We start from the raw sequence: 42,382 nt of genomic DNA on the forward strand, positions 1-42,382 counted from the left end.
CCAGATTGCTTGCTAACTGGTTGATGTTGACTCCAAGGAATGGTTTCATAATAGACATTAAATTTATCAGTGAAATAGAGGGCTTTTTTTTTAATGATTCGGGTAGTTTTGCAAAAAGAAGCTCAGCGGTTTTTTTATCTCGAGGACCCACTTGCATAGCAAGCACTTGACGACTTTTTTTATGCAAGATGAGCCATAACCACTGATCATTTTTCTTATTTCCTACAAAACTCCATCGCTCATCTACTTCAAGTTTAGCCACTTCCAATTCATCTTTCTCACAACATGTGACTTGTGCATTTAAATCCTCAGGCAAATCATTGATAATGAAATTAATAAAATCTAGCAGCCATGGCATGCTTACATCAAAAATTCTACAAATTCCATTAAGAGATACCCTTTCTAAAAGAGCTTTTCTGACAAGTTCCTTTGTTTGTTCGTTAATGATTTTAGCTTCATTGTTTTCGCTCCACTGTTTGCCACACTCTAAACAGCGAAAATTTTGCTTTTCATGTCTTGTATAACCATTCTTCTTTATCAAATCTGAGCCGCAGTGCGTACATTTCATTGCTCTTCTCCGCTTGAATTAGAATAATTAATCTATCAAATTATCAAATTAGATCAGTTTATTGAAATAGCCTTACCTATTTAGCACTACCAAAAAGTTTTTACTAAAGATTTATTAAATATAATTGCAAAAAGTTTGAATTACAAAATTGGCTTTAAATTTCTTACTAGTGCTTGTTTGCAAAGAAAATTAAATTAATAATGCTTTGAGAGGTATGTAATTAACTTGTGGATGAATTTCTAAAAACAATTTAATACGATTTTTTGCTCTATTCAAGGAACGTTTTGCACGTTCTTTATCCACGTGATTATCAGCCCTTTCCAAACGCATTTTAGCACGTTCATAAGACTGCTTCGCCCTTTCGACATCAATTTCTTGAACGGATTCAATTGCATCAGCAATGATTGTTGCACTGTTATGAGAAACCTCAATAAATCCAGTTGTTATGCCGAAATAAAGCTTTTGATGATCTTTATTGATAATTGTCAATTTCCCTGGCTGCAACAAGGCGATTACAGTAGCATGATGTGCCAGCACTTCGAAGTATCCAACAGCACCTGGTACATTCACAGAATAAACGTCTTCATTAAAGACATTTTTTTCAGAAGTTAAAATGGATAATGGATAAAGCATCTGTAATCACCCTAACCTTATTTCATTTGCTCAGCTTTTTCGAAAACTTCTTCAATTGTTCCCACCATATAAAAAGCTTGCTCAGGAATATTATCCATTTCTCCTTCTACAATCATTTTGAATCCTTTGATAGTATCGGGTAATTTAACAAAACGTCCTTTTTTTCCTGTAAACGTTTCGGCAACAAAAAATGGTTGCGATAAAAATTTTTGAATGCGACGAGCCCGAGAAACTGTTAACTGATCTTCTTCAGATAATTCATCAATTCCCAAAATTGCAATGATGTCTTGCAAATCTTTATAACGCTGCAAAACTTTTTGCACCTGTCTAGCGACCTGATAATGCTCTTCACCTAAAACGTGAGGGTCTAAAATCCGCGAACTTGAATTTAAAGGGTCTACAGCTGGATAAATGCCCAGTTCCGCAATTTGACGCGAGAGAGTTGTTGCAGCATCTAAATGGGGAAAAATACTAGCTGGTGCTGGATCTGTATAATCATCTGCTGGAACATAAATCGCTTGGACTGAGGTAATAGAACCGTGCTTTGTCGAAGTGATTCTTTCTTGTAAACTTCCAATTTCACTTGCTAAAGTTGGTTGATAACCGACAGCGGACGGCATTCTACCCAGCAACGCAGAAACTTCTGATCCTGCTTGAACAAAACGGAAAATATTATCAATGAATAAAAGGACATTTTGATGCTCTTGGTCTCTAAAATGCTCTGCCATCGTTAATCCTGTTAAACCTACTCGCATTCTCGCCCCAGGAGGTTCGTTCATCTGGCCAAATACGAGACTAGTCTTAGAAAGAATACCGGACTCTTTCATTTCTAACCATAAATCATTTCCTTCTCTTGTTCTTTCCCCGATTCCGCAAAAAACAGAATAGCCTCCATGATGGGTGGCAATGTTGTGAATTAATTCCATTACAATGACTGATTTACCAACTCCTGCCCCTCCAAACAACCCAACTTTCCCTCCTTTTGTATAGGGACAAAGAAGGTCAATAACCTTAATTCCTGTTTCAAAAATGACTCCCTGTGTATCTTGCTCTTCGAAAGTGGGGGAAACTTTGTGAATAGGAGAAATTTCAGCGTTTTCGATAGCTCCCATTTCGTCGATCGGTTGACCTAGGACATTAAGGAGTCGACCAAGTGTTGGACTTCCCACAGGAATAGAAATAGGAGCTTCAGTATCAACGGCTTGGGCTTCTCTTACCAAACCATCTGTAGATGACAGGGCAATACAACGAACTTGGTTATCTCCTAAGTGCATTGCAACTTCCGCAATCAGTTCTCGTTGATCTTTGGGATCAATGATTTTAATCGCATTTAAAATGTTTGGAAGCTGCCCAGGAGGAAACTCGATATCTAATGTGGGACCTACAATCTGTTTGACTTTTCCTACCGCCATCATTTGCCTTTTATTTTTATTTGAGCCTTTTCTATTGAGTTTCTTCAATGATTCGAAAAATTCACAAAGGAAATCGCTATATTGTCTCGTTTACTATTCTTTTACTATTCTTTACTTTAATCCTTCTGCTCCAGAAGTGATTTCTAACATCTCTTTAGTGATACCTGCTTGTCTTACTTTATTACGAACCAAAGTTAATTTTTCAATCATATCATCCGCATTTGATGTGGCTGCCTTCATCGCAAAGATGCGTGCAGCTAATTCTGAAGCATAAGATTCATTTAAAATTGACTGGAATTTAGTCATACAATAATTAAATAAGATTGCTCCATAAATCTGCTTAGGATTTGGCTCAAAAATATAATCTACGGGGGATTTTTCAGATTTGGGAGAGATTTGCTGAATATTTAAAAATTTCTCAACCATGACTTTACGAGTCATCATTGTCACATAATGCGTATAAACAAGCCAAATTTCATCCAATTCTCCAATTAAAAACCAGCTCATCAATTGATTTGCAAAAGTTTTTATTTGATGTGACGTTAGTTTTTCTCCCCATTCACCAAATTCAAATCGAATGTTCCAAGGTCGTTTTTTATAATAGTCTGTTGCTTTTTTGCCGACTAAAATTAGCTCAACTTGCTCTTGAGTATATGTTTTCAGAAATTTATTAGCGGCTGAGAAAATATCTTTATTATAAGGTCCCGATAATCCCATATCAGCTGCTACAATTACAACACCAACTTTCTTAACTTCACGCTGCTCTAACAGAGGGTGTTTAATATCTTGTGTTATTTGACTCAAACGATCTAAAATTTCAGAAAGTTTAACGACGTACGGCTTAGCTTGTTTAACTTTTATTTGAACTTGGTGCAAACGAGAAGCAGCCACCATTTCCATTGCTTTGGTCAACTGCTGAATGTTCTGAATGGACTGTAAACGCTTACGAATTTCTCTTAAACTAGCCATCTTTGATTATTCCCCATCTATATTTGATAGCGTAACTTAAAATCAGATTTAAATTTCGTCACAGCTTCGTTTAATTGCTCCATCGTTTTCTGATCTAAGTCAAGGCTTTGTTCAATCGAATTAGAAATATGAGGATGATTTTCATCCATGAATAGATAAAATTCATTTTCAAAATTTTTGATAAAAGGGAGAGGAACATCATCCAAAAATCCCTTCGTTCCTATAAAAATAATCATCACTTGTTTGGATAATGAAATAGGTTTGAATTTGTCTTGCTTTAAAACTTCTATCATTCTTTCACCACGGACAAGCTGAGCTTGCGTTGTTTTGTCCATTTCAGAACCAAATTGAGCAAACGCAGCTAACTCACGATATTGAGCTAAATCTAAACGTAGACTTGCTGCAACTTTTTTCATGGCTTTCGATTGAGCCTTTCCACCAACTCTAGAAGCTGAAATTCCCACATTAATAGCTGGACGCACACCTGCGTAAAAAAGATCAGACTCTAAATAAATTTGGCCATCTGTAATAGAAATAACGTTTGTAGGGATATAGGTCGTCACGTCATTCGCTTGAGTTTCAATGACAGGTACCGCTGTCAAAGATCCCCCACCTAATTCAGTGCTTAATTTAGCGGATCTTTCAAGTAAACGAGAATGTAAATAAAAAATATCTCCCGGATAGGCTTCACGGCCAGGAGGTCTTCTTAAAAGAAGAGCTATTTCTCGATAAGCTTGTGCATGTTTAGAAAGGTCATCATAAAAGCAGATCACATGCTTACCATTGTACATGAAATGCTCACCTAATGCCGTTGCTGAATAGGGAGCGACGTACTGTAACGCTGCGGGATCAGAAGCTGTGGCAGCTACAATTATCGTATATTTCATTGCATCATGTTCTTCTAGGATTTTGACAACTTGAGCAATTGTAGAAGATTTTTGCCCAATCGCTACATAAATACAATAAACTCCCGTATTTTTTTGATTAATGATCGTATCAAGAATAACAGTCGTTTTTCCTGTTTGTCTATCTCCAATGATTAATTCTCTTTGGCCGCGTCCAATAGGGATCATAGAATCAATGGCCTTAATTTCTGTTTGAACGGGTTCATTCACAGGTTTTCTTTGCACAACTCCTGGTGCTGAACTTTCGATTGCTCTAAATTCTTTTGTCTCAATTGCTCCTTTCCCGTCAATTGGTTGTCCCAAAGCATTAATGACACGCCCTAGCATTCCCTCACCGACAGGAACTGAAGCTATTTTTCCTGTTCTTTTGACGATGTCTTGTTCACGAATATTTCGATCGGAACCTAAAATGATGACTCCCACATTATCGATTTCAAGATTCAAAACAATTCCTAATGTTCCATCAGGAAATTCAACAAGTTCTGACATCATCACATCGTCAAGACCCCAGACGCGCGCAATTCCATCTCCTACATACAAAACACGCCCAGCAGATTCAAATTTTAAGGAGAGATCTTCATGATATTTTTCAATTTCTTGTTGAATGACCCAAGATACTTCTTCAGGATTTAAACGCATTCTCTCTCCTAGACCTTAGCCGTTAATAAGCTAACTTTTAGTTTTGCAAGTCTTTTCTTCACACTGTTATCAAAAATTTGATGATCCATGATCAGAATCATTCCTCCAACTATATCTGGATTGACAACATTTTGAATTTCAACTTCTTTCTGATAAGTTTTTTGTAGTTTTATTCGAACTTTTTCTTGAAGCGTGTCACTCACGGAAACAGCAGTTAACAAGCAAACTTCTAAAATTCCCAACCGTTTTTTAGCTAAGCGATGATATTCTTTTCTGATATCCACAATGTATTTAAAACGATTTTTTTCAATTAACACGAACAGAAAATTTAAAATAATTTCATCTAAACGATCTTTAAACAATCGTTGAAGGATACTTTTTTTTGTTAAAGTACTGAGGTGAGGATCAAATAATAATTCTTTTAGCTTAGGAATGGTTTCCAATATCCCCACAAATTCTTCTAAAGCCATCAAATGGCTTTTGATTTGTTCTGGATTTGTTGCAATATCTACTAAAGCTTTTGAATATCTTAAAGAAACACCTTTAGCTATCATCGGATTTCAACTTGCTCTACAGCTTCTTCAACTAATTTTTGATGTTTACTTATATCCACTTTTTCATGAATAAGCTTTTCTGTAATAGCGAAGGAGATATTAAGGACATCTTTTTTCAATTGCTCTTTAGCTTGAGCTAACTCTAGCTTCATTTCCTCCTGAGCATTATTCAAAAGAGAAGTTACTTTTTGGCGAGTTTCTTGCTCAATATCATGAGCAATATCTCTCCCTTTAACAACGGCTTCTTGAATTCTCCGACGAGCTTCAGCATCAATATCATGTAACTTAGCTTTATACTCTTCAGAAAGCTTTGTCACTTCTTCTTTTTGATTTTCGATTTTATCAAATTCTGATTGAATCAGTTGCTTTCGCTCTTCTATTAAATTAAGAAGGCGTTTCCAAACGAACTTTTTTAAAACCCCTAGCATAATTAAAAAAGCGATGATTTGAGTTAAGATTTGCTCAATTTCAAAATTCATAATTAAATTATGCCATTTTTTCTAAAACAACGAAGAACACAATTAAAGCATAAATTGTTAGGGCTTCAATCAAAGCAGCGCCAATAATCATTGTCGTCAAAATTTTACCAGATGCTTCAGGTTGACGACCTATAGCTTCCATTGCACTACTCACAGCACGACCAAGACCAAGACCTGATCCTAATGCTGCAAGGCCGACTGCAAATGGAGCAGAGAGAGCTAATGCTGTTCCAATACTCATTGTTTTCCTCTTTCTTATTTTAATGTAAATGCTTTTCAGAGCTGGATTTCGTGCTAAATGCATGAGTTTAGCAACGATTAAATATATGCATAAAAAGAAGGTATTTACTTTTTTGCTATCACGAACTTTAACTATCCAATTAATAGCAAAAAAATCAGTTTTTTTCACCTTCTTTGTGCATAGATAATAAAATATAGACCGTACTTAATAAAGTAAAGACTAAAGCTTGCATAAAGCTTGTAAGTAAGCCCAGAAACATAAAAGGAAGTTGCAAAGGAATGCCTACAAATGTCTCAACAGAAGAAATCATGACAACTCCCATTAAAGCAAATGTTCCTATTAAGATATCTTCTCCAAGCACGTTTCCAAATAAACGTAGAGCAAGAGTAAGGGGGCGAGAAATCTGTGAAATGATTTCCAAAGAAAACATCAAAGGAGCAAGAAGCCACTCTAGCATACTTTTGGGCGAGCCAGCCAAATGATATAAAAAACCAAAAATTCCCATATTTCGTATATTCAAAAATTGAACTAAACAGAATACACAAATCGCCAAAGCTGCGGTAATATTCAAACTAGACGAAGGTGCTTTCATTAAAGGAACCATTCCAAATATATTCATAGTAAAAATGTAGATAAATAGCGTTCCTAAAAACGGAATGTAAGCTTTTCCTTCAGGACCTAATACTTCTAATATTAAATAACTAAATTTCTCCACTGCGATTTCTAATAGATTCTGAAATTTTGATGGGATAATTTCTTTTTTTCGTGCACCTAAATAGGCCACTAAAGAAATGAGACTGGCAACGAGAATGGCAAAAATGATATTTTCCCAACGATGTAAACATTGTGCCCAAGTTGTATGTTGAAAACGGTGATAGAGCACGGAAATAAAATTAGGTAATTCTGGTATTCGATTTTCAATCGGTTCGTGAGCATTAGCAAGCCAGAATAAATATTGCCCCATAATCATGCTGACGATCCTACTTTTTCTTTTACTTTTTCAAAAATTATTTTAGCAATTCCCAATATAAAAATTGCAATAAAGAGAAGCGAAAACCCACTCATCAAACTAATGACAGAAAAAAATTGAGTTTTTATTAACCAATACCCTGTTAAATAAATTAATGGAAATTTAATTCCTATCCAAGTGTAAAATTTTAATACATTTAGTGAGGTTAATTTTAAATATTCTTCTAATAACATTTTAAGAAAGTAGATATTCAGACAAGCCCAACATGCTCCGCTTAAAATACCGAGACTAGTGCTTAAATCTATGTAACAGTAAACAAAAAGACTAGCTAAAATCGCTAAAAATAACGTCATCTTAATGAGTCGAAAAATAAAATTAATCTCCATCACCAAACCGCTTAATCATTCGATATAATTCTCTGAAACCAGCTACAAAACCTAAGCATAGTCCGATATAGGTTAAATAAGGAGTTGTTTCCAATTTTTGATCCAACCACCCCCCAATTAACCACCCAATAATAGGAGAAATAGCCAAAACGAAAGGGATTGTCATATAGACTCCGATTTGTGTCCACTTTGGCTTAATTTCATTCGAATCATTTTCTGAAATTTTTTTGTCTATCAGAAACACACTCCTCAGAAAGTTTTTTAGGTGAATTATATAATCAAAAGTGCAAAGACAAATGCAAATAATGCAAATGATTCAATAATTCCAATTGCAGCAAAACATTTACCATACACGGAGGGTTGTTTAAGAGAGGCTTGAATCCCTGTCGCGCAAACCTTGCCTTGATAAATAGAGGAAAGCCCAATTGCTAAACCAGAAAAAATCCCAATTGCAATAGCAGAAAAAGGAGATAGCGTTCCTGCTTGAATTGCACGGCTCATTTGCAACATAAGCAAAAATCCATAAATAACTTGAGAAGAAGGGGCTGCAGCCATTCCAATAAACTTACCATGCCCTTCTTCAGTCCGACTCATAGCTGCATGAGAAGCTGATCCTGCAATCCAACATCCAATACTGCATCCCATACTACTCAATCCTAGTGCCATTGCAGGGCCAACCATATTAATATCCATTGAAAACTCCTATTGATTTACTCGATTTTTAATAATTTAAGTGGTTGAAATTTTTTTCCTCCCCCCTCAAAAGAGTAGTGATACCACTCTAAAAAGTTAAGTCGCAATCCATGAATTACTCCTCCCATTGTTCCCAAAATCAAATTCACAAAATGGGCAATCATAACCAAAAAGAAAGAAGCTAATAAGGGTAATCCACTGGCAATTTCATTGACTGTCGCACCCACAACAGCTCCGGCCAGAGCTAAAGCATAAAGACGTAAATAAGATAAGACATCGGCAAAAACTTGAATTAAAACTGTGATTTCAAAAATTCCCGTCCACCCATTTTTCCAAATAGAGGTTATCCATGCAAAAGCAATACCCCCTATCATAAATTGTAAACCTATTTTTCCCCCTTCATTCAAATCCACATTTCCAATAAAATTAAGAAAACTTGGAGCTTGAAGGTGAGAAGGGAAATAAAGGTAAGCTCCAATCAGAAATGCGGCCCATCCTAAATTTGGAATGTTGCGCAATCCATAGCGCAACAACGATAGCAAAAGATGAACGACACCAATAAATAAAGCCAATTCAAACATAATTGTATCACTGATCATACTTAAAATAACTGGGCCTTTGCTTGGCTCCCAATCTGGAATAAACGAAACAAACTCATGAGCATCAGCATGATTTGCTAATGTAGGATATGCTTGAAGCCATTTTTGGTAAGTACTATCCTGATGAGCAATGTGATAAGCAATTTTTTCCTTTGATAACCATTGTACGAGAGAAATTTTACGTATGGGATTATTGATATCGATTTGCATCCCAAAAAACGAGGTCATCAAAGTCCCCCACACAATACATCCTACACATAAAATAGTAAAAAGATTCAGTAAACGTTTACTTAAACCTTTCAAATCAGGATATTTGTAACGAAGAAAAAGTGCTAAAGCTAAATAAATAAATCCGTAACCTGCATCACCGATAATAAAAGCAAAAAAGAGCGTAAAACACCAAAGAACCCAATTTGAAGGATCATGATCTGAAGGTGACGGTGTATCATAAATATTAACTAAATCTTCTCCCAATCTACTAAAACCACTATTTTCTAAATAAGTAGGAATAACATCTGAGGCTTCAATTGCCACTTCATCAATATAGACATTTAAAGCTTTCGTGACTTTTTCTATTTGATCAACTTTGTTCGCCGGCACCCATCCCTCAACAGCGAATAGTAAACCATCCATCGTTTGTTGAACATAGGTCTGTGCGTGATTAAGATGATGACTATTGAGTTTATCTACTAGGGCATGATGCAAAAATTCATTGTATTTTGCTAACTCTTTAAGCTGATGATCAATTCGTCTTCTTTCTGAATTTGCTTCAATTAATTGTTGATTTAAATTTTGCAAAGATCGATCGATCTTAATTTCAATGAGTTTGTCATAAGAAACTGACTGTTCGTTAATAGCAAAGTAATAATCCAAACCTTGGTTTGAAGAGATATAAATCAATTCATCAGGCGGATCTTGTTCTTTAAACGCACTAGAGCGTGCAACAAAAAATTGAATTTTTCGTTTACCTTCATTTTCAATGAAATAAATATCTTCTAAAGAAAAATTCCCAAAAATTTCAATCCGTGACATTTCTAATCTTAATACACGTATTTCTTCTTGTTTTTTCTCACTTTTTTTACATAGCGAAAGAATATTTTCTACTATCGCGTTTGAGTTTAAGGGTTGATAATTTTCCTCTTGTTCAACGAAAGGTAAGCCACGCAAAATTTTTATTGCAGTAGTCAATTTTTCTACAGCTTCAGGTATATCGCGGTTTGAAGTTTGGCAAGGATCAATAAAGTGAATAAACCCAAGTTTTTGAGCTTGTTGAAAAAAAGATTTTTTTTCATCTGCTAATCCAAGAAATAAGAATTTTTTAACATCTTTACGCATGTTTGAACTCCTTTTTGGAAAGAGTCAAAAGAAAAGCTTTCTTATTCGCTTCAATTTTTGTTTTAGCAACTTTTGCTCGAGAAACAGCAGCTAATTGCTGATCCCCTAAAAATACTTTAATTATACGAATATTCTCAATCGCTCGAGGAATCAAAATTTTCTCAAATAAATTCACTCTAATCGAGACTTCACGGAGTTCGCGCTCTAAAGCTTGTTTTTGCTCTGTCGTAATCTTAATTTGCTCTCGTAATTCAACTAAAGAACGTAGACCTAAAACGGCTGCATCAATCCACGGAGATGTTTCAAATAAGCTATATGTGAAAGCTTCAAATTCGATTCCCTCAAAATAAGGAATTTCTACCCCTGCAATATTTTCATACCTTTTAAAAACTGTTTTCAATTGTATAGCTTGCATCGGATCAATTGTCGTTTTGATCGCTAAAAGCGAACTGAACATGTTAACTGCGTCTTGTTTTTTCCCCATTAAGTCTTCGAGGCGATGAATTTCAATGCGTGTTTCCTGAATAACCGACTGAAGCATAGCTTTTTTAAGCTGTAAAGTTGGCAAATACTTTTCTAATTGTACAAGTTGCATTTGTTGGTCACGCAACTCATTTTTTGTTAATTTGACATCAGCCACAAATCACCCCTCAATCACTTACTTATTTGAGCAATTTCTGGCCAATATTTAGAAATAACACTTTCCTTAATTCCAACTTCGCTTGCTTGAAAGCACTCTGCTAACGTTTCCCATCCAAGATCTAAAGCTTTTTCTAAAGTATAATTTACTTCTAAATTCATCATCCTTTCTTCAAATAAATAAGAATAAGTAAGAAGCTTTTCATCCCACTTAGAAAGTTTAAAACCCATAGCTTGCCGCTCTCTTGCTTTTTTGGATTCAGCATACAAACGAATCATCGCATTGGCTAAATCACCATGATCATCTCGAGTGACTTTCCCAATCACAAGTTGTTTCAAACGAGATAAAGATCCAAAAGGATCTATTTTACCATGGTGTAAATAAAACTGTCCTTCAGTGATGTAACCTGTATTATCAGGAACTGGATGAGTCACATCATCTCCGGGCATTGTAGTTACCCCAATAACTGTAATTGAACCGCTATCTTCGATAGAGACTGCTTTTTCGTATCGAGATGCCAAATCAGAATATAAAGAACCTGGATAACCTCGATTGGAAGGGACTTGGTCCATCGTAATTGCTATTTCTTTAATTGCATCTGCAAAAGCAGTCATATCTGTTAATAACACTAAAACATTTTTACCATCTGTTGCAAAACGTTCAGCGCAAGCAAGAGCCATATCTGGTACAAGTAAGCATTCAACAGCTGGGTCAGTTGCTCGATGAATAAACATCACAGTTTTATTAATTGTTCCGGCTGATTCAGCATTTTCAATAAAAGCTTGATATTCTTTAAAGGTTAATCCCATCCCACCAATTATGACGACATCTGCATCAGTTTGATTCGCAATACGCATAAGAAGAGCATTATATGGCTCCCCAGGAACTGAAAAAATGGGAATTTTTTGAGATTTGACTAGGCAATTGAAAACATCAATCATAGGAATATTTGTTCGGACCATATCTCTTGGAACAATTCTCTTAACAGGATTAAAAGAAGTTGATCCAATATCAATTGACTCTCCTATAACCTGAGGTCCTCCGTCAATAGGTAACCCAGATCCACTTAAACGCCTTCCAAGTAAAGTGTCTCCGTAAACTGCTTGCATTTGTCGATTTAAAAAAGTGACTTGATCACTAGTTGAAATTCCACGAGTCGTCTGAAACACTTGTAAGGTTACTTGATCTCCGTCGATACGGAGTACGGAAGCATAAATATTTCTTCCATCTTTTAAATCTATACGTGCTAGTTCACCGAGACTAACTCCTTCAGCTGTTATCGTAATAAGGTTCCCACGCATATTATTGATTCGATCATAAACAATTTTCATATGATGGTATCCTTTAATTATTTCCGAGATTGTTGTTCGATAATGCTTTTAATTTCTGCAAATACCTTTCGGTATTGTTCAGTATCAAAAGGAATAAAATTCATGTTTTTAATACGATTTTGTAAATCTAAGAAAAATTCACGAGCTTGATCATGTGTATGAAAATCGAAAGTTGTGTCAAAAATTTGATTAATTAATTGAAACAAAGCTATTTGCCTTTTTAACGGGCAATAAGCATCTTCTTTGTCAAAAGCATTTTGCTGTAAATAACTAAAATCATAAAGCTCAGCTTTGAGATAAGTAAGCATATCTTCCATCGATATTCCCTCTTCTCCCACCACTTCCATTCGCTTTCCAATTTCATTTCCATTAAATAAAATATGCCGAGCTCGCTTAACCATTTGATCCCATCCATCAACTTGATGGCTAAGTTCATTTCCAACTGTGTCAACATACTTAGACCAAGATAATAATGGATCTATTGCCGGGTAACGTCTTGAATCAGAACGAGCCCTTGATAGCCCAAGGAAAGCACCTACCACTGATAAAGTTGCTTGCGTTACAGGTTCCTCGAAGTTTCCTCCTGCAGGTGAAACTGCTCCTCCGATCGTAATAGAGCCTGGTTTACCATGACGAAGAGAGACCACACCAGAGCGCTCATAAAACTCTGCTATTCGGGAAGATAAATAAGCGGGAAAAGCTTCCTCTCCTGGAATTTCTTCTAATCGTCCGGACATTTCACGCAAAGCCTGAGCCCATCTGGAAGTTGAATCAGCTAAAACTAGAACATCCAACCCCATCTGTCTATAATACTCAGCTATGGTAATACCCATATAAATAGATGACTCTCGAGCGGCAACAGGCATAGATGAAGTGTTGCAAATAATCACTGTTCTCTTCATTAGTGCTTCGTCAGTATGGGGATCAATCAAATGCGGAAACTCTCTTAATACTTCAACAACTTCTCCTGCACGTTCTCCACAAGCTACAAATAAAACAATGTCCACTGCCGCATATTTCGAAAGATGATGCTGCAAAACAGTTTTACCAGCTCCAAATGGCCCAGGAGTACAAAAGGTACCCCCTTTCATTAAAGGAAATTGTGTATCTATAATCCTTTCGCCGGTATCCATCATCTTAGTCGGCTTAATTTTTTCTCCATGGATAAGGGCATTTTTGACAGGCCATTTTTGAACCATGGTAAAAGAATGTTCTTGGCCGGATTCATCTATAGCTTTGGCAACAACTGTATCAACAGTGTAAGAACCTGAATTTATTACCCATGTTAAGCGATATTTTCCATATAATGAGAATGGAATCATAATAAAGTGATGAAAACGACCCTCTTTTGTCGAACCAATCCGATCTCCTCTGAAAAGAACATCCCCAACCTTAGCAGAAGATTCAAAATCCCATTTCCTTTGACGATCCAGCGCAGATAAATAAATTCCTTTTGGTAAAAAGAGGCCAGCTTGATCAGCAACATCCACTAAAGGATTTTGCAGACCATCAAAAATCGAACTTAAAAGACCCGGGCCTAATTCAGCTTCTAACAAATCTCCTGTAAAACTAACTAAGCTATCTAAACGAACTCCTTTTGTATCTTCAAATACTTGAATTTTAGCTTGATTACCAAGAATTTCAATTACTTCCGATTTTAGTTGAAGGTTGTCCACATGAACCATAGCCACTTCACCTTGTCGAATATTTCCTTCAAATGTAACTTGAAGTAAGTTTCCAAAAGCTTTAACAACTTTTCCTTGGGCTTTTTTTTCTTTTCTAGTCTCTAACGTTTTCATGCTATGTTTCCCTCACAATCCTATCGATGATTTCTTTTCCCTTCTGTTTGTCTAATTCAAACCATTTTTCAAGGATGACAAGCTGTATCGTATAAGCTAAAATTCGATCGATCGAAAATTTGTCATTTTCTTCTACCGTTTTCTCAATATATTCAATACGGTATTGATCCAAAGCTTTCTCTAAATCAAATGGATGATCAGCAAAATTCTCAAAAATTTCTCTCAAATTCAGAAATTTTTCTGGCAATTCAAAACTTCTCGCATCTTTTTGAGCAAGTAATTGAGCAATCAAGTTCTCTTCGGGATCTTCGTATTGCAGTTCGATACTCAAATCTCTTCCTAACTTTTTAGCACGATATCCTGTCCACACCAATCTCAGTTCTCTTTCAAACCTGAAATAGTTTTTTAAAAAAAGATTTTTTTCTGATCCAGCTTTTTGAAAAAATTTTGCTAATAAAAATGAAAAATGATGAATTCGTTCTTTTTTACTCTCATATTTAAGCATAAAATCATAAACATAAGAGGGCAATCCAACTTGAGTTGCTAAAGCTTCACTAAGTTCCAATGAGTTTAATTCTCCTCGTGGATCTAAAGGTTCGCCTAACCAATAAGAGCGTAAATTTAGAATATCGTAATAATGCCTAATGAGTTGAATTTTTTGATAATCTTTTGTAGAAAGATTATCCTTTAGCAATCTCTCAAGTTCTTCAAATGTTATCTCAGGAGGGGCATCGAACGAGAGTGGCGAAAGTGAAACTCCAACGTAATAATAATTAGCCATGAATAAAACCACCTCACTGGCTAAAAATTAACTGTCGAAAATCTTTTCTAACGTAATTGGCAAGAAGTTCTTTAATCGTTTGATCGCTTAAATCCACGGTCATTTTTTTACCATGCAATTTTATTTGAGCTCCTCCAGCAAATTGACCAATCTCTAAGGGTTTTCTTTTTAATTTTTTTCGCACACCATCTAAAAGCAGTGCACTCACATCATCTGCGGAAACAGCACGAGGAATAACAGCGGTTAAGTCCGTGTTTAATCCGTCTCTATCGATGGCTTTTACTATACCATTGATTAGCTCCGCTATTAATTTAGGATCCGAAAGCTGTTTTTCTAAAACACTTTGCAACTCTTCATTAAATAAATGATATTCGATTTCTTGTTTGAGAGATTCAATAGTTTGTTTTGAAGCCTGTTGCAAAGAAGAATGAAAAACATTTCGCTCTTGTTCGATCTGCCCTTTAGCTTGTTTAATATACTGCTCAGCGTGCTGCTCAGCGTTAGCGATAATTTCTTTGGCTCGCAAATGAGCAGCTTCAATAATTTTTCGAGCCTCTTCCTGCGCAGGTTCAATTGTTTGATGTCTTATTTTATCACAAATTCGTTGAATTTTTTCTTGTCCTTGCTCAAGTGATTTCATTTGCCAACCAGAAAATTAATAATTTAGATTTTAATATTTATGCACCAAACCTGTAGATAAGCACGTAAACATAAACGGATCAATAAACAAACTTTGCTTATTTCTTAAAAAAGAAGTTCTCAAAAAAGAAATTTTTTTTAAAGATTCGTCAATTTGTGCAAATTTTTCGCCGGTTTGGTTTCAACTAACTAAAATAAACAGAGTTGCTATCCCTGGTTACTCTAGCGGATTAGAGATGTAATTTTCAAGCGTTTTATCGAATAATTATTCAGAAGTTCGTTTTTGTCTATTTTAAGAAATAGCTTATGAAAACAAATGCATAAGGGAAAATTAAAAATAGAGATTAAATTAAGATGCATTACTATTAGAGAAATAAAAAAACAAAGGTTGGCTGCCTATTCTACCCAACAAGACAAAACTGAATTTATAGTCATGTTTAGTTTAAATTTACTTGTCTGATTGTTTTTCTAAACCACTACTTAAAAATTTCTTCACATGTAAAACCTGAGTCATTATATTGATTTACTCTGACAAAGTTGATTTCAAGTTGGTTCAAATTAAATTGACTGCATAAACATTTGTTAGTTGCTTTCTATTTTTCAAGTTATGGGGGATCATGAAAAAATTAGCATTTTTTGTTTTATGTCTAAGCTGTTTGTTAGCAAAAGGATCTATTTTATCTGCAACACCTTCTAATCTTTCTTCTTCGACAGAATCGATGGACAGTGGAATTGTTCTCTTTACACCCCCTTCTGGTTGGAGAATGGCTGACCCAAAAATACTCCCAGAAAGAGTCAAATTAATGGTCGTAGGGCAAGGTCCTTCTGCATTTCCCCCTTCCATGAATTTGAGTTTAGAACCTTATTCAGGATCGCTTAAACAATATCTTAAAAGTGTAAAAAACACTAATATGGCTCAGGGTTATCAATGGAAAGATTTAGGAACAATTCGTACAGAAGCAGGTAATGCCAGCTTATCTCAGGTTGATACTAAATCTGAATGGGGTAGTGTAAGACTTATGCATGTGATTCTTTTAAAAAATGGAGTCATTTACATTTTAACAGCCTCAGCATTGCAAGATGAGTTTTCTCAATTTTACAAAGATTTTTTCAACTCTATGCGTTCTTTGCGAGTTGCGAAAGAAGCATTTGAAATGATCGTTAATACACAGCAAAGAACTCAACTCAAAAATGCGGCACAAAAAGTCAAAAATCAGTGGGAAAAAGAACTCTCACAAAATATTAAAGATAATCCAAATGACACTTTAGAAAATATAAAAGAACAAACTTTTACAAGTAAAAATTTCCAAGCTAGTGTTTGGATACCTTTTAAGCACATGATTAACCAAAAATATAATGAGATGGGTGCTGAATGGCAATCACTTCTTTTGAAACAAGTCGAAGATGACCTTTTTGAAACATCCGTCAACTAAATTAAAACGATAACATTTAGATAATGATATCAGGAGGAAAAATGAATTTTTTAAATAAGTGGATCGTAATCATTACAGCCATTGCCATGACAGGTTTATCTAACCAACAATTAGAAGCTGTTACCTACGTTACAGATACCGGTGGATATGCGTATGATGAGTCAAGAACAGCTACTAATTTAGCTCCTGCAATTGCTCTTGGAACAGTAGCCATCGTTGGTATTATTGCTATTGCTGTGCAAAACTCTCATCATTCATCTTCATCCCATTCATCTTCATCCCATTCATCTTCTAGTAGCCATACAAATACAGGGTATTACAGCCATTCCCAATGATAAATTATTTTCATCTAGCGCAAAAAATCATGTTCTTTTGCGCTATTTTTAACCTCAGCTCTTGCTCACAAGCTTCTCGACAATGGCAATACCACCCAGTCTTGACTGACTCTCCTCGTTTTAATTTTGGAAGGTTATTTTTACCCGCAAATTCAGATCCTGCACGGCTCACAATGGAAATCGTGAAAGGAAGATCGGGGATTCGACTCTATTTAAATATCCTTTTTTTACAGGCCCCACCTTGTAAAGAAGACCCCACCCTTACAAAAGTTGACCTCTTTTTTGAAAATAAAATCATTTCCCTTTATCCTCAAATTCTTCAAGGGGGGCAAAAGTTACTTTTTTCCTCTAATGACACAAATTTCATCATTCAGACTTTATTAGATAATTTACCTTTTACAATTAAATTTGGAAGACATGAACTTTATATTCCCTTAGAAAATTTTTCTAAAAGTTATAATAAATTGATGTCCCTTACTGTTGAGACCTATCCTCCTACTTACTAGAAAAGATAATTTTTCAGAAAATTTAGAGTTTTTAAAGCCTATCTAATTAATCATCCTTTATTTTATGCTGAAGAATCGTTAAATAAAAAGATTGCTAAAATTTATTTTTTAATAGATAAAAGATCCGTAAAAACCTGAACAATAAAAAGACAAATTTATCAGTAGATCTTCTTTTTAGCCGCTTTTAGCAATACAATTTAAAAAAGATCTAAATGCTGGATGGTAAAAGTTTTTTAGTTGGAATTATTATAAATTTGAGTTTTAGATTTACTTTCTTGAAACCCAACGTCTCGGTAATTTATAAAAATTTGTTCAAAAAAATATGAATTTCTATTTTCAAGGACTAATTTTTTCATATATCAATGCGAATGATTCAAGAAGAATGATCCAAAATCTAGTTTATAAGCAGATTTCTGCCTTGATCATTTAATGACCCATTAACTCTAACCATTCAAGTTTTTATGAATTTGCCTATTTGTTTTGACTGGTAGGAAATATCTCAAATAAAAATGAAAAAAATGCCTTGTCATTTAAAGGGATGGATTATGCAAGTAGCTCGAAAATTTGTCACGTTAACTCTCTTTTTTGTCTTAGTGACACATTCCATATACGGACAGTCTCGTTATAACCAAGAATATGAATATGATGATGGCTGTGATTCAGCTTATGCACAAAGTAGCCGTACGGCTCATTGGTCTGCTTATGTACCCATCGTAGCACTTATTGCAGCCGGCATTATTTGGTCTATTGCTGATAAAGATCATAAAAGTTATAGCAGCCATGCCAGTTCAAGTAGTCAAGATGGTTTAGGACCACTAGACAGCAGTAGTTATAACTATTCTGGTTATTCGCTTGGAAGTGGCTACAGCCATTAGAATAATGGAAATTGTTGTTTTTGCTAAAAAAATGACAATTGATAAAAAAATTATTGCGATAATTTTATCTTTAGGTCATAACAGTGAAATGTAAAGCTTTAGAGACACCTCATTCGTTGTGAATGTACCAATTTTACACTGATGTTTTTCAGTCTCGGACGTGACACGTATCAAAAAGGAATAAAAACATGAAAAAATTATTGATGTTGACAACCGCAATGGCTATGTTAGTAGGTCAAGTGCAGGGTCAAGAATACTATGATGAAACTCAAGCATACGATGACAGCAATAGAGCATCTACAATGTCTGCTCTTCTTCCTATCGGTGCTTTAGTTGTTGCTGCAATCATCATTGCTACAACGGATCGCCACCACCATCATCACCGTGACAGTTCATGCGGCTCAAGCTCACACGCTCACGCTCATTTTAGCTCATCGTCTCTATAATGCTAAATATTCAATAGAGGGAAAGTGCCCCTCTATTGAATATTATCTCTTTCCTTCCCAGCTCATCTTTAGTTCAAACAATAAATTTTCAATCGATTCAAAATATTGTTCTATAAAAAGAAATTTATTGCGATATTGGCCATCTATATCCTTAATTTGTATATTAAATAGAAACTGTCCAAATAGATATCGATATTCTAAAAGCTGCTGTTTTAAGCGATCAATAGTTTCATCAAGGAATGGATTTAGCGATTTTTCTTTCTCTGTTCGTTGAACAATCGCTAAAAAATCTTGCAAATAAGTTTTTATATCATTGTTATCTAACTCCACCTCATAGGTATGAACATAGAATTCCCCTTTTTTCATCCAACCTTCAACTCGATCTATCAATAATTGAAATCGCTCTACTCGAAAGGCGTGGACTGGATCATGAGTAAACTCGCTTAAACCTTTATGCTGCCAATAAATTTCATGAAAAGCTGGAAAGCCATGTAAAACGTGATATTTCCAATCTTCACGCATCGCTTTAGCAAGGATGCCATCAAAATAACTGATGATTTCAAGGTGATCGCTTCCAATTTCATCACAAAGTTGCAATTGACCAATTAATTGCAAAGCTCGATTTTGCATCATAGAGCGAGAAATTAAAGGCTGCTCCATTTCATGTAAAAGCTTTTCAATTACCTCATGTGCTTTATTTTCCAATTGTTGTAGAGTCAGCTTATCGCGCTCAAATGCTTTAAAAAACTTTTCATATCCTTTATTTAGCTCATCTAAAAAATACATTAAATGCATAAGCTTTTTAGCTCTTATAGGCTCAGGACTAACAATCCATTCAGAAAATCCCCATCGAGAACCCACATATGGATCAGGATCCGTTTTAAGAAGAAAAGTTCGGTAATGTCCTATTGTTTCTAATAATTGTTGAATTTCATATTGATAGTGATAAACAGAATTTTTCAATTCCTCCGATTTCTCTTTAACAGAATCCTCATCTTTATCTAATTTTTTCCAAGCTAAACTACTATCAAAAAAAGCTTTTTTAAGGATTTTGTGATATTTTTTTAAAACATTTTCTATAGTGTCGAAATTGGCAATGTTTTTTAAAGATCGAATTGTTTCCTGGCTAAGTAAATCTTTTGGTTTGGAATTTTGCTCTAGTGTTTTTAACAATCGAAATACATCCACATACAAATTCTGCTCCGCAATACCTAATTGAGCAAATGCTTGAAATGTTTTCATTTTTTCTAAGTCAAATTCAATCTTGATACTAATTTGCATGTAGTTTTGATAGCATGTTTCAAAACCTTGATACTCTTTTTTTAAAAAAATTTCACTTTGATTTAAATTTTTAGCGATCTGGGGATCAACAAAAGATTGCCAACCTAACATCCAATGATTGAATAAAGTTAACTTTGCATTACTATATTGAAAATATTCTTTTAGAGGCTTTTCTAAGCGGCGAACTGCCCAAGCGAGATCTTCGATATAATGAATAAGGATATTTTTGATCGCATAAACAGCTTTAAAAATTGAATGATGCCATCGATCTACCCTGACTTGTTTAATTTGTTGAAAGAGTTCAACAACGCATCCTTCTAAAACCTCTGTAAATTCCCATAAAGCATGATTAATATGTTGACGAAATTTACGATCTTGATCTTGATAAACTCGTTGAGTGTCGTTTTTAACAAACGTTCTCACTTTTTTTGTAATTCCTTCTACCGCATCTGAAAGTTTAAGAATTCCTCCTTCTTGGGATAAAATAGGACTAAAAATTTCAAGATTAGTGGATGGAATAGCATTAAGAATTTGATAAGCTAGCCTTGTTTCCTTTTGATGTAAATACAGTTCTAATTGGTCAACTATCTTTTGATCTAAATCATTTAAACTATAAAAATCAAGAGAACGCCAAGCCATAAATTCTCCTAATGCACGATTTTGAATTTTTCAACCCTTGTATAAGCAAATTCCGCGAAGTATTCCCAAGAAATGCCCATTTATCTTTATTTTACCAAATTAGGTGATTTTCTAAAAAAACTTGACATAAACTTGAATTATTACATAAATATTTCATTATTAAATAATTAAAAAATTTAGTTAAAAAATGGAAAGCTATTGCTTAGACCATTTAAACCTGATAAGATAAATAAAAATCAGTAAGGTCTTAATTTTTATGCAAAAAGGACATCTTCTTCAATTTTGTTGCCAGACATGTCAACATCTCATTCAATTTTCGGTATTTGAATTAGAAAAGGCAGAACAAGGGAGAATCCCTTGTCATGAATGTGGAATAATTTATGACTTCAGTGATGAATCTTTGTTAAGGCAACTACGTAAGTTTGAAAAACTTTGTCGCCAAATACATCTTTCTGAAGAAATTTTATCTAACACTTCAGTCGGTATTTACCTCAATGATCGAGAAATCAAAATTCCTTATAAATTACTCCTAACTCGTTTGAATTCTACTTTGGATTTAACCGTGGGGGATCGCCCTTTAACGATTACATTTCGAATTGAACCAACTTTAGAAATGCCCTCTTTAGACACTTTTTCAAAAACACATTAAAGCTCAGGAAGGAGATCTTCATGGAAAAAAATAAATTAGATCAACTTAAAAGCATGACAACTATCGTCATCGATACAGGTGACATTGAAGCTATCAAGGAATACAGTCCAACTGACGCTACAACAAACCCATCACTGATCTTATCTGCTGTAGAAAAACCTGCCTACAAACCTTTGATGGAAGAAGCTTACCACTACAGCCAAAAAGCTAAATCTTCCGGGGAGCAAATTTCTTTATTCTTAGATAAATTATTTGTTAATGTCGGTTGTGAAATTTTAAAACTGATTCCAGGTCGTGTTTCAACAGAAGTGGATGCTCGTCTTTCTTTTGATGTAGAAGGAAGTATTCAAAAAGCACAATCTCTTATCGCCCTTTATAAAGAAATGGGCATAGAAAAAGAACGGATTCTTATTAAGCTGGCTTCCACGTGGGAAGGTGGCCTTGCGGCTAAACAATTAGAAAAAATGGGCATCCACTGCAACATGACACTTCTTTTTAGTATGCCACAAGCAATCCATTGTGCAGAAGCACAAGCCACTTTAATTTCCCCTTTTGTTGGACGCATTCTTGACTGGTATAAAAAACACGATAATGTTCCAGGTTATGCTCCTGCAGAAGATCCTGGTGTTAAATCTGTAACAACTATTTATCACTATTTCAAAAAATTTGGCTATAAAACGCAAATTATGGGAGCCAGCTTTCGTAATAAAGAAGAAATCTTAGAACTCGCTGGCTGTGATTTATTAACTATCTCACCTCACTTTTTACAAGAACTTCATGATGCAAGCGGAAATGTTGAACAAAAACTCGATGCAGCTAAATCTAAACAATTGAATATTGAACCTATCAAAATGAACGAAAAAGCATTTCGGCTCGCCCTTAATGATGATGCTATGGCTACTGAAAAACTTTCTGAAGGAATTCGTAATTTTGCTAAAGATGCGCAGAAGTTAGAAAAAATGCTTCGAACTACATACAAAATTGGTTAAAGAACTTTTTATGTCATCGTTAAGTATGTTTTACAAAATTTTACTTGACGATGCTTCTTACCTTACTTCATTCAATAAAAAAATCTTATTTATTACGAATACCCCTCAAGACAACTACAAGTAGGCTCTATTTTTTCTCTTTTCATATAAAAAGAGAAATCCGCATAAAAATTTATCTTACTATGATTCATGTTTGTAGCTTTTTCTAAAAAGACAAAAATCTTATTTTTAATTTATCTCATTTAATTTCAACTTTAATCTTTTAGCCGCGGAGACAAATCGATCTAATCTCGAACGATGACTAGAGCGATTTCGAATGATCAAAGGAGGCGTTAAAAGTAAGTTTGTTAACTTTTCATTATTTTCGATTAATTCGTTATATAGCATCCATAACACCATTAATGAGGGGCCACGATCCATTCCCTGCTTGCAAGTGATATTCATCGATGAAGGTTTCCACTTCTCTTGAAGAAAATTTAAAATAGCAAGATAGGTAATTTCAATAAAATCTTGCCTTTCTTGCCGATTCAAAAGATGGACGTTTTTAAATATGACAAAATGGACATGGTTTAAAATTTCCTGCAATGTTTCTTTCCAATTCCCAGGCTCTAAATGTTTTGACCAAAAATAATGGCTTTCGATTCCACACATTTTATTTAAAAAAATCTCTTTAAACTCTTCACTATCGAAAATTTCAGGATAATCAGATGCATATTGCCAATAAAAAGAGGAATTTTTATCAAGCGTGATGACTGATAAATTTTCTCTCCTATCTTCTAACCTCTCCAATGCTCTCGTCAAAGCTCCTTCTCTTCCTTTTCTTTTCATCAAATTCACATAGAAGTGATGAGGTTGATTTTGTAAAAAAAATAAGAATTCTGGTGAAATTTGAGGTATTGACCAAAAACCGCGTGATTGACAAATCGGTTGTCCTAGGCGAATTAACCTTGTCTCTTTAACCAAAGTAATAAAGGCAGGAAGATTTCCTTGGAGAAATTGATCTTCAAAAGGTGCTTCGTGCTGAATACTGCAAAATTGGGGATGTTTATGCAATTTTTTTTGAGTTTCTACTAAATAAGAATAAAGATCGCGTTGAGGAGGATTAATAAAATGATAAAGAAACGCTTCCATTTCTGATTGTAAATTAACATGTAAAAATAACCAATTGACAAAGTCTTCGAAAAATTTTTTAGAATTTTGTTCCTCTTCCCTGTCATGCCCAGAAAATTGGGCTAATTGCCTAATTATCCTTAGAAATAATTCATGAGAAGATCGAAGTTCCTCCGCTTTTTCAAAAGTTTTTTCAATCTCTTCCAAAAGTGATCGGATAGCTGTATTGTAGTTTGTTGCTGTTGCTTGTTGAACACGCTTATATAAAGGATGAGTTAGAACGTAATGTCTTAATTTGATTTTATATTGTTTATAGATAGAAGACTCAAAAACATTTTTAGATTCTTCTATGAATTTCGCTGGCAAATTGTACCAACCAATGAAAATGAAGCAGACAAATGTTAATCCGATCAATACTTTCTTCAGAATCATTATTCTACGCTACCTGCCGATTGAGAAAATGTGAATTTTCGATCTAAAATCACTGATAGTTTTTTTTCTAGGTGATCTATCAACTCTCGAGAGTATTGAGGATACTTAGAAGAAAACCATTTCTGAAGTTTTGAAGCTACTTTAACAATATTTTTTTGATAAAATTCTGGCTGTTTCATCCGCTCATCGACGATCAATTTCCCAACATCTAAGTGAAAAACTTTATTTTCTCGGCAACCGATGTTATGCATAATTCCATAATCTAAATCATAAATTCCTTTTTGATATTCAGAAAGATATAGACCTAAAACTTGGTCGACGCGTTGCTTTGCGATTGTTAAGTTACCTTGATTAAGAAGATAAGTTAAATCTTGGCTTAACATTTCACCTTTTTCTTGAAGAATGTAAGAAACAGTTTCTAAATTTACTTTTCTTTTTTGATTGCCTTTATCGACTAAAGTAATCCATTTAGAGAGGTTTGAGGGGTTGAGTTGAATGAATATTAACCCACTCTCTCGTTTAAGAAAATCGTAAGCTAGTTTATGTCCCTTCAAAACCCTCATCAATTTTTGCTTTTTTTTAGCAATATGTTTATCTCTATAATTTTTGAATGGATAGGAGTTGGGAAGTTTTTTTACTAAATAACTTGGCTTGAAGCGTTTAAATTTAAAAAATTTCAATACATATTTTTGATCTTCGCTAGAGAAAACATAAGATTGCCCACCTTCGCCTAAGTAAGAGAAAGATTGTTCTAGAATTTTATCAATCTTAGCAAGTTCTTTAGGAAACGCTGTGATTTCCCATTTAAATTCATAACGAGCATGTGAAGTGAGATTCCTGGAATCTAGTTCATCTTCTAAAATTAGAAAATAACTGATTAATCCTATAGAAGCAAAGGCTAGAATCCCCCAACCTAAGTTTTTAAATCTAAAAAATTTCATTTTATACCTTAAATCCAATAGAAATGATTCAAATTAAGGCCAAAGTCTATCAAACTGTTTTTCTTATATTTTTCTCAAAATGACTGCTGGATAAAAAAATGAAATTATTCAGCAATTAATGTTAAAATAATAATTATTAGGGTGTTTTTTGACAAATTAGAAGATGGATAAGTTTGATAAAAAGGGAAAAATGGAGGAGTTTTTTAACTTACGCAGAACGAAAGCTCATCCAACTAAAGGAAAATCTATTTTATATTTTTACAAACAATAAAATTAATAGCACTACCCTTAAAAAGGTTAAAAGAAATTTAGTTAATTCCCTTCTATAAATGAACTGAGAAAATAAATTTTAAGGATCAATATCCCACTTAGTTTAAACTTTTGCCTGCTTTTGAACTCTTTGCTAAACTCCTAATAAATTCATTCATTCATCGGCATAACAGAAACAGCACCAAACGCGTCGTCGTCGGATGCAACAATTACATCAGGCATACCGTTTGATGGAGTACCTAATGTAGAAGTTTCAGATGAGGAAGCTGTGGGTACTGAGGAATTTTCAAGTCTATCAGCATAAGGCGTTTCTTCTTTTTTCATCAAATGCCCTAATTGTTTTTGAACAAATAATAATTGATTGTTCATTTTGATTTCTTGATCAACTTTGTGTAATAATGCATCCATTTGTTGTTCTTGTTTTGCAATAATGCTTTCATCCACATCAGGTTGATTTCGCAAATTGACTTTAACCTGTTGGAGTTCTATTTGTTTAGATTGCAGCTTTCTTTGAATATTTTGGAAACTGTCGAGTTGCCTAAATAATGCTTTAAATTCTTCAAAAAACAGATTTCTCTGTTGATTGTAATAAATTTCTGCTTCTGACGTATCCAATCCTTTATCTTTCAATTGAATAAGAGCTTGTTTACTGAATAAGTAATTAATCACAACTACTGGTAATTCAAGACCGCTCAAATCAGCTTCCCCCTTTTTCAATTCCTCAAGTAAAGTCTCAAACTTCTTTTTGTCTTGTGCTATCATCCCTTGCACTAATTCATGTTGTTCAATTTCTTTTTGAAGACTATTTATTCTAACTTCAAATGAATTCATTTCGTTCTGTTGTATTTTAATATAAGCGTTTACACCACCTTTCATTTTTTTTATTACTTCTATAGAAGTCAAATTGGCCACTGACACGTTAGCATTTAATAACCGACTTTCTTTGGATACTTCCGCCTTTTCTCGTTTAGCTCGTTTTAACGCGATTGTTCCATCTTCTCCTATTTCTCTTGTATATTTTTTCTTGAGGGATTGAGTTACATCAACTTCACCTGCCATGACACGTTCTACTCCAACCACTTTGTGAGATTCTGGATCGCGTGCATAAGTCAAATTAAAACTTGTGGTTTCAGTCTCTGTTTTTCCATCAATAGCTCCTTTTTGAATAGATCTTGAAACATGATAAACAGCTAAAAGTGCTTCATTTTCATTATTTGCATTAGAGAAAAACTCTCTTGTCAGCTTTAAATGCATTTTTTCAGGAGGATCAGTCTCAGTCTTTAATTCAACTACATAATCAACGCTAACTTTAAAAAGTCCTACCCCATGGTCATTGACATAACGTTCAACTTTATAATTAGGAATAACATTATTTCTTTCCGCTTCTTTAAGTTTTCCATCTAAACTTGATTTAATCTTAACAGTCGCATTCTCAAAACCAGCAACTTGTTTTGCCTTGGCAATTGCATCCGTTAACATCCGCTGAGGGGGAACATTAATATTTGTATTAACCCCCATATCTTCGATTTTATATGTTTCCCCTGCCTGCAAGGGAGCTGTTTGGGTAAACTCTAATTCGATATCACTTTCAACATCAGATTCAATCACTATATCAGAGTTATCAGCTCCAATCGTCCTAGAAGCATCTTCTAAATCTTGAATAGGGTCATCATCATCTACCAACGAAGAAGAGGTATCTGGCAAGTTGCCATCAATGATTCCATCTTGTGGAGTAACAAGTGGGGTAACAGCTTGATTAATTCTTGTAACCATACCCTGATCTATGGGAGCTAATGTCACACTGAAATCGCTTATTTCAAATGAGGTATCGGGTAGCCCTTGTATTTTTGGTGTCGCAACCAACGAAGTCGTTGAATCATCACCTGTCAAATCTGAAGTTCTATGTCCCCCTATTTTTCCCCCTTTGTAAACCTCTGAAGAGGGTGGCGAATTATCTGAAATAGAAGAAGTATTTCGAGAAGGAGGCTGCCAATTGGAAACAATCATATATGAACCTATTTATTCATTTCTAATTTTTATTTTATCATAATTAACTATTGGTCATCAATAAACAAGTAATAGATAAATAAAATTTAAATTTATAATAAAATAATACACAATGGGAATAAATAATGCATATTTCATGCCAAATTTGTTATTAATTTTTCTAGATGAAATTCAGAAACCTTTCACCTATTTTTTTCTTTGATCGAAAACGTATTTATTCAAAAATAAACAACTTTTAAATAAATATGTTGTTTTAAAAACTATAAGCATGCAGCAAAAACGTTAAGTCAGTATAATATTTGCTTTATTCGAAAGAAAGGACATGTATGAATCTTCTTATTATTGGCGTAGGATATGTAGGACTGGTGACGGCCACTTGTTTTTCCGAAATGGGTTATTATGTCACTTGTTTGGATATTAATAAGGAAAAAATTGAACAATTGAAACTAGGCATGATCCCTATTTATGAACCTGGGTTGGACGAAATGGTAAAACGCAACATAAAATCTAAACGTTTGACTTTTACAACCAATTACTCCTCTTCAGTCCCTCTCGCTAATATTTGCTTTATTGCTGTTGATACACCTACAACGCCACAAGGAGGAGCTGATACTTCTCAAGTCGAATGTGTTGCAAAAACGCTGGGAGAGTTTATTAATCATTATTGTATTATTGTAACGAAATCTACAGTTCCTGTTGGAACAACGCATCGAGTTTCTGCTATCATTCAAAATGCTTTAGAAAACAGAAATTGTCATGTGGAGTTTGATGTCGTTTCTAACCCTGAATTTTTAAAAGAAGGAAATGCCGTTCAAGATTTTATGAAACCTGACCGAATCATTGTAGGATCGGATCACGCTCGTTCAGCCAAAATCATGCGTGAGTTATATTCTCCTTTTATGCTTAATCATGAACGCTTACTGGAAATGGATATCTTATCGGCAGAACTAGCAAAATATGCGGCTAATGCTATGTTAGCGACACGTATTTCCTTTATGAATGAAATGGCAAGGTTATGTGAAAATGTGGGGGCGAATATTGGGTGGGTTCGTAAGGCAATGGGAGCTGACGATCGAATTGGACATAAGTTTTTATATCCTGGTGCAGGTTATGGTGGATCATGCCTGCCAAAAGATGTAAAAGCTCTAATTACTCAAGCGAAAGAATTGGGCCATCCTCTTTCTTTATTAACGGCAGTGGATGAGATTAACCAACACCAAAAACATATCATAGGACAAAAAGTTAAAAATTACTTTGCTGATCATGGAGGACTTAAAGGAAAAACCTTCGGAATTTTAGGCCTTTCATTCAAACCCGATACAGATGACATGCGAGAAGCTTCCTCTTTAACTTTAATTAAAGATCTCATTGCAGAAGAAGCTCTATTAAAAGTTTATGATCCAATCGCTATTCCGAAAGCTCAACAAATACTTTCAGCTCATACTTGCATTACATGGTGCCAAACAGAACTCGAAGTAGCTGATCAAGCAGACGGCCTAATTTTAATGACAGAGTGGAAGCAGTTTCGATTCCTCGATTTTCCACTACTTTTAAAACGCATGAAAGGAAAAGCTTTTTTTGATGGACGTAATCAATATCATCCGGAGGAAATGGCACGTAAGGGTTTCGATTATTTTAGTATTGGACGATCTGCAGCGTACGCAGAAGATCTCTCACTTCAAGTTGGAAATATAGGTGGCGATGTATGATGGATGTTGCCAATTATTTACAAACACAAAGTCAGCTTATTGAAAAACGCCTGGATCAACTCGTCTCCAAACGTCACGGCCCTCACCAAAATTTAATTGAAGCTGCTCGTTATGCTCTTTTAAGTGGCGGAAAAAGGCTACGTCCAATTTTAGCTTTGACAACTGTTCAGACACTTCATGGAGATATTCAAGAAGCTTTAACTCCTGCTTGCACATTAGAACTTATCCATACTTATTCTCTTATTCATGATGACTTACCTTGCATGGATAATGATGATTATCGAAGAGGAAAACTGACTGTTCATCGCCAATATTCAGAAGGCCACGCCGTTTTAACAGGAGACTTTCTTTTAACATACGCATTTGAACTTTTAGCGACCGATAAATATTTGACATCAGAAAAAAAAGTTAAACTTATTACTATTTTATCCAGACAAAGCGGATACGATGGAATGATTGGCGGGCAAGCCTTGGATTTAGCCAGCGAGGGACAAAAAATTAATCTTGAAACCCTTCGATTACTTCATCGTAATAAAACAGCTGCTTTGATTACAGCATCTGTTGAATTCGGAGGAATTTTAGCAAATGCAACAGAAGAACAGCTCGCTCATATCCGGGAGTTTGGTGAAAATATTGGGCTGGCTTTTCAAATCACTGATGATATCCTTGATATCACATCAAGCGAAGCCAAACATGGACGAAAAATTGGGTCTGACATCTTAAAAGATAAATCGACTTATGTATCCTTACTTGGAATAGAACAAGCCAAAGCATACGCTTTAAATTTTTATCAAAAGGCCATTAATGCTTTAAAACTCCTTCCCTATGATAATTCTTTTCTAATACATTTAGCTGACTTTATTATTCATCGTCATTATTGACTGATTTTAATCAAGTTTTTAAGTGATTTGGTATTTTTTCTGAATTTTTATAAATTGACGATTATTTTAAAATTGATACTATTATAGACCAATGAAAAATAATTATTATAGCCCTTGGTGGTTGCGAATAGGTAGTTTTTTTAGATAAATAGTATAAGGAAAATGCTTTTATGAATTCGGTAAGCTCTGCGCACTCCTATCAAATTAGACATTATCCATTTAAAAGAATTTTTGATATTACCTTTAGTATTTTTTGCTTACTACTAGGAGTGCCTATTTTTTTAACCATTGCTTTGGCTGTTTGGCTAACATCTCCTGGGAAAATCATTTATTTTCACGAGAGAATTGGCCGCGGAGGGAAGTCTTTCCGATGTTATAAATTTCGCACCATGTATCAGGACGCAGACCAGCGATTAAAAGACATTTTAAATGAAAATTCTCATCTTAAGAAAGAATGGGACAACTGCTTTAAATTAAAAAACGATCCTCGAATTACTTCTATAGGAAATTTTTTAAGAAAAACATCTCTTGATGAACTTCCTCAATTTTGGAATGTGCTAAAAGGAGATTTGAGCGTCGTAGGTCCTCGTCCAATCGTGCAAGCCGAAGTGGATAAATATTTAGGTTTAAAAGCTTATAAAATTTTATCGATTAGACCCGGATTAACAGGCCCCTGGCAAGTCTCCGGTAGAAGTGATATTAATTGTTATCAAAAACGAATTTTATTAGATGAGTATTACGTAGACCACCGCTCGATGGTTTTAGATCTAAAGTTGATTGCCAAAACCATCCCTACCATGTTATTCTCTAAAGGTGCTTATTAATTTGATCTTTGTTTTTTTTTACTCAAAAATACTTGCTACTAAGCGTTATTAACTTTAGTCTCTATATTTAGCTTTTTATAAAAACAATCATGGGTCGTCTAAGTTTATTATTTTTTTACACATTGAGCCTAACACTTATTTTACCTATTTTATTACCGCACCTTCCCCTCTTATATTTCGCTCCATTTCTAGTTATAGCCATCTATAAAAGAGAAAAGATCGATTGTTTATGGCTCGCTTTTCTTTGTGGTTTATTTGTAGATTTACTCTCTTTTCAAATGAGATTAGGATTTTACGCCTTAAATTATGTGTTAACCATCGAACTCTTATACTATTTTAAACGTCATTTTTTTGAAGATGGATTATATACCGTATCCATTTTGACAAGCTTGTTTAGTATTTTATTTGTTGTCATCCATGTCACATTGTTTTTTATGTTTGGCCATGGGCTCAAGTTAACGGGTGCTTGGGTAAAAAACGATTTAATTTGGATGCCGATTTGTGATGGCATTTATGCTCTCTTGGTTTTTAGCTTACCCTCTCTTTTTTTACCCAAAAGACAGGTTTTTAGAAGAAATAAAGTGATTTTACAAAGAGAGAACAAATGATAAAAAAAGTTCTGCCTCTCGCTGAACAGCTACGGCCTAAAAACTTAAATGATATTGTCGGACAGGACCACATTTTAGGAGAAAACGGGTTAATCACTAAAACGATTGAATCTCAAATACCCTTATCGGTTATTTTATGGGGGCCGCCAGGCTGCGGTAAAACCTCTATTGCTCGCCTTTATGCGCAAGCATTCAATATGCAATTTATTTCGATGAGCGCGATATTTAGCGGTGTGGCGGATTTAAAAAAAACGATTAAAGAAGCACAAAACCAGCCTCTTTTTCACAAAGGAACTCTTTTATTCGTTGATGAGATACATCGGTTTAATAAATCTCAACAAGATGCTTTTCTTCCTTTTGTTGAAAATGGAACGATTATTTTAATTGGAGCTACCACTGAAAATCCTTCTTTTTATTTAAATGGAGCTTTATTGTCTCGGCTCCGAGTCTTGCCGATTTATCCCTTAGATGGATTTAGTCTCGAGCAACTTTTAGAACGCTATGAAAAACAATTCGCACCATTGCCTCTAACCGCAGAAGCTCGTCATTGGTTAATTACTTGCGCGCAAGGCGATGGTCGTTACCTATATAACTTAATAGAAAATTTAAGGTATGCCTCAAAGCAAATTTTAGATATCCCTTTACTTGAAAAAATTTTGCAAAAACGCTCTCCCCTTTTTGATAAAAGTGGAGATCAACATTATAATCTCATTTCAGCATTGCATAAGTCTGTGAGGGGATCTGATCCAAATGCAGCTATTTATTGGTTCACGAGAATGTTAGAAGGTGGTGAAGAACCTCTTTTTTTAGCCAGACGTTTGATTCGCATGGCAGTTGAGGATATTGGATTGAGTGACCCGCAAGCCCTTCCCTTAGCAATTGCAGCAAAAGATGCTTATGAAATGTTAGGTTCTCCTGAAGGAGAACTTGCCCTCGCAGAAGTCGTCATTTACCTTGCTTTGGCTCCCAAAAGTAATGCAGTCTATCGCGCTTTTGGAATGGCAAAAGAAAGCGCTTCTAAAACAAGCTATTTAAACCCTCCCTTAACAATTCTCAACGCGCCAACTAAAATGATGAAAAACTTAGGTTATGGAAAAGACTATCAATATGATCCTGATTTACCAGAAGCATTTTCCGGACAAAATTATTTTCCTGATAGCTTAGAAAAGCAACATTTCTATGAGCCTGTCGAAAGAGGGTTCGAACGCGAGCTTAAAAAACGATTAGAATATTTTGAACAATTGCGACTTAAAAAGAAGTTATGAAGGTGGAGAAGTTTCATGTTCCAAAACCTTTTTGGCAGAAGATTGTTCTTTGCGAATGCAATCTATAAACATTTTACTTTTAGCTAACTGCATCTTATCTAAAAGAATTTGAATTTGATTTCCATCAGTAATGCCGTGATTTTTTAAAACTTTCGCAAAAATCTCATAAAGAGTTTCTCGATAAATTTTAATAGCAACATCCCGTTGACTAAGATCTTTAAAAGGATTCGGATCTAGTTTAGAAGCTTTTTCAGCCACAATTTTCTCTAATTCTTGCCCTTTTTGAGCCAGCTCTTCTGCAATTGCCCTAGCTTGCTGCTCCTCAATATTAGATTTAAGTAAAATTTTTCTGACAAGGATCTGAGGAAAATAAGCCATCAACTCCTGCTTAGTACATACTGGTGACTCGACATCTAAATCCGCATGCTCGGTAGCACCAATGAGCTGAAAGCAACTTAACGCAATTGTACAGTAGACATACGAAATAATTTGCTTCATGTTAACTCTCCTTACATTCAATCTTTAGAATTTCATTGATAGGTGCCTTATTTAAAGCGCTTTCGTTGATGCTCGCTTGTCTTATTTGTATCAGGTGGCTTATTTTTTCCCATTGTGGTTTTTTTACATTAAATTGACTAGAAAATTACAACATTCAATATAAAATTTTGGAATTCAAACAAATTTATGAAGAATTTCTAGAAAATTTTGAATATCTATAATCTCTAAATGACTCAATTATTTTAAGCAAGTAAAACAAAAATTTTAATTATTTTTTCACGAAATAAATAAAGCATTAAAATTTAACTTCGACTCTTTTGAGGTTAATAAAAACTTGCTATAATAATCTACTTGAAATGAAATGAGGAAATGAAATGATTATTGATGGAAAGCGAATAGCAGAAGAAATTCAACTGGAAATCAAAGAACTCATCCAACAATCTCTCTGTCGCCCTCCTTGCTTAGCTGTTTTAATTGTGGGTAGCCATCCTGCCTCTCAAATCTATGTCAATCGTAAAACTGCAGCTTGTAAAGCGGTTGGTATTGCTTCTATTAAGTGTGAATTACCTTTCACGATTTCTGAAGAAGAATTAATTCGAGAAGTCGAAAAGCTCAACATTGATCCCCAAATTGATGGAATTCTTGTTCAGCTTCCTCTACCTCCTCACATCAACTCTAATCGGGTTAATTACCATATTGATCCTCAAAAAGATGTCGATGGTTTTCATCCTCTCAATGTTGGAAAAATGCTGATTGGCGAATTAGATGGTTTTTTACCCTGCACTCCTTTCGGCATTAAAATATTGTTAGAACGCACTGGCATTGAAGTTTGTGGGAAACATGTTCTGATTATTGGACGAAGCAATATTGTGGGTAAACCAATGGCAGCTTTGTTAATGCAATCATATCCTGGAGGAAATGCAACCGTTACAGTAGCTCATCGATATACCAAAAATCTCAAAGAACTCTGTTTACAAGCGGACCTTATTATCGTAGCCATAGGCCAACCTAAATTGATTACAGCAGATATGGTCAAAGAGGGGGTCATTATTGTCGATGTAGGTATCAATAAAATTCATGATTCTTCCCAAAAAAATGGTTACCAAATTGTAGGAGATGTCGATTTTGTTAATGTAGCTCCCAAGTGTGCTTTTATCACACCTGTACCCGGAGGTGTAGGACCAATGACAATCGCTATGCTTTTATATAATACTCTATTAAGCTATTCGAAATCGCAGAATTTAAACTTGTGAATACAATCCATTTATTTAATTATATTCGCTCTTTGCAAACTTTTACTGCCAAATTTCGCTCTTTATTTATGCTTATTTGGATGAGTTTTAGTTTTCTTTTGATGGAAGGTTGTCAAACTTCTCAATCTGAAGTTGTAACCACTTTTCAAGATGTCGTCATGACAGTACAATACCGTATCCTAGTGGGGAATTCCATCTCAGAGATAGACAAAATTCGTATTCAAACGATCATCGATTCGACATTTGAAGAAATTGATACCATCTACAATAAATGGAATCCCCAATCTGAAATTTCTCGGTTGAATTCTTTAAAAGCCTATCAAACAATTCCCCTTTCTCCTCAATTATTTCAATTATTTAAACAAATTGATGCACTGGTAATTTTATCCGAAGGGCTTTTTGATCCAACGATAGAGCCGTTGCAAAAACTTTGGAAGGAAAAACTACACTCTCAACAGCTTCCCTCTCCAGATGAAATAGCTCTCATTAAACCCTCTATTGGGTGGGATAAGATTCATTTTGAAAAAGGACTCTTTTTTAAAGAAAATTCTTTGACAGAACTTGACCTAGGAGGAATTGCTAAAGGTTTTGCTATCGATTTGTTAATTTCTCGCTTAAATGAAGCTGGATTTCCCAATCTTTATGTAGAATGGGGAGGAGACATTCGGACATCAGGCCGCCATCCTGCAAAAAGGCCCTGGAATATTTATATCAGTCATTTCGATAGTACCGACCCTAAAGATGCGATTGCCTTTTTATCCCTCAATAATCAAGCAATTGCCACGAGCGGAGATTATTTCCAATACTGGACAGTCATAAGTAACAACGAATTACAAACTTACTGTCATATTTTTAATCCTTTAACACTCTCCCCATTAAAAATTCGTACAGGGTCTATTGCTAGCGCCAGTTTAGTTGCAAACGATTGTTTAACTGCAGATGCACTCGCAAAAGTCATGATGTTATTTGATTCTAAAGAAGAAGCAGAACAATGGGTAAAAAAAATGCAATCGCAAATTCCTTCCTTAGCTTATTGGATGTTAATTCGAGCCTCTTTTAATCCCGAATAAAATCTTTAAATTCTGGGTAACGATGTATGTTAAAAAAGAATTATAAACTTCAATTTTCAAAAGCCATTTTCAACTTTTCAGTAAAAACATTGAGTAGAGAGAAGCTCTAAGTTACAGGCTCAACAAAGTCTGTAATTATTTATTCTTTGAAAGTTATGGTTAAGCCATACTCGCAGTTTAAGTAACAATTTTTCGTCGATTTAGATTAACTAGAGTGACGATGACTTAAAACTTCTAAAAGGGATTCATAACCTTTAGTAAATTGCTGGCGAAAAACACGTTGATCTGCATAAATATGAGAACGTAATTTTTTTGCATACACTTCAAAAGGTTCCCATTCTGATTCTGATTGATGAGATTCTTCTAAACTATCTAAAATAAACTCTGCCAATTGATCAATTTCGTCGTATTGCCTCTTGGAAGAAACAGGTTTTTGATTATCGTGATTTGGATGGTTCATTTTTGTTCTCATTTATTTCATTTAAGCTATTTAAAAACAGAAATAAAGCCTCTTGCCTTACTTCACTTTTCTCTTAAGATCGCATTCTTTCCAAATATTTATGCAATCTTAATATTAGTCTCCCCTATTTCAAAAAAAATTTTTTGCTTAATTTTATTATTATTTCATCTATAAATTAAAAACAAAATTCAATGCAATTATTTTTTTTATTTATTTTTAAACCTTTATAATTTGATTAAAAATCCTTAATAGCGATAAAGTATACGTAACATGCAATTTATTTTTTGTTCCATCTTTTCAAATCAATAATTTCAATCAATAATCTTGTGATTCATGGGAATGAAATTTTTAAACATCCCCCGAAACTTCAGTAATTTTTTGTTAAAATAGGTGTGCCAATGAATATGCCTCCAATAGGGCGTAAAACTAAAATTGTGTTAAGTGATTATCCTTACAAAAGAGATATCGAAAATCGTTTATTACTTTCACATTTAAGTATTCTAGAAGTCAAAATCTTGCAAGAAATTCTTCACTCTTCCCTGAAGATCTCTATTAAAGAGTTAGCAGAAGAATTAGAAATTTCTTCACCTATACTGATTTCGCACCTAGATAAACTTAGTGCAACGAAATTGTTCAAACGAAATGAGTTGACTTTAATTGTTGATAAAGAAGTGCGAAAGTATTTTGAAATTCAATTAGAAAAATTTGAAGAAGATTTTGAACCTAATCTAGAATTTTTGCAAAGCCTTCTTAATAAAGTTCCTATTCACGTTCTTCCTGTTTGGTATGCTATTCCTAGAAGTTCAGATCATATCTTTTCTTCTATTATTGAAAAATACTTTCAAACACCCAAAATGTATCGAGAATATTTAGGAGATCTTCAATTTGAAGATCCTATTTTAAAAGAAATAATGAAAGATGTTTACGAAGCGCCAGATTTTACTATAACTGCAGTCGCTCTTATTGATAAATATAAGCTCTCTAGAGAAAAATTCGAAGAGAACCTTTTACTACTCGAATACTACTTTGTGTGTTGTTTAAGATATAAAAAAGTTGGTGAATACTGGGAAGAAATTGTTACTCCTTTTCATGAATACCATGAATACCTTCTCGTTAAAGCTCAGAATACGCCAAAAGCAATCGCTGATAAGTCAACAATTCAACCTACACTTTCTACAGAATTTGGATATATCAGAGAAGTTGAAACTATTCTTTCTAATTGTAAAAGTAAAAAAGAACTACATCTTTTATCAATGAATTATTTATCTAATTCAACAGAATTTAAATCATTAATTGATAAACTCGTTTATTTTGGTTTCCTAAAAAAAATTCAAGATATGGTGGTTGCAACTGAAAAAGGAATGCTATGGTTAAAAAGACCTCCCATTGCGCAAATGACTTCACTTGCTTGGGATTGGTTAAGCGAACCTTTCGAAGCAGACGATTTATCAATTTATTGGAATCCACGTAATTTTCGTTTAATTGAAAAATATCTCAAGCTATTCAAATATCATGATTGGGTTTATTTGGAAGATTTCATTAAAAGTTTTATGGGCCCTATGGGAGATCGCGGACCTATCAATCTTGTTAACAAAGGAAAAAAATGGAAATATGCTCTTCCCGTTTACCAATCGGAAGAGCTTAATTTTATTCGGGAAGTGATTACCAAAACTCTTTTCCAACTAGGGATTGTTTCAACAGGAATACATCAAAATCAAGTCTGTTTTACTGTCACTGCATTTGGACATCAGTTTATCCACTAAAAACTAACCACAATTAACTTTTTGCGTATGTAGCTAACAAAAAATTTAATTTTGAAATTAGCACATACGTAAATTGCGCTATTAGGATGGAAGGGAAAAAGATCCTTGACACAGAGCAAGTAATCTCGTATCTTCAGTCACCAAACTTATCAGAAATAAAGAGGATTGAGATTATGAAATTTGTTATCTCCACTCAAGAACTTAACTATCTCATTAGCAAAATCCTAAATGTTGTTGCTCAAAAACCAACAATTCCTATTCTATCTAATTTTCTTATCGAAGCTTATAATGATGAATTAATTTTAACTGCTACTGACTTGACAGTGGGCATTCACTGTCACACTGAAGCTAAAATTCTCGAAGAAGGATCTACGACACTTCCAGCTAAGCGTCTTTCTCAATTAGTTCGAGAATTAACAGCAGTCAATGTAGAGATCTCTACTAATACCAATGAAATTACAACCATTATCGCTGGTAGCTCACGTTTCAAATTAAATGGCATGAGTAAAACAGACTATCCATCACTCCCCGATCTTTCTCAATCTCATACATTTGAGATGAAACAAAGTGAATTAAAAGATTTGCTTTATCGTACCTCTTTTGCTGTTTCAAAAGAAGATAATCGCTATGTGTTAACCGGTGTCTTTATACAAATTGCTAATGGAAGTATCACTTTCATTGGAACAGACGGAAAGCGATTAGCTCGAGCAAGAGGCGTCATAGTTAATGATCCCTCTTTCAGCGGGCAAGCCATTATTCCAATTAAAGCAGTAGACGAAATTCTTAAAAATTTAACAGATGAGGGAGAAGTTAAAATTTCATTAATGGCAGATAAAGTGGCTATTGAAGCCAATCAAATGCGAATTTTAACCAAGCTCCTGTCGGGTGATTATCCTGATGTCAACCGAGTGATTCCAGAAAAATCAGAAATTATTGTCACCCTTCATCGAGAAGAGTTGTCAAGCTTACTTCGACAAATTTCTCTTTTTACAGCAGACCATAATCACTCTGTTCGATTTACTTTTATTCCGGGAGAATTGAAACTAACAGCAAACACAATGGACATTGGAGAAGGTAATGTCAGCATGCCCGTCAATTATGATGGTCCGAAGCTCGAAATAGCCTTTAATCCAGGTTTTTTTATTGATATCTTAAGACATTGCAAAGGAGAAACAGTCATCATGGGACTCACAGATGCCTACAATCCTGGTATCATTACAGACAGCGCAGAATTAGCGAATTCATTAGACGCTTCTCCTCTTTTTGTAATTATGCCGATGCGCTTGTCAGAAGATTAAATAGAATTATGACCCTTCGCTCTCTGTACTTGCAACATTTTCGCAATTATGAAGAAGCTTATTTGGAATTTAGTCCTCAATTCAATTTAATTTGTGGGCCCAATGCTAAAGGTAAAACAACTCTTTTAGAAGCTATCCATTGCTTAATGATTGGGCGTTCTTTTAGAACTTCTCATTATCCTGATTTAATTCAGCAACAATTTGAATCTTTTTTCTTAGAAGCTCAATTTTACAAACATGGAATCGAGCAAACACTTAAATTTGGCTTTCATACTACAGATCGTAAAATCATTTATAACAGTACCCCTTTAGCCACACTATCAAATTTGTTAGGCCTCATTCCAGGGGTTATCATCACTCCTGATGATGTTCAATTAGTCAAAGGTTCCCCTCAGCTAAGACGTCAATTTTTAGATATTCAAATTGCACAAGTCGACCCTCTTTATGTTCACCATTTGAATCGTTATGGACGAGCTCTCAAGCAACGCAATCATCTCCTTAAAATGAAACAACAAATATCGATTGATAGCTGGGAACAAGAAATGACACATTCAGCGGCTTATTTAATTCAACAAAGGTACCAAACAATTACTCATTTACAAAACCTTGCTCAAAAGTATTATCATTTATTGTCAGGGGAAAATGACCTTTTAACGCTTGAATATCGATCGATCGCAAATAGCAATTTGTCAATCGATGAAATTAAAAAGCTTCTTGTTAAACAACTCTGCAAAAATAGGCAAAGAGAGATGCAGATTGGCTATACTTTGAGTGGCCCTCATAAAGATGACTTATTTGTCGCGATTGGAGGGCGAGATATTCGTTATTTTGCAAGTGAAGGACAACAAAGGAGCTGCGTGAATGCTTTGCATTTCGCAGAGTGGAATCGATTACATCAAAGAGGAGATGGCGATTTCCCTTTATTTATGATTGATGATATAGGAATGAGTTTAGATTCAAATAGAAAAGACAGATTGGTTGAACAATTGCAATCTGTTGGACAGGTTTTTTTAACCACAACTGACCCTAAATTTCTCGATCATATAGGTGCCGATAAAAAAATTTTTACCCTCCCTTTTTATAACTAAATATCAGAAATAACATTCGGTTTAATTCCTTAACAATGGCTGAACTTAAAAGAATAGCTTACTATCAAAAAAATCGTGTGACTTATATCTTTAATTCTTTAAAATTTACTTCTATATTTAACTTTGCTTATGCAGAAACGACTATAACTTCATTTAACACCCGATGATTAACTAATATGAAAGATAAACACAGTGACCTGGTTTCAAACAGACGGGCCACTCATGATTATGAAATTTTAGAAACATTTGAAACTGGTATTGTTTTACAAGGGACAGAAATTAAATCTATTCGAGATCATGGAGCAACTTTGCAAGATGCCTATGTAAAAGTAATTCACAATGAACTTTGGCTTATTGGATGTAACATTGCTCATTATCGTTTTGGCAACATTCATAACCATGAAGAAAAAAGAGATCGCAAACTGCTCATGCACAAAAGAGAGATCAAAAAATGTAAAGGAGCCATACAAGAAAAAGGCCTTGCATTAATCCCCTTAGCTTTATATCTCAAACAGGGGCGCATTAAAGTTCGCATAGCTATTGCAAAAGGAAAAAAATCTTTCGATAAACGTGCCGATCTTAAAGAACGAGATGACAAACGTCAAATGCAACAAGCCCTTAAACAACAACAGTACTAAACTAAATTTGGTCTGTATTTATCTAGAATTTTTTTTTATTTTTTAGGAAATATAGGAAAAATGAATTCAACGCCAAATAATGGAAGTTTATGCTTAAACTACGAATTTTATCCGTAGGAAAAACAAAAGAAAAATGGCTAGAAGATGCTTTTAATGAATATCAAAAAAGACTGAAAGCAAATTTACAAATCGAATGTCTGTGGGCTAAAGATTCTTACCAACTGCTTGAATGGACTCAAAAAGAATCTCTGATCATTTGTTTAGATCCTACTGGACGTTTATTGACAAGTGAAGCATTTGCTACTTTTCTCAGTAAATGTTGGGAACAAGGAGGATCGCGATTGACAATTGTGATAGGTGGTGCAGAGGGTTTACCTTTAGAGTTGAAACAACATTCTATACTCATTAGTCTATCTCTTTTAACATTTACCCATCAAATTACTCGACTTATTTTAATTGAGCAAATTTATCGAGCCACAGAGATTCTTAAAAATTCACAATATCATAAATAATTATAACGAAATTGAATCATTTATAATGATTCTTTAGATTTTATTAAAATTTAAAACTTTTGATGCTAAATTTATTCTTAAAAATCAATTAAATTAATTAAGTTAATATATTTTAATTGTCATTTTTTATCAAAAACAGTTCAACAAATTTTCTAATCTTCGACAAAATCCAAGATGGGTAGAAAAGCTAATGGCTATTCAAAAACTTATCTTAAATAAGAAGATTTAACAAAGGAAGTTTCAAATATTATTATTAAAGCTGCTAATCTGAATTGGCAGAGGGAAAGAGTTGTAGAAAAATTCCCAAATATCTGGCCATGAAGTATTTAAAGTGTGTCGACATCATTTGAAATACCTAAAAAAAATTTATCAATTATTGAGAATTTATTTTAACACGTGACAGCAATCTCGCAAATGTCTATGGAATTATTCATACGATTAGCTCCGATTGTTGAACGGAGAAACAAGGAAATGAAATAGTAAAAAATGCTTTAAATGTCGCTTTACTAGATAGTGTAGTCACGAGACTTCTGCCCATATAGCAATATATCTAATATGGACTGCAGCCAAGAATGAGGCTGTGTTCTTTGCATAACGGGTCGCTATTCCTCTCCAGCGCTTCAAATGTAAAAATGCATTTTCCACCAAATGCCTTAACTTATAGAGATCTTTATCGTATTCTCGACCAGTTATGCGATTCTTTCGTGGAGGAATCACCACTTGCATTCCCTGACTTATAGCTTGCTCAACGATTGCGTCGCTATCATATCCTTTGTCTGCCAGTAACCGCTCAGCTGTAAGACCAGCGATCAAATTGCTTGCTTGAGTACAATCTGCTGTTGTGCCTTCTGTAATTTTGTATTGAGCCCCTTTTGTACGACTCATGCTCTGATTACCGCCTTTAGCTCCCGCTGCATGAGGATGCACTTGACAATGCGAAGCATCTATCACAAGCCATTCATAATCTAGATCGTCAATCAGCACCTCAAGCAACCTTTCCCAGACTCTCTGATTGCGCCATCGGATAAA

43 protein-coding genes and 1 pseudogene are annotated in these 42,382 nt (G+C 34.4%); 19 read left to right on the plus strand and 25 right to left on the minus strand.

Going from position 1 to position 42,382, the window contains the following annotated elements:
- The 18 genes and pseudogenes from TY19_RS06950 to TY19_RS07035 all read right to left on the minus strand — a co-directional run.
- Positions 1-568 (minus strand): annotated as a pseudogene (locus TY19_RS06950) (IS1 family transposase); the annotation flags it as partial.
- Positions 569-757: 189 nt separating this feature from the next.
- Positions 758-1,201, minus strand: coding sequence for an ATP synthase F1 subunit epsilon (atpC, locus tag TY19_RS06955; protein WP_042281301.1), 444 nt, complete (start codon positions 1,199-1,201; stop codon positions 758-760).
- A gap of 17 nt (positions 1,202-1,218) precedes the next feature.
- On the minus strand, positions 1,219-2,613 hold the full coding sequence (atpD, locus tag TY19_RS06960; protein WP_042281303.1) for a F0F1 ATP synthase subunit beta: 1,395 nt from the start codon (positions 2,611-2,613) through the stop codon (positions 1,219-1,221).
- A 111-nt stretch (positions 2,614-2,724) separates the two neighbouring features.
- Positions 2,725-3,582 carry an ATP synthase F1 subunit gamma gene (atpG, locus tag TY19_RS06965; protein ID WP_039358566.1) on the minus strand — a complete coding sequence of 286 codons (858 nt, stop codon included), beginning with the start codon at positions 3,580-3,582 and terminating at the stop codon, positions 2,725-2,727.
- A gap of 17 nt (positions 3,583-3,599) precedes the next feature.
- A complete protein-coding gene (gene atpA / locus TY19_RS06970; protein ID WP_042281306.1) occupies positions 3,600-5,126 on the minus strand; it encodes a F0F1 ATP synthase subunit alpha in 1,527 nt (508 codons plus the stop codon).
- 8 nt (positions 5,127-5,134) lie between these two features.
- Positions 5,135-5,680 carry an ATP synthase F1 subunit delta gene (gene atpH, locus TY19_RS06975; protein WP_042281309.1) on the minus strand — a complete coding sequence of 182 codons (546 nt, stop codon included), beginning with the start codon at positions 5,678-5,680 and terminating at the stop codon, positions 5,135-5,137.
- Positions 5,677-6,159, minus strand: coding sequence for a F0F1 ATP synthase subunit B (gene atpF, locus TY19_RS06980; protein WP_042281312.1), 483 nt, complete (start codon positions 6,157-6,159; stop codon positions 5,677-5,679). Before atpF ends, atpH begins: the two co-directional genes overlap by 4 nt.
- A gap of 7 nt (positions 6,160-6,166) precedes the next feature.
- Complete coding sequence (atpE, locus tag TY19_RS06985; protein ID WP_039358578.1) at positions 6,167-6,400, minus strand: ATP synthase F0 subunit C; 234 nt, start codon at positions 6,398-6,400, stop codon at positions 6,167-6,169.
- 154 nt (positions 6,401-6,554) lie between these two features.
- Positions 6,555-7,370, minus strand: a complete 816-nt coding sequence (atpB, locus tag TY19_RS06990; protein WP_042281313.1) for a F0F1 ATP synthase subunit A — start codon at positions 7,368-7,370, stop codon at positions 6,555-6,557.
- Positions 7,367-7,756: a hypothetical protein gene (locus TY19_RS06995; protein WP_042281314.1), complete on the minus strand. Its 390-nt coding sequence runs from the start codon at positions 7,754-7,756 to the stop codon at positions 7,367-7,369. The genes atpB and TY19_RS06995 overlap by 4 nt, the downstream gene beginning before the upstream one ends.
- A complete protein-coding gene (locus tag TY19_RS07000; protein WP_079979262.1) occupies positions 7,746-7,922 on the minus strand; it encodes an AtpZ/AtpI family protein in 177 nt (58 codons plus the stop codon). The genes TY19_RS06995 and TY19_RS07000 overlap by 11 nt, the downstream gene beginning before the upstream one ends.
- Positions 7,923-8,026: 104 nt before the next feature.
- On the minus strand, positions 8,027-8,449 hold the full coding sequence (locus TY19_RS07005) for an ATP synthase subunit C (protein WP_011176222.1): 423 nt from the start codon (positions 8,447-8,449) through the stop codon (positions 8,027-8,029).
- 17 nt (positions 8,450-8,466) lie between these two features.
- The gene (locus TY19_RS07010; protein ID WP_042281317.1) at positions 8,467-10,383 is read right to left on the minus strand and encodes a V-type ATP synthase subunit I; all 1,917 of its coding nucleotides are present in this window, start codon (positions 10,381-10,383) and stop codon (positions 8,467-8,469) included.
- Complete coding sequence (locus tag TY19_RS07015; protein WP_011176224.1) at positions 10,376-11,023, minus strand: V-type ATP synthase subunit D; 648 nt, start codon at positions 11,021-11,023, stop codon at positions 10,376-10,378. Before TY19_RS07015 ends, TY19_RS07010 begins: the two co-directional genes overlap by 8 nt.
- A 14-nt stretch (positions 11,024-11,037) precedes the next feature.
- Entirely contained in the window at positions 11,038-12,354 is a 1,317-nt protein-coding gene (locus TY19_RS07020) for a V-type ATP synthase subunit B (RefSeq protein ID WP_042281318.1), read from the minus strand.
- Positions 12,355-12,371: 17 nt separating this feature from the next.
- Positions 12,372-14,153: a V-type ATP synthase subunit A gene (locus tag TY19_RS07025; RefSeq protein WP_042281319.1), complete on the minus strand. Its 1,782-nt coding sequence runs from the start codon at positions 14,151-14,153 to the stop codon at positions 12,372-12,374.
- Between the two features lies 1 nt (position 14,154).
- A complete protein-coding gene (locus TY19_RS07030) occupies positions 14,155-14,934 on the minus strand; it encodes a DUF2764 family protein (RefSeq protein WP_042281321.1) in 780 nt (259 codons plus the stop codon).
- 13 nt (positions 14,935-14,947) lie between these two features.
- The gene (locus TY19_RS07035; protein ID WP_011176228.1) at positions 14,948-15,574 is read right to left on the minus strand and encodes a V-type ATP synthase subunit E; all 627 of its coding nucleotides are present in this window, start codon (positions 15,572-15,574) and stop codon (positions 14,948-14,950) included.
- Between the two features lie 616 nt (positions 15,575-16,190).
- On the opposite strand from TY19_RS07035, the gene TY19_RS14185 reads away from it, so the two are divergent.
- The 5 genes from TY19_RS14185 (at position 16,191) to TY19_RS07060 (ending at position 19,168) form a co-directional block, all read left to right on the plus strand.
- On the plus strand, positions 16,191-17,006 hold the full coding sequence (locus TY19_RS14185; RefSeq protein ID WP_148300649.1) for a hypothetical protein: 816 nt from the start codon (positions 16,191-16,193) through the stop codon (positions 17,004-17,006).
- Positions 17,007-17,047: 41 nt separating this feature from the next.
- Positions 17,048-17,341: a hypothetical protein gene (locus TY19_RS07045; protein ID WP_102035402.1), complete on the plus strand. Its 294-nt coding sequence runs from the start codon at positions 17,048-17,050 to the stop codon at positions 17,339-17,341.
- Positions 17,338-17,847, plus strand: a complete 510-nt coding sequence (locus TY19_RS07050; protein ID WP_042281322.1) for a hypothetical protein — start codon at positions 17,338-17,340, stop codon at positions 17,845-17,847. Before TY19_RS07045 ends, TY19_RS07050 begins: the two co-directional genes overlap by 4 nt.
- Before the next feature lie 509 nt (positions 17,848-18,356).
- Positions 18,357-18,722, plus strand: a complete 366-nt coding sequence (locus TY19_RS07055) for a hypothetical protein (protein WP_042281323.1) — start codon at positions 18,357-18,359, stop codon at positions 18,720-18,722.
- 200 nt (positions 18,723-18,922) lie between these two features.
- Positions 18,923-19,168, plus strand: coding sequence for a hypothetical protein (locus TY19_RS07060; RefSeq protein WP_148300651.1), 246 nt, complete (start codon positions 18,923-18,925; stop codon positions 19,166-19,168).
- Positions 19,169-19,210: 42 nt separating this feature from the next.
- Here TY19_RS07060 and TY19_RS07065 read toward each other — a convergent pair whose 3' ends face one another.
- Complete coding sequence (locus tag TY19_RS07065; RefSeq protein WP_042281326.1) at positions 19,211-21,088, minus strand: hypothetical protein; 1,878 nt, start codon at positions 21,086-21,088, stop codon at positions 19,211-19,213.
- Positions 21,089-21,344: 256 nt separating this feature from the next.
- Between TY19_RS07065 and TY19_RS07070 the strand changes: the two genes are divergently transcribed.
- A complete protein-coding gene (locus TY19_RS07070; RefSeq protein ID WP_011176235.1) occupies positions 21,345-21,737 on the plus strand; it encodes a hypothetical protein in 393 nt (130 codons plus the stop codon).
- 20 nt (positions 21,738-21,757) lie between these two features.
- Positions 21,758-22,726: a transaldolase gene (gene tal / locus TY19_RS07075; RefSeq protein ID WP_042281327.1), complete on the plus strand. Its 969-nt coding sequence runs from the start codon at positions 21,758-21,760 to the stop codon at positions 22,724-22,726.
- Positions 22,727-22,954: 228 nt separating this feature from the next.
- On the opposite strand, the gene TY19_RS07080 is transcribed toward tal, so the two are convergent.
- The 3 genes from TY19_RS07080 to TY19_RS07090 form a co-directional block, all read right to left on the minus strand.
- The gene (locus tag TY19_RS07080) at positions 22,955-24,202 is read right to left on the minus strand and encodes a hypothetical protein (protein WP_148300652.1); all 1,248 of its coding nucleotides are present in this window, start codon (positions 24,200-24,202) and stop codon (positions 22,955-22,957) included.
- 65 nt (positions 24,203-24,267) lie between these two features.
- Positions 24,268-25,209, minus strand: a complete 942-nt coding sequence (locus tag TY19_RS07085) for a hypothetical protein (RefSeq protein ID WP_052354843.1) — start codon at positions 25,207-25,209, stop codon at positions 24,268-24,270.
- A 420-nt stretch (positions 25,210-25,629) separates the two neighbouring features.
- Entirely contained in the window at positions 25,630-27,486 is a 1,857-nt protein-coding gene (locus TY19_RS07090; RefSeq protein WP_042281330.1) for a hypothetical protein, read from the minus strand.
- A gap of 326 nt (positions 27,487-27,812) precedes the next feature.
- Between TY19_RS07090 and TY19_RS07095 the strand changes: the two genes are divergently transcribed.
- The 5 genes from TY19_RS07095 (at position 27,813) to TY19_RS07115 (ending at position 32,773) form a co-directional block, all read left to right on the plus strand.
- The gene (locus TY19_RS07095) at positions 27,813-29,195 is read left to right on the plus strand and encodes a UDP-glucose dehydrogenase family protein (RefSeq protein ID WP_042281331.1); all 1,383 of its coding nucleotides are present in this window, start codon (positions 27,813-27,815) and stop codon (positions 29,193-29,195) included.
- Positions 29,192-30,076: a polyprenyl synthetase family protein gene (locus tag TY19_RS07100; protein WP_042281332.1), complete on the plus strand. Its 885-nt coding sequence runs from the start codon at positions 29,192-29,194 to the stop codon at positions 30,074-30,076. The genes TY19_RS07095 and TY19_RS07100 overlap by 4 nt, the downstream gene beginning before the upstream one ends.
- A 170-nt stretch (positions 30,077-30,246) precedes the next feature.
- Positions 30,247-30,900, plus strand: coding sequence for a sugar transferase (locus tag TY19_RS07105; protein WP_042281334.1), 654 nt, complete (start codon positions 30,247-30,249; stop codon positions 30,898-30,900).
- A gap of 89 nt (positions 30,901-30,989) precedes the next feature.
- Positions 30,990-31,508, plus strand: a complete 519-nt coding sequence (locus TY19_RS07110) for a hypothetical protein (RefSeq protein WP_052236401.1) — start codon at positions 30,990-30,992, stop codon at positions 31,506-31,508.
- A complete protein-coding gene (locus TY19_RS07115) occupies positions 31,505-32,773 on the plus strand; it encodes a replication-associated recombination protein A (protein ID WP_042281335.1) in 1,269 nt (422 codons plus the stop codon). Before TY19_RS07110 ends, TY19_RS07115 begins: the two co-directional genes overlap by 4 nt.
- On the opposite strand, the gene TY19_RS07120 is transcribed toward TY19_RS07115, so the two are convergent.
- Complete coding sequence (locus TY19_RS07120; RefSeq protein WP_052354844.1) at positions 32,768-33,271, minus strand: hypothetical protein; 504 nt, start codon at positions 33,269-33,271, stop codon at positions 32,768-32,770. The two genes, TY19_RS07115 and TY19_RS07120, sit on opposite strands and share 6 nt — an antisense overlap.
- Before the next feature lie 374 nt (positions 33,272-33,645).
- Between TY19_RS07120 and folD the strand changes: the two genes are divergently transcribed.
- Positions 33,646-34,524 (plus strand): bifunctional methylenetetrahydrofolate dehydrogenase/methenyltetrahydrofolate cyclohydrolase FolD, encoded by an 879-nt coding sequence (folD, locus tag TY19_RS07125; protein WP_042281336.1) that lies wholly within the window; start codon positions 33,646-33,648, stop codon positions 34,522-34,524.
- Positions 34,521-35,594, plus strand: coding sequence for an FAD:protein FMN transferase (locus TY19_RS07130; RefSeq protein ID WP_052354845.1), 1,074 nt, complete (start codon positions 34,521-34,523; stop codon positions 35,592-35,594). The genes folD and TY19_RS07130 overlap by 4 nt, the downstream gene beginning before the upstream one ends.
- Positions 35,595-35,799: 205 nt before the next feature.
- Here TY19_RS07130 and TY19_RS07135 read toward each other — a convergent pair whose 3' ends face one another.
- A complete protein-coding gene (locus tag TY19_RS07135; RefSeq protein ID WP_042281337.1) occupies positions 35,800-36,054 on the minus strand; it encodes a hypothetical protein in 255 nt (84 codons plus the stop codon).
- A gap of 398 nt (positions 36,055-36,452) precedes the next feature.
- Here TY19_RS07135 and TY19_RS07145 point away from each other — a divergent pair, with 398 nt between their 5' ends.
- From TY19_RS07145 to TY19_RS07165, 5 genes are all read left to right on the plus strand, one after another.
- Positions 36,453-37,817 carry a hypothetical protein gene (locus TY19_RS07145; RefSeq protein ID WP_042281339.1) on the plus strand — a complete coding sequence of 455 codons (1,365 nt, stop codon included), beginning with the start codon at positions 36,453-36,455 and terminating at the stop codon, positions 37,815-37,817.
- A 173-nt stretch (positions 37,818-37,990) separates the two neighbouring features.
- Positions 37,991-39,115 carry a DNA polymerase III subunit beta gene (gene dnaN / locus TY19_RS07150; protein ID WP_042281340.1) on the plus strand — a complete coding sequence of 375 codons (1,125 nt, stop codon included), beginning with the start codon at positions 37,991-37,993 and terminating at the stop codon, positions 39,113-39,115.
- An 8-nt stretch (positions 39,116-39,123) separates the two neighbouring features.
- Positions 39,124-40,203 (plus strand): DNA replication/repair protein RecF, encoded by a 1,080-nt coding sequence (recF, locus tag TY19_RS07155; protein ID WP_042281341.1) that lies wholly within the window; start codon positions 39,124-39,126, stop codon positions 40,201-40,203.
- 176 nt (positions 40,204-40,379) lie between these two features.
- Entirely contained in the window at positions 40,380-40,841 is a 462-nt protein-coding gene (gene smpB, locus TY19_RS07160) for an SsrA-binding protein SmpB (RefSeq protein WP_011176252.1), read from the plus strand.
- An 89-nt stretch (positions 40,842-40,930) separates the two neighbouring features.
- Positions 40,931-41,353 carry a 23S rRNA (pseudouridine(1915)-N(3))-methyltransferase RlmH gene (locus TY19_RS07165; RefSeq protein ID WP_042281343.1) on the plus strand — a complete coding sequence of 141 codons (423 nt, stop codon included), beginning with the start codon at positions 40,931-40,933 and terminating at the stop codon, positions 41,351-41,353.
- 519 nt (positions 41,354-41,872) lie between these two features.
- Here the strand turns inward: TY19_RS07165 and TY19_RS07170 are convergent.
- On the minus strand, positions 41,873-42,382 hold a 510-nt coding region (locus TY19_RS07170), incomplete at its 5' end, for an IS5 family transposase (RefSeq protein ID WP_079979263.1).

The sequence above is a fragment of the Candidatus Protochlamydia sp. R18 genome (assembly GCF_000648255.1).
GTDB classification, from domain to species: domain Bacteria; phylum Chlamydiota; class Chlamydiia; order Chlamydiales; family Parachlamydiaceae; genus Protochlamydia; species Protochlamydia amoebophila.

Excerpts from the sequence above, each read along its gene's own strand:
- atpC (WP_042281301.1), bottom strand. The coding sequence starts at position 1,201 with ATGCTTTATCCATTATCCATTTTAACTTCTGAAAAAAATGTCTTTAAT.
- atpD (WP_042281303.1), bottom strand. The coding sequence starts at position 2,613 with ATGGCGGTAGGAAAAGTCAAACAGATTGTAGGTCCCACATTAGATATC.
- atpG (WP_039358566.1), bottom strand. The coding sequence starts at position 3,582 with ATGGCTAGTTTAAGAGAAATTCGTAAGCGTTTACAGTCCATTCAGAAC.
- atpA (WP_042281306.1), bottom strand. The coding sequence starts at position 5,126 with ATGCGTTTAAATCCTGAAGAAGTATCTTGGGTCATTCAACAAGAAATT.
- atpH (WP_042281309.1), bottom strand. The coding sequence starts at position 5,680 with ATGATAGCTAAAGGTGTTTCTTTAAGATATTCAAAAGCTTTAGTAGAT.
- atpF (WP_042281312.1), bottom strand. The coding sequence starts at position 6,159 with ATGAATTTTGAAATTGAGCAAATCTTAACTCAAATCATCGCTTTTTTA.
- atpE (WP_039358578.1), bottom strand. The coding sequence starts at position 6,400 with ATGAGTATTGGAACAGCATTAGCTCTCTCTGCTCCATTTGCAGTCGGC.
- atpB (WP_042281313.1), bottom strand. The coding sequence starts at position 7,370 with ATGATTATGGGGCAATATTTATTCTGGCTTGCTAATGCTCACGAACCG.
- TY19_RS06995 (WP_042281314.1), bottom strand. The coding sequence starts at position 7,756 with ATGGAGATTAATTTTATTTTTCGACTCATTAAGATGACGTTATTTTTA.
- TY19_RS07000 (WP_079979262.1), bottom strand. The coding sequence starts at position 7,922 with ATGACAATCCCTTTCGTTTTGGCTATTTCTCCTATTATTGGGTGGTTA.
- TY19_RS07005 (WP_011176222.1), bottom strand. The coding sequence starts at position 8,449 with ATGGATATTAATATGGTTGGCCCTGCAATGGCACTAGGATTGAGTAGT.
- TY19_RS07010 (WP_042281317.1), bottom strand. The coding sequence starts at position 10,383 with ATGCGTAAAGATGTTAAAAAATTCTTATTTCTTGGATTAGCAGATGAA.
- TY19_RS07020 (WP_042281318.1), bottom strand. The coding sequence starts at position 12,354 with ATGAAAATTGTTTATGATCGAATCAATAATATGCGTGGGAACCTTATT.
- TY19_RS07025 (WP_042281319.1), bottom strand. The coding sequence starts at position 14,153 with ATGAAAACGTTAGAGACTAGAAAAGAAAAAAAAGCCCAAGGAAAAGTT.
- TY19_RS07030 (WP_042281321.1), bottom strand. The coding sequence starts at position 14,934 with ATGGCTAATTATTATTACGTTGGAGTTTCACTTTCGCCACTCTCGTTC.
- TY19_RS07035 (WP_011176228.1), bottom strand. The coding sequence starts at position 15,574 with ATGAAATCACTTGAGCAAGGACAAGAAAAAATTCAACGAATTTGTGAT.
- TY19_RS14185 (WP_148300649.1), top strand. The coding sequence starts at position 16,191 with ATGAAAAAATTAGCATTTTTTGTTTTATGTCTAAGCTGTTTGTTAGCA.
- TY19_RS07045 (WP_102035402.1), top strand. The coding sequence starts at position 17,048 with ATGAATTTTTTAAATAAGTGGATCGTAATCATTACAGCCATTGCCATG.
- TY19_RS07050 (WP_042281322.1), top strand. The coding sequence starts at position 17,338 with ATGATAAATTATTTTCATCTAGCGCAAAAAATCATGTTCTTTTGCGCT.
- TY19_RS07055 (WP_042281323.1), top strand. The coding sequence starts at position 18,357 with ATGAAAAAAATGCCTTGTCATTTAAAGGGATGGATTATGCAAGTAGCT.
- TY19_RS07065 (WP_042281326.1), bottom strand. The coding sequence starts at position 21,088 with ATGGCTTGGCGTTCTCTTGATTTTTATAGTTTAAATGATTTAGATCAA.
- TY19_RS07070 (WP_011176235.1), top strand. The coding sequence starts at position 21,345 with ATGCAAAAAGGACATCTTCTTCAATTTTGTTGCCAGACATGTCAACAT.
- tal (WP_042281327.1), top strand. The coding sequence starts at position 21,758 with ATGGAAAAAAATAAATTAGATCAACTTAAAAGCATGACAACTATCGTC.
- TY19_RS07085 (WP_052354843.1), bottom strand. The coding sequence starts at position 25,209 with ATGAAATTTTTTAGATTTAAAAACTTAGGTTGGGGGATTCTAGCCTTT.
- TY19_RS07090 (WP_042281330.1), bottom strand. The coding sequence starts at position 27,486 with ATGATTGTTTCCAATTGGCAGCCTCCTTCTCGAAATACTTCTTCTATT.
- TY19_RS07095 (WP_042281331.1), top strand. The coding sequence starts at position 27,813 with ATGAATCTTCTTATTATTGGCGTAGGATATGTAGGACTGGTGACGGCC.
- TY19_RS07100 (WP_042281332.1), top strand. The coding sequence starts at position 29,192 with ATGATGGATGTTGCCAATTATTTACAAACACAAAGTCAGCTTATTGAA.
- TY19_RS07105 (WP_042281334.1), top strand. The coding sequence starts at position 30,247 with ATGAATTCGGTAAGCTCTGCGCACTCCTATCAAATTAGACATTATCCA.
- TY19_RS07110 (WP_052236401.1), top strand. The coding sequence starts at position 30,990 with ATGGGTCGTCTAAGTTTATTATTTTTTTACACATTGAGCCTAACACTT.
- TY19_RS07115 (WP_042281335.1), top strand. The coding sequence starts at position 31,505 with ATGATAAAAAAAGTTCTGCCTCTCGCTGAACAGCTACGGCCTAAAAAC.
- TY19_RS07120 (WP_052354844.1), bottom strand. The coding sequence starts at position 33,271 with ATGAAGCAAATTATTTCGTATGTCTACTGTACAATTGCGTTAAGTTGC.
- folD (WP_042281336.1), top strand. The coding sequence starts at position 33,646 with ATGATTATTGATGGAAAGCGAATAGCAGAAGAAATTCAACTGGAAATC.
- TY19_RS07135 (WP_042281337.1), bottom strand. The coding sequence starts at position 36,054 with ATGAACCATCCAAATCACGATAATCAAAAACCTGTTTCTTCCAAGAGG.
- TY19_RS07145 (WP_042281339.1), top strand. The coding sequence starts at position 36,453 with ATGAATATGCCTCCAATAGGGCGTAAAACTAAAATTGTGTTAAGTGAT.
- dnaN (WP_042281340.1), top strand. The coding sequence starts at position 37,991 with ATGAAATTTGTTATCTCCACTCAAGAACTTAACTATCTCATTAGCAAA.
- recF (WP_042281341.1), top strand. The coding sequence starts at position 39,124 with ATGACCCTTCGCTCTCTGTACTTGCAACATTTTCGCAATTATGAAGAA.
- smpB (WP_011176252.1), top strand. The coding sequence starts at position 40,380 with ATGAAAGATAAACACAGTGACCTGGTTTCAAACAGACGGGCCACTCAT.
- TY19_RS07165 (WP_042281343.1), top strand. The coding sequence starts at position 40,931 with ATGCTTAAACTACGAATTTTATCCGTAGGAAAAACAAAAGAAAAATGG.